Source organism: Bartonella melophagi K-2C (assembly GCF_000278255.1).
GTDB lineage: Bacteria > Pseudomonadota > Alphaproteobacteria > Rhizobiales > Rhizobiaceae > Bartonella > Bartonella melophagi.
Genome location: NZ_JH725084.1, coordinates 176,430 through 234,100 on the forward strand (window position 1 = coordinate 176,430; position 57,671 = coordinate 234,100).

Sequence of the window (57,671 nt, forward strand, 5' to 3'; positions counted from 1 at the left end):
TAAAAGCGCGTTTGCGAAATTGTTCAATGCGGATATGGTCAAAAATAAGAGGATGAGACATATCGCTTACCATTTCCTGTTTTGGGGATATAGTTTTAAGTAGGTTTATTATGATGCAATGCTATATCAAGCTTATAAGGAAAAAGGAACGACGAAATAGTTTGATAAAACTGAGTATTTTTGAAAAAATTAAATTTTATAGGTTTTGAAACGTAAAAAAATGTCTTATGCTACGAGGTTATGAAAGAATAAACTGATGAAGTGGTACTTTTGAGATTTTTTTGAATAAGGGGATATGTTGGGTAAATTCATTGAGTACTTAATAAAAATTTTATATCCACCGACTTGTCCTGGATGTAAGAAAATTGTTTCTGCTTATAGTACGGTTTGTTCTGATTGTTGGAAAGATTTTCAATTTATTACGAAACCTTATTGTCCTGTTATGGGGATTCCTTTTGCTTACGATATGGGAGAAGGTTTTCTTAGTGGTGAAGCAATTCAAGCCTCTCCTCCTTTTTCACGTGTTCGTTCAGTGGTTGTTCATAAGGGATTAGCACGACTTTTGACAATCCAATTGAAATATAGTGATCGTCTAGAATTAGCACGTTTTATGTCTAATTGGATGGTACTTGCAGGACGTGAGCTTCTTGATGATTGCGATGTTATTATTCCTATTCCATTGCATTTTCGTCGTTTTTTCTGGCGACGTTATAATCAATCTGCTGAACTTGCCCGTTATATTGCAGCAGCACGGAAAAAACCTTTTAAACCTGGCTGGCTTGTTCGTTATCGGCATACTCGTCCACAGGTTGGTTTATCTGCTAAGGAACGAAAGCTCAATGTGCAAAGCGCTTTTAAGGTACCTCATAAAATTAAAAAGCATTTAAAAGGGCGTTCTATTTTGCTGATTGATGATGTTTTGACAACAGGTGTGACAATTACTGCAGCAGCTGCAACATTAAAACATGCAGGTGCACAACAAGTTGATGTACTGACATTTTCGCGTGTATTGAAAGATGTTTCTGTTTTGTCTCACTCTTGAGAAGTGATTAAAGATTGATTATATCAAAAAAACATTGGAGAAATATTATGCAAGAGATAACACTTTATACACGTCCCGGTTGTCCCTATTGCACAAAAGCGCGTGCTTTATTTGATAAAAAAGGCATCAAATATACAGATATTGATGCATCAACTTCCCTTCGTCAACAAATGGTACAACGAGCGAATGGGCGTAATACATTTCCTCAGATTTTTATAGGTGATTATCATGTTGGAGGTTGTGATGATCTTTATGCTTTAGATGCTGAAGGTAAACTCGACTGTTTACTCAAAAGTGCCTAATAATTATCTGTTATGGTTGGCTTATTCAAACTTTTTTGCAAGAAGCATGTAGTTAACGTCCATATCTTTTGAGCGATTCCAGCTATCATTCAATGGATTATAAGTAATACCAATCTCATCAATAACGGTTAGAGTATTTTGAGATAATAGCTTTTTTAACTCTAGAGGTTTTAGAAATTTTTTATAATCATGAGTTCCTTTTGGAAGCCAACGTAGAATATATTCGGCACCGACAATCGCTAGCCCCCAAGCTTTCCATGTACGGTTAAGTGTTGCAACAAACATAAGCCCTTGTGGTTTGAGCATTTTGGCAGTGGCCGATATGAAGAGATTAACATCAGCAACATGTTCAACAATCTCCATGTTGAGAATTACATCAAATTGTTCTTCTTCATCTGCAAGTGTTTCTGCAGTGGTAGCGCGATAATCAATTGAAAGACCGCTTTGGATTGCATGGTTTTTTGCTACCTCGATATTGGTTTGCGAAGCATCGGCTCCTATAATAGTGGTTCCAAGACGTGCCATTGGTTCACATAACAGCCCCCCCCCACAACCAATATCAAGAATCCTCAAACCTTCAAAAGGCGTAAGAGACATAGGGTCACGATCAAATTCTAAACAAATTTTTTCTTTAATATAAGCAAGGCGTGTTGGATTAAATTGATGGAGGGGGCGAAATTTGCCTTGGGGATTCCACCATTCAGAAGCAATTTGTGAAAAATGATCAATTTCACTCTGATCAATCGTAGTATGAGCTTTATTTATCATATCACTCTCCTTTTATTTTCATATTATCAAGTCAGGTAGATTTTTCTAAAGTCAAGAGTAAATTAACATAATCACGCTGGGCTTGCGAAAATTATAGATATTGGTTATGTCGAAAAGAAATTTAATACGGCGACAGGACCTTATTCTAACTGTCTCATTTGAAATAAGAAATATAAGATATAAGAGTATTATAAATGGCACGTATTGTCATGAAATTTGGTGGCACATCTGTAGCAAACATTGAATGTATTCATAATGTTGCTCGACATGTCAAAAGAGAAGTAGATGCGGGTAATGAGATTGCAGTGGTGGTATCTGCAATGGCTGGTAAAACAAATGAGCTCGTTCAATGGACGCGTGAAGCTTCACCAATGCATGATGCTCGTGAGTATGATGTAATCGTTTCTTCTGGGGAACAAGTAACAGCAGGTTTGTTGGCTATTACACTCCAAGCGATGGGAGTGAATGCTCGCTCATGGCTTGGGTGGCAAATCCCTATTTATACTGATAATGCACATAGCGGTGCACGGATTGTGGATATTGATGGATCTTTTTTAATACAGCGTTTTCAAGAGGGGCAGGTAGCGGTTATTGCTGGTTTTCAAGGATTAGCTCCAAATAATAGAATTTCTACCTTGGGACGCGGTGGATCAGATACAAGTGCTGTTGCAGTGGCGGCGGCTTTGCAGGCTGATCGTTGTGATATTTATACAGATGTAGATGGTGTTTATACAACTGATCCGCGAGTTGAACCTAAGGCACGTCGTTTACCGAAAGTGGCTTTTGAAGAAATGCTTGAAATGGCTTCTCTTGGGGCAAAAGTTTTGCAAGTTAGGTCTGTTGAATTAGCTATGGTCCATAAAGTTCGTACTTTTGTACGCTCAAGTTTTGAAGATCCCGATGCTGTGGACATGTGCAGTTCAGTTAATCCCCCTGGAACACTTATTTGCGATGAGGATGAGATTGTGGAACAACAAAATGTTACTGGTATTGCTTTTGCTAAAGATGAAGCACAAATTTCACTACGCAGACTGGCAGATCGTCCGGGTATTTCTGCAGCAATTTTTGGCCCTTTGGCTGAAGAACGTATCAATGTTGATATGATTGTGCAGAATATTTCTGAAGATGGTTCGAAGACTGATATGACTTTTACTGTACCATCAGCTGATGTAGATAAGGCTGTTGCACTTCTTGAGAAAAATCGTGCAGAGATTGGGTTTGATGTTATTCAATCTGAGAGTGACCTTGCAAAAGTTTCTGTTATTGGTGTTGGTATGCGCAGTCATGCAGGGGTTGCAGCTACGGCATTTAAGGCTTTGGCTGAAAAAGGCATTAATATTCAAGCAATTACTACTTCAGAGATTAAGATTTCTGTTTTAATTGATAGTGCTTATACTGAACTTGCAGTGAGAACTTTGCATGCTGTTTATGGTCTTGAGATAGGGTAAGTATTTTTAATTTTAAATATTTTTCGAGTAATTAGGTATATTTAGATTTTATATGTACAGTAGTTAAGAGCCTTACTAAGATTGCTTCTTATTTTTTACATCAGGTTTTATGAGCATAAAGTTTTTCTTTATTTTGTTCTAAAATATAGAAGAGTCTATTATTAGAGTGTTATGTGATTTGTTTACGTTTAATCAAGCTACATTGATGTGAATGCAAATTATACGCACTTTTAAAAGATTCTTGTAGGTATAAATTGCACTTTTTTACCTATGATGAATGAGTGAAATCAAAAGAAAGTAATTATGTGCAGTCGTTCATTGAATGTAATTAAAGCCTTAAATATTTTTAAAGGTTTAGCTTAAGTAAGATTTATAGCTTGATTAATTGCAATTTGTGATACGCTTTTTATTATTTTTGATATAAAAGAGGCCATATCCAAGGCCAATAAGAGCAGAAAGGCCAGATCCACAAAGTACACCAATTTTTGCAGAATCAAGTTGAACAACATCTTTAAAAGCAAGCATTGAAACAAAGATTGACATTGTAAAGCCAATACCTGCTAAAAATCCAATTAATAATATACCCGCCCATGCTACATTAGGAGGAAGGCGGCATAGACCCAATTTTACCGCTAGATAGCTAGCGACAATAATACCAAGCGGTTTACCAATACATAGTCCCATGATAATGCCGAGAACAATCAAGAATGATTTATCGGAAGAGAGGTCAAAGTTTGCAAAGTTAACGCCAGCATTTGCAAAAGCAAAAATTGGCATCACGCCGTACGCTACCCATGGATGTAACGCTTTTTGAACCCGTGTTACAGGTGCGATTATATCGCGTTGTCCTCTACGCACTTTTTTTAATGTAGTTGAGATATGATGAAGGTCTGTGCTTGTGTTTTTTTCTTGAAGTATTTCAACTGCGTTGCTTAGCATTGTAAGCGGAGCTACAAGATTACGGGTAGGTAAAACTGGGGTCATCATGCCTAAAATTACGCCGGCAAGTGATGGATGAACGCCTGTTATCATTAACCCCCACCAAATAATTGCACCAGGCAAAATATAAAGCCACGCTGATGCAAATCCAATCCATTGAAAAAATGAGACTAAAACAATACCTGCTGCTGCGATAGCTAAACCACTGGGATCTAAATTAGTTGAGTAGAAAAAAGCAATAATAAGAACAGCGATAATATCATCAATAATTGCTAATGATAAAAGAATGATATGAAGATTAGAAGGAATTGCTTTCCCAAAAAGCGCGAGAATACCTAGTGCAAAAGCAATATCGGTAGCTGTCGGCACAGCCCAACCATAAGTATCTCCCCTATTTAAGTTAATGCTCAGATAAATAATTGCAGGAAGACAAACTCCACCTATTGCTGCTACAATTGGTAAAATTGCTTGTTTAAAATTAGCAAGAGCACCTTCGTGAATTTCACGCCGAATTTCCACTCCCGCTACGAGAAAGAACACAGTCATAAGAGCATCATTAATCCAGAAATGTAGATCCCATGATAAGTTAAAATAGCCAAAATTAAAGCCAAGAGGTGTATGCCAAAATGCTTCATAGGAAGAAGAATATTTAGAATTAGCAAATATGAGCGCAGTTGCAGCTGCCAATAAAAGAACAATACCACTTACAGCTTCAATGTGGAGAAAACGCTCAATTGCGGAAAGTGCCCGATTTGTGACGAGAGAGGCTCGATTTGGTAAGCGATTTGAGGATAAATCAGGCATAAAAAACTCCAAATATCAATTTATTCATAGAGGCTTTGTTTATAAGCTATTCTGTATATCGCTTATAGTATTATATGAAGAAAAGAGGGGATGGTAATTCTCCAATTTTAAAACTAATTATATTTTTAATGAGATGCTTCATTTTTAACAGTGAGACTCATTTTATTAAGAACAGCTGATAGATTATTTTGCAAAGTGGCTTCAAGATCAGATGCTGTAAGCCCTTTATTATCTTTTGCTGCTATTTTTATTTTTAATGTTTGTGGATTTCTAGCAAAATTACCGAGGGCTTTCGAAATATTTTCAGCTTTATCATGATTTTTTAATAATATTTTTGGGCTTTGGGTTACGATTAAATAAAAATTATCATAAAGTTCTTGTTTGAGATCATGTTTATTATCGTTAAGACTTTGAGCAAGATAAGAAAAGATTTTATCAATGAGACCAGCGTCTGTATAACATATGTCAATTTCAGAAATGCCAAGATTTTGAGAAGCAGCAATGATTGCGTCTTTTTGACCAGAGAAGAATGTTTTATCAACATCAATAACTGTAGCTGAGATTTTTCCAGAGCCAATGTTTTGGACGTTGAAAGACATTGCATTAAGCGAAAGGATACGCTTTTTTTCATTGTAAGAGATATCAAGCTTTCCTGAAACATCAAGGTACTCAAAGCCCGTATTTTTAAGAAAATCTAAGTTTTTTCTCTCCATTTTTTTAGGTAAGATTGAAAGGCCATTAAGAGAGAGCAAAAGATTTTCTGGTATGGCTTGTTGCCATTGGTCTGATTTTAATTGCAATGATTCAAGGGTTGCCTTTATTTGCGGTACGTCAATAATTACTTTGTCAGTTTTAGCATCAATTGATGTAATAGCCGAAAGAACAGCCATGAGAAGGGCATTTTGTTCTGTCTGATTATTTGTTTTTTTTGCACTAAGGTAGGCTTGAACAAGTTTTTTAAGAGGCTGTTTAAGCGGTTGCATTTTTAAGCCAGATGTTTTAAATTTTCCAAAAGAGAAAGAAGCGTTTTTTTCTTCTCCTTCAAAAATATCTACTGCTACATTACCCAATGTAATAGGGCCAATAACGGTTTCGCCTTGATTCTTGACGTTGTTTTTATCAGAAATGATAGAATAAGCATAACCCACGTCAATATTATGGGCTTTTATTGGGTTACTCTTAGCGGTTAGATATATCTGTTTGGTACTATCTGCAGCTGTCTTTGCAAGACTTATATTGGTCGTTATATCTTTGATACCAACGGAATGAATACGACCATTTTGGAGATTAGAAAGCTGAAAATTCTTGATATTAATTCTTTCAGTTGGCTTGTTCTCATCCTCTGTGAAAAGTAATATATCTGGTGCATTAATTGATGAAATATTAATACGCATAAATGATTGCAAAAAGGAAGACGTGATCGTAGCATCTTTGTTTTTCAGGGATACATTATTAATAGAGATTTTGGGAACTTGTAGACGAACATTCTTATATGTTAAATCAATATTATAAAGTGTGAAAGCACCAGGAATGAAGGCAATGGGGGGACGTCCTGAAATAAAACCAATTTTAAGTGATGTATCAGCTGGGGTTGGTAGAGTGACGTTAGTCAAATTGATTTTACCTAGAATACTGACTTCGGATGTTTCTGCGTTGATAGAACGGCGGGCTATTTCTTTTTTTACAAAGCTATCAAGGTGGGGTTTTGCCATATAAAAACCACCAATAACTATGATTATTAAAATAGCAACAAATCCAATAATATACGTCAACCAATATTTTAGGTTATTGCGATACCAACTATTAAAATTGATCATTATTTTTTCTTTCAATTTTGTCACTATATGCTGAGAGTATAAATAAATTTTTTAAAACAACGATAAAAGCTGAGATATGATGTATATCAACTAAATATCTGTCTATTTCCTTTGATGTAAGATCATCATATTTTTTTTTTCAACAAGCTTTTATCAACTGTCACCAGTTTTTTTCAATATTTTACGTGAAACTATAACCATGAATAAGGAACTATGCACTAATTATGACCTTATTTATCATGTTTAATCATTTTTAAGGAGTAATAATGTGTCGTTTTTTATGTCACTGACTAAAGGAACGATTAAAGGGAGTATATGATGTTGGTGATTATAAGCTGACAGGGAGTCGTTAGTGTTATGACACAAGATCAAATAATGGCTTTTTCTATTATTGGTCTCATGATGGCTGTTTTTATATGGGGTCGGTTTCGTTATGATATCGTTGCTGTTTGTACATTGTTAATTGCTTGCACTCTCGGTCTTGTTAATCCGAAGGAAGCATTTAGTGGTTTTAGTAATGATATTGTTATTATCGTAGGTAGTGCGTTTATCATCAGCACAGTTATGTCACGCTCTGGCATTGTGGAATATATTATTCAACGAATGTGGCCTGATGTAAAGTCAGTAAAACTTCAATTAGCTTTTTTAGTTATTTCTGTGGTTCTTTTATCAATGTTTGTTAAAAACATTGGTGCTTTAGCCATTATGCTTCCGATTGCTTTCCAATTTGCTCGCCGTTCTCAGGTTTCACCATCTGTGTTTTTGATGCCAATGGCATTTGGTTCTTTATTAGGTGGTCTCATGACACAGATAGGTACTTCTCCCAACATTGTTGTTTCAGCTATGCGAGAACGTTTAGAAGGAATCCCTTTCACTATGTTTGATTTTATACCGATTGGTGCAACAATTGCTGCTGTTGGAGTTTTCTATTTAGTATTTTTTTCTTGGCGTTTACCTATCCGTACGCATTCAAGCACATCATTTGATGATGCTATTGATATTTGTAATTATATTTCAGAAGTGCGTATTCCCGTTAATTCTCCCATTGTGGGAAAAACTATTATTGATCTCATTAAACCATCAGGCGGTGAAGTTATGGTTATTCAGGTTATTAGAAATAAAGTATCCATTTCACCATTACCAGATTTTGTTTTTGCCAAGGATGATACTGTTCTACTGGAAGGCTCACATACAGGGCTAGACACCGTGATTAATTCAGCTCGCTTAGAATTTGCTACTGGTCGTACTCTTTCTGTAGGTGATAAAGGTAGCCAGCTTGATATTGTTGAGGCTGTTATTACAGATAATTCTCCTCTTATTGGTATCAGTGCTAAAAGACTTTCGTTGTTTGATCGCTATGATGTAAATTTACTTGCTTTAAGTCGTCAATGTGAAAGGGTGCGTGGTAGGCTTGGTGATGTTGTTTTCCGTCTCGGGGATGTCATTGTTTTACAGGGGCAGGATATGGTTATTCCGAGCTTGTTAAGAGAATTGAAATGCCTTCCTTTGGCAAAACGCAATATCACGTTCGGTAATTTACGACATGGCCTTATGTCTTTAGCTATTTTATTTGTAGCAATTATTACGACAGCTTTTCAAATTGTTCCGGTTGCATTTTCTTTTTTTTCTGCAGCTATTGCGATGGTCGTTTTTCGGATTCTTCCAATGCGGGATTTGTACCATGCTTTAGATGGACAAATATTGGTGTTATTAGCAACTCTTATTCCAGTAAGTGAAATATTGGAAAAAACAGGGTGCACGGATTTGATTGGTGGTTGGCTTAGCCAAATGGCTGTATTTTTACCACCATCCGGTGCATTAGCACTTATCTTAATTACAGCAATGCTGATAACGCCATTTTTAAACAATGCAGCAACAGTGATGGTTATAGCACCAATCGCATCAAGTTTTGCTCATTCTCTTCATTATAAACCTGAGGCTTTTTTAATGGCTGTTGCGATAGGTGCTGGTTGTGATTTTCTTACACCTATTGGGCATCAATGTACTATGTTAGTAATGGGGCCTGGTGGTTATCGTTTTAGTGATTATGCACGTTTTGGTGCTCCGTTGGCAGTATTGATAGCAATCGTTGCGGTTCCGATGTTAATGTGGGTTTGGCCGTTACAATAAAACGGTAGAAAAACCTTTGAATAGATTTTTTTGAGATGAAGATAGGTGGAAAAGCTATGTTTACGCAGAGATATTGTTAAGATGGGGGGATCCATTATGATAAAGCGCAAGCGTTTCCTTGGTATTGTAGCAAGGTTTGTCTATTTTTCTCCAGACATTCTTAGTTATGAAAAGTTGGGCATATATAAGTTGATAAGGATTTTTATGAACGTTTTAATTGTAATATTGGCAGAGATGAGAATGATGTTTGTTGGTTGAAAATTTAATGATTGGTATTACTCTATAGAGTTATTTTTCTGATTTTGAGGTCATTGTAATTGACACTTGATGTATGAAAAAATTATTTTCATGAATTAATTTTTAATAATAGTTTTCTAATAGAAGCTATGGAAAGATGCAGTACAATAGTTGTTATTTTAAGGTTTTAGAAGTTGTAATGTACACGTAGAGTGTTAATACAGCTAAATAATGTTACCGGAAATTAGTATGTAATCTATGCGTGTTAGATATAAGGTGATTGTCATTCGGGTGTTATTAGTATGTTTGCAATTATCTAGTAGGTGATATAAAGCAGTATAGGCCAAATATTTCGCTTTTGTTTTAAGTTAGCAATATGACGTTAATGTATAACAAGAGTTGAAGTGACTGAAAGTAACTTTACACATTCCATAGGAGGAGAGTGAGATGCGTAAAAATTCATGTCAATCAAAAGATAATCGCAAGAGATTTTAGTTCGGTACAATTATAAAAACAGTTGATAAGGGTATATGTTAATTTTAAATCAATCACCTGACAAAATTAAAGATTGTTAGTGGATAGGGCTCTATCTTTGTTTATTTATACGTAATAGTGTAGGAATTAAAATTCTTTCCAGGGTAGGGTGTATGTCATACGATAGTTTTATTCGTGAAGTTAATGAAGAGCTCCGTCAGGAAAAAGTCCGTGCTTTTTGGGGGCGTTATAGTTTCTTGATTATTATTTCAGCTATTATTTTTGTACTAGCGATAGCTGTTTATCAAATTTATCATTATGGGCAAATGAATAAAGCCAGCAAGATTGGTGATACATTTATAACAAGTCTTAATTTGGCGGACTCACTTCAATTTGATGAGGCGATGAATCAATTAGAGAGTGTTAAAACATCTGATTTTGGAGGGTATCCTTTTCTTGCTCGTTTACGTGAAGCTTCTTTGCTGATGCAGCAAGGCAATGCTGCTAAGTCAGTAGAAGTTTTTGACGCGGTTGCGGCTGATAAGAATGCACCGCAGATATTACAGAGAGTTGCAAAAATTCGAGCGGCTTATATTTTAGTTGATATAGGTACATTCGATGATGTTAAAAAACGTGCCAAAGATATGGCAAATGATATCGATCCTATGCGCATGTCTGCAAGAGAAGTTTTAGGTTTAGCTGCTTATAAAGCTAATAAAATAGATGATGCGATTTATTATTTTCAAAAAATTTCTGAAGAAAATGTTTTAGGACTAAAAATAATTGATCGAGCAAAAATTATGCTTGAGCTTATTCAGTCTGAAAGAAAGGTGAATAAGGGGTAAATTAATGAGTCTCACCATTGCTATAGTTGGCCGGCCCAATGTTGGAAAATCAACATTATTTAATCGTTTGGTTGGGCAAAAATTGGCTTTGGTTGATAATAAGCCAGGTGTAACACGTGATCGGCGTGCTCATGAGGCAAGGCTTCAAGATTTATGTTTTAATGTGATTGATACAGCCGGTTTAGAAGATGCAAGTGATCAAACACTTGAAGGTCGTATGTTTTTTCAGACAAAGGCTGCTATTAAAGAAGCGGATCTTATCTTATTTGTACTTGATGCAAAGAGCGGGGTGACAGTAAGTGAGTGCAGTTTTGCTTCATTGGTTCGCAAGTCGGGAAAACCGATTGTGCTTATTGTCAATAAATCTGAGTCAAAAATGGCAATAGAAGGAGGATATGAAGCATGGTCTTTAGGTTTAGGTGAGCCTTGCGCAATATCTGCTGAACATGGTCTGGGTTTTTCGGATCTTCGTGATGCAATTGTGAATGCTGTTGGTAAAGATAAAGTTTTTGAGCAAATAAAAGAAGAAGAATGTGCTCTTACGCGATCTGTGTCTTTGGATAATGATTTGGAAGAAAGAGGTTTTATTTACGATGAAAGAAAACCTATTCGGATAGCAATTGTTGGTCGTCCCAATACTGGAAAATCAACACTGATCAATAGTATGTTGGGGCAGGATCGTTTGCTGACAGGACCTGAAGCTGGTATTACGCGTGATTCTATTTCTGTAGATTGGGAATGGCGAGATCGTTGTTTTAAACTCTTTGATACTGCGGGGTTGCGCCGAAAATTAAAAGTTCAAGAAAAGTTAGAAAAACTTTCTGTTGCAGACACTTTACGCGCAATCCGTTTCTCGGAAGTAGTGGTGATTGTTTTTGATACAACCATGCCTTTTGAAAAGCAAGATTTACAAATTGCTGATCTTGTGATTCGTGAGGGGCGAGTTCCAATTATAGCTTTCAATAAGTGGGATCTTATTGAAAATTGCCAAGAAGTGTTGGCTGATTTACATGAAAAATGTGCTCGTCTTCTTCCTCAGGTTCGTGGTTTGAGAGCTGTCCCTTTATCAGGTCAGTATGGTAAAGGGATTGATAAACTTATGGAAAATATCATGATGATTCATCGTGTGTGGAATTGTCGTATTCCTACAGGGAAACTTAATCGCTGGCTTGAAACTATAGTTGCGCACCATCCACCACCAGCGGTTTCTGGGCGCCGACTTAAGATTAAGTATATAACACAAATTAAAACACGTCCTCCGGTGTTTATTATTTCTTGTTCACGGTCAGATGCAATGCCTCAATCATATTTGCGTTATTTGTCTAATGGGTTGCGTGATACATTCGATATGCCAGGGGTGCCCATCCGTTTGTTACTGCGAACATCTGATAATCCTTTTGCATGATGAAAGATGAAAAAAGTAACAATTTCCTTTATGTTCTGAATCATTTTTAGACTTTTTAAAGGTTTTAAAATGGGGCATTTATACTAGCTTTTAAAGAAGCTTCGCTTTGATTTGTTAAGTTTTTGAAACAAAAATGAATGTGTAAAATAAACAAGCAATAATATTGCGTTCATTATAATCAAAAATATGAAATTATTGTCGTTAAATACTTAAAAATCAAAAATTTTATAGCTAGTGCAACGGTTTTTTCAGCTTTTCTAAGATGAAGTTTAATAGTTATAACGACGATATATTCTTTTAAAGATTAGTATTTTCAAGGTTATTAATGTTTGAGCTTTTTGTATTTTGATCAATCAGGGTTGTATTTGATGTATTAATTCTTGGTTATGCGCTTCTTAGAAATGCTATTTTTTTTATCTTTGAGCAGTGTAATGAGGGGAGTTAAGACAGGAGAGATTAATGTATTTTTTCTACATTAGAAACAAGCATTTTGTGGGTAAGCGATGCTATGACTTGTAACAACTTTTGGAATAAAAAACAAATGTCACATTGAAGCTCTTTATTTGAAGTGCACATAAAAATACTAAAGAGCAAAAAGCTAATTGTATGGGGGTGTTTAGAATTCTACTATCGTCATTTATGTATGGCATTATAGTGTTATAAATTGAGTTAGTTTGTATTGACGTATGGTGGCTAAAATATATACGAATCAAAAGATTCCAATGGGCAATTGTTTAATAGATTTCTAAAACTGCGCAGTAAAATATAGCTTTTTAAAATGAGAGCAGAGATGCAATTTATTGGTTCTATAAGATAGCTACCTTATTGTTTTATTTATTGATAAAAATCCTTGTGATAGATGCTTTTGGATAGCTTGACGAATGAATTTAGTAACAATATGTTGCAGACAGCTTTAGATGTATTTTGATTTTTCTTTTAATTAAGGAGCTAATTATGGCAAAGGGGGACAAACCCGTTGTGCCACAAAAGGAGGTTGAAGAGAAAAAGCAAAGAGATTCTTTTCATTTAGAGGATTTAGAATGGCGGAGTCAAAATTTGGGATTGGCTTTAATGCGTAAGAAAGCATTAAAGCAACAGGATCTTAGAAATGAAAACAGAGAATCACAAAGCAAGATAGGGCATGCCGTTAAGTTGTCGAGTGAATTTCTGGCGAGTGTTATTGTAGGTATTGTTTTAGGGTTGGGATTTGATAAACTAACAGGTTTGTTGCCATGGGGATTGATATTTTTTCTTTTTCTTGGATTTACTTCTGGTATAATAAATATTCTTCGGTCTTTAGGGCACATTTCTCCTAGTCAATTAGGAAAAAATAGCGTATCGCATCAAAATAAAAGGGTCGATAAATTTAATAAATGAGGTTAAAGTGACAGCGCACGCTCCAGATCCTATTCATCAGTTTGAGGTTTCACGGTTGATTAATATTTCTATAGGGAATATGGATTTATCGTTTACAAATGTATCATTTTTTATAGTCGTTACGGTTGTTTTATCTTCAGTATTTCTTTTTCTCTCATCATCAAGTCGTAGATTGGTTCCAACGCGTATGCAGTCTATTTCTGAAATGGCATATGAATTTGTAGCGTCGACTTTGCGTGAATCAGTTGGCGTACAGGGAATGCGTTTTTTCCCTTTAGTATTTTCATTATTTATTTTTATTTTGGTTGCTAATTTTATTGGTCTTTTTCCTTATTTTTATACTATTACCTCTCAAATTATGATTACTTTTTCATTGGCGATGTTGGTTATCTTGACGGTGATTGGTTATGGTTTTTATAAACATGGGGTTTGTTTTTTAAAACTTTTTGTGCCTAGTGGTGTGCCTGTTATGATTTTGCCTTTAGTCACAATGATTGAGCTTATTTCTTTTTTGTCTCGCCCTATTAGTCTTTCACTTCGCCTTTTTGCTAATATGCTTGCTGGTCACATCACGCTTAAAGTATTTTCTGGTTTTATTGTTTTAATGGTTGGAGTAGGGGGTATAGGTATTGGTGGTTCTATTTTACCTCTCATTATGACTGTGGCAATTACTGCTCTTGAATTTTTGGTAGCATTTCTACAAGCTTATGTCTTTACGGTTTTGACTTGTATGTATCTTAGTGATGCTGTTCACCCGGGACACTAATAAATAATGAATTTTCGTCAAACAATGCAATTTCACTTCAAAGGAGAATAATATGGAATTAGCACTTGCAGCAAAATATATTGGCGCTGGTCTTGCCTGCTTTGGTATGGCTGGCACAGCATTGGGGCTGGGAAATATTTTTGGTAGCTATCTTTCTGGTGCCTTACGTAATCCATCAGCAGCAGATAGTCAGTTTGGTCGTTTAGTTTTTGGTTTTGCTGTGACGGAAGCTTTGGGTATTTTTTCGTTGCTTATTGCTCTTTTGCTTCTTTTTGCAGTTTAACCGATTTAAAAAGGTATGTCTGTTTTTGTGCAAAGAGCAGACCTTTTTAATAAAAGGGAAATGATTCAGTTATCATAGGTTCTAAATAAAGGGCCTGAGGTAGTTGTTTGAAGGATAAAATAGGATGTTTATTTCCAGTGCTTATGCACAAGCTGCTGAAACGCCCATAGAACATATTGAAAATGCGGTAGAGCACGCAAACCGCGTGTTTCCGCCTTTTGATTTTGTGCATTTTGGTTCTCATCTTTTTTGGTTGGCAATTTCTTTTGGTTTTTTTTATCTCTTCATTGCTCGGGTGATTGTACCTCGTATTGGAAATGTCATTGAAACGCGTCGTGATCGGATTGCATCTGATTTAGATCAGGCTATGCGTATGAAACAAGAAGCGGATACTGTGATTGAAGTTTATGAGAAAAAACTAGCAGAAGCTCGTTTACAGGCGCGTATTGTAGTGCAAGAGGCAAGAGATAAAATTAAAGAAAAGGCTGATTTTGAACGAAAAGAAGTTGAAAAAAAATTAGAGAAAAAGCTAGCAACTGCTGGAGATCAAATAGCAGAAATTCGAGATAAAGCTATGCAAAATGTTAGTTTAATTGCAGAGGAAGTAACTCGTGAAATTGTTAAGAAATTACTTGATATTGATGTGAGTAAAGAAGTTGTCAATTTAACTGTTAGAGCTACGAGCTGTAAGGAATCACAAGGATGACTGATACATTTTGGGCTTTTATTGGATTGGTTCTTTTCTTAGCTCTTTTAGTTTATTTTAAAGTTCCGACTATGGTAGCGCGTAGTCTTGATATGCGAACAAAGCGTATCACGGACGAGCTTGATGAAGCTCTTCGCCTTCGTGAAGAGGCGCAGGAGATATTGGCTGAATGTCAGCGCAAATGTGTAGAAGCAGAAAAAAATGCTCAAGAAATTATTGCTGCTGCTAAGAATGAAGTTTCAGTTATTATTGCTGAAGCTCGTACAAAAGCAGAAGAATATGTTAAAAATCGCAAAAAAATGGTAGAGCAAAAAATTGCTCAAGCAGAAGCAGATGCAATTCGAGTTGTTTCTCTATCTGCTATTGATTTAGCAATTTCTTCCTCACGTACGCTTATTAATAAGGAATTAGATTTTAAGGAATCTAACGACCTTATTGAAAAGTCTCTCATTAAAGAGTCTCTTTCCAAAATGAAAGAGTACCTTAATTAATATTGTTTAAAGAGTTTAAAGCGTTGGTCTTTTAGGAGCAAAGCTTTGGGGAAAGGGAGGGTGCGTAACCTTCCAAGAATTGGTGCTTTTATCAAACAAAATATCTATTGAGTATGATTTTTATTTTTCGAGGTTGATCAAAAATTCCTGAACTTATCTCGATTTATGTTTTCTAAATTTTTTTACCAATTTATTAGCAAGTATAGTTTATATTCGATTTTTATTGTTTTGAAATTATTTAAAGCACTATTAACAAGTAGTTTATTATTTTTTTGAGCTATTTTCGGTATAAAAAGCATTTCAAAAATAACAAAAATTATTTTTATCATTTTTAAAATTGAAAGAACGCTAGGTTTTAGGTTGTAAGCTTCGAGAAATCCGTGACATTTTGTGTGATTAAGCGGATACGTTCAAGAAGAGCAAGACGATTAGCGCGAATAGCGGAATTTTTATCGTTTACTAATACTTTTTCAAAAAATGTATCAATAGGTTTTTTAAGTGGTACAAGGGCATTGAGTGCAAGTGATAAATTAGTTGCATTAGTCTGATCATGAAGCTTTTTTTCTACCTCAATGATTGCTTGATATAATTGTTTTTCTTCTGTTTTGCTAAAAAGTTCAGGGTTAAATGTGTTTATTGTTATGATATCTTTAGATGGTTGATTTTCAAGAATATTTACGACACGTTTTACAGAAGCTAAAAAATCATTTCCATCATTTGTGTTGATAAAAGCAATGAGTGATTCAATACAGCGTACAATTAATAAAAAGTCATCAGCATCTTTGGTTAAAACTGCTTCAATAGCATCATAACGAGCTCCTTCATCTTTAAGATAAATTTTCAAGCGTTCATGTAAAAATGACAAGAGATCTGATAAAATATCTTTTTTTGTCTCTGAAAGAGTATTTTGTTGTTGTTTAGCTTCTATTTTGGGGGAGGTATATTTTATTTTTTGTTGTAAAAAAAGATCCACCGCCTGATCAAAGAGGGGCATAAGGTTAATTTTCCAATCACGTGAAAGCACAAGTTTTATAATTCCTAGTGCTGCTCGCCTTAATGCATAAGGATCTTTTGAACTGGTTGGTTTTTCATTAATAAGCCAAAAACCAACGAGTATGTCAATTTTGTCAGCTAGTGCAACCGCTATAGCGATAGGTTCACACGGGATGCGATCTGTTGGTCCTAAAGGTTTGTAGTGATCTTCGATTGCTTCAGCCACGTGGGGATCTTCTCCTTGGAGAAGTGCATATTTTCGCCCCATCAGCCCTTGTAGCTCAGGAAATTCGGCAACAATTCCTGTTTGCAGATCAGCTTTTGCAAGTATTGCTGCACGTTTTGCCAATAGAGGATCTGCTTGCACTAAGGGTGCAATTTTTTGTGCTAAAGCAGCGATCCTTTCTACCCTTGCACCTTGTGTCCCTAACTTGGCATGGAAGGTCACATTCAAATAATTTAGCTGTGCTATCCGCTGATCAAGAGGTTTATTTAAATCAAGATCAAATTTTGCAGAAGAATCTTTCAAATGCGCAATATCCGGTAAATCATGTTGATCTGTTTGCCAAAAATAAAGTGCATCAGAAAGACGAGCGCGTACAACTTTACTATTACCCTTGGTAATTTCTTTACCACCATCATTTGCAAGAATATTGGAAACGAGGATAAAATGATTAGATAATTTAATCGTCTCACCCTGTTTGCGAGTGACGAAGCATTTTTGATTGGCTCGAATGGTTAAGCGGATAATTTCTGGAGGAATATCAAGAAAAGTCTTATCGAAATCGCCCATAAGGACGACAGGCCATTCAACAAGTCCTGCGACTTCTTCCAAAAGTGCACTATCTTGAACAAGCTCTAAACCGTTGGCAAAACAAAGATTTTGAGCATCTGCTAAAATAATATTTTTTCGCCTTTCTGTATCCAGAATAACTTTATGAGCTTCAAGCAGAGTGACATAGTCATCAAAACGGTGTATTTGGATAGGTTTTCCATCATTTAAGAAACGATGACCATAGGTTAAATTATTACTTTTAAGAGAGCCAACTGTAAATGGAACGATATGTGTTTCGCCAATTTCTGGTCCGAAAACACAAAGAATATTTTGTAAAGATCGGACCCATTTTAAGGCTCCAGTTTGAGCTGAATCTTGGCCCCAACGCATGGATTTTGGCCATGGAAAGTTACGGATAATATCAGGCAAAATATCAGCAATAATTTCTTCTGCAGCCTGACCTTTTTTGGTGATTTTAGCGACATAAAAATCACCTTTTTTACTATCATGTACAATATGTGCTTCAGAAATATTATTAAGGCCTGTAGCACGCAAAAAACCATCAATCATATACTGTGGTGATTTTGTGCTAGGACCTCTGCGTTCCTCATGGATATCTTGTGAGCTTGTAGAAAGACCACGTATATCTAACGTTAACCGACGGGGTGTCCAATATTCACGGGCAGCTTTATAAGTTAATCCTGCATAAACAAGTTGGTCAGTAACACACTTTTTGAGATCAGAAGCAGCTTTACGTTGCATCCGAGCAGGGATTTCTTCACTAAAGAGCTCGAGAAGAAGATTAGACATTAGATTTCACCTTTCGTATGAGCTTGACCAGCTTCAGTTGATAGAAAGGCTTCACCACAACGGCGTGCTAGATCACGAATACGAAGAATATAACTTTGTCTTTCGGTTACAGAAATAACACCACGTGCTTGAAGAAGATTAAAAATATGACTCGCTTTAATGCATTGATCATAAGCTGGTAAAACACATTGATGGTAGCTATTTTCTTTGTTTGGTTTTCCAACTTCAAGAAGTGCGATACACTCACGTTCTGCATCAGTGAAATGTTGATGTAGCAATTTGGTATCAGCAAACTCAAAATTATAATGTGAATATTCCTGTTCTGCTTGTAAAAAAATATCTCTATAACTTATTTTGTTTGCGCCATCTAAACCATTAAAATTAAGATCATAGACGTTGTCAACTCCCTGGATGTACATTGCTAAGCGTTCAAGCCCGTAAGTAATTTCTCCTGAAACTGGCATACACTCAATACCGCAAATTTGTTGAAAGTAAGTGAATTGAGAAATTTCCATTCCGTCGCACCAGCATTCCCATCCAAGTCCCCAAGCTCCAAGTGTTGGACTCTCCCAATCATCTTCGACAAAACGAATATCATGCAGTTTTGTATCGAGGCCAATAGCTTGTAGAGAGTTAATGTAAAGCTCTTGTAAATCTGGAGGAGAAGGTTTGAGAAGCACTTGAAATTGATAATAGTGCTGTAAACGATTTGGATTTTTACCGTACCTACCATCTGCTGGACGCCGGGAAGGCTGGACATAAGCCACTTTCCAAGGGCGTGGTCCTAATGAACGCAGTGTTGTAGCTGGATGAAAAGTTCCAGCACCTACTTCCATATCATAGGGTTGCAGAATTGCACATCCATATTGAGCCCAATAATTTTGCAAAGTTAAAATAAGTCCTTGAAAAGAACGTGCGGGGTTGAGGTACTCAGGGAAGTTCACGTTTGATACTCTTAATATGTGATTAGTAGATAAATCAAAGAAATTTAATCTTTATTACTGTTTATTGCTTTGCATGGTCAAGCATTGTTGTGTCTTGCAAACCAAATTTCAGTTTTTCTTTGATTTTTTCTAAATTTTCTGGCTGTCCATCAATGGCGTGATTCCATTGAAATACTGCTTCACGTTTGCGCCCAATTTTCCAATAAACATCGCCCAAATGATCATTCAATATTGGGTCTTGAGGTTGCAATTTGACGGCAGTTTCCAATATTTTTACAGCCTGGTTATATTGCTTTAGTTTATAATGGGCCCATCCTAGAGAATCAAGAATGTAACCATTTTTTGGCTGTAATGCTGAGGCTTTTTGAAGCATGGATAATGATTCTTCAAGTTTTTGATTACGATCAATAAGTGTATAACCTAGGTAATTAAGTACGTGTGGCTGATCAGGGAATAATTCCAGTGCTTTTCGTAAATCAGTTTCGGCTTTTGTCCAGTGTTTTAAACGTTCAAATGCGATGCCACGTTGATAAAAGAGTTGCCAATCATCTTTTTGAAAATCTACTGTTTGTACAATAGCACGATCCATAATTTTAACAGCTTCAGCAAAGTTATTTTTTTGCATATAAATAGCAGATAGCGCTATATAAATAATGCGGTCATTGGGATTTTTTTTCTCTAATGATGTTAATAACTTAATGGCTTCAGTGTGTTGATTATTATTGGCAAGCGTTAGTGCGAGCTGCAATTGTCCTTCTCTATAATAAGGAGAGTGGGGTGATAAGGCGCGATAAAGTTTAATTGCTTGATAAGGATCATTCAATTTAGCAGAGACGTTTGCTAGTTGGAACAATGTAGCGTCATTTTGAGGATATAAGGCTAGAGATAATTGTTTGAAAATACGTGCAACATGTTCTGATTTTCTTCGATAGAGTGTTGTTCCAAAGTCATACAATATTTCACCCGCTCCTTGTTGAGGTGTTTTAACAGGATTTTCTAAATTAGCGCCTTTTTCAACTTTTTGTCGGATGTTTTTAAGTATCTCTCGGCCTGACAACATCTTTTCGCCGTTCTGAATAGTTTGAATAGCTTGGCTACGCATTTTTTGACGCAATTGGAATGAAGCATAGGCTATAATAATACGTTCATAGGTGTCAGGAGAGACCATAGCACCTTGTTGATTGTTTAATGCTTGCATAAAATATTTTTTTGCCTCTTTAGGGCGTTTTGCCAGATCACTCATAAGAGCGATATGGTAGTGTATAAAAAGATTGTACCAAATAGGCCCTAAAAGCTTTTTAAGATCGGCTATTGCTTGAGAGTGATTACCTGATCCAAATGTAGCCCAAGCGCTTATCACGTCAAACGCCGGGTTGTTGGTTGAAGGAGATGTTTTTAGTTGTGGAAGGGGTTTAACATCTTTATAATTTTTTTTGATGAGGTTATCTATTGACAATGTCAGGGAAATAAAAGGATGGCTAATATTTTGTGCTTCCAATTTTTTTGCTTGTTCAACAGCCTCTTTAAATGCACCTACTGAAAGCATCGCTTCAAAGATTTCTTTTTGTGCGTCAATGTTATTGGGGTTATAGGTGAGTGCTTGTTTAAAATAATTAATAGCAAGATTAGTTTCATTTTCATGATTTGCAACTCGCCCTGCTAGATAGGCACCTGTAAATGATCTTGCATCAATAGCTAAATCGATTTTGCTATAGACGGGTGAGGACATCAGCACGATTCCCGCTATAGCGAGAGTGAAAAAATAGGGCCTTATCGCACAGTGCATAGAGCTCATCCTTCTTAAAAATCATGAATTTATGATACAATTTATAAACGTATTAGGTTTCTTTGTAGAAAATATTATTATTCTTGCAAATAATCAGTTTACACGTGCAATACAAAAATCGACAATTTCAATGAATGCGTTTTTTTGAAGGTTTTCTTTTATTGGAGAAAGAGCGTCGATTGCCTGTTTTCCATAGATGCGTGCCTGTTCTATTGTATCGGTTAAGCTGTCATATTTTTCCATTAAATGTTGTGCGTGTGCTAAAGATTCATCGTTGTTATTATTGTTTTCAAGAGCTTGTTTCCAAAATGCTTTTTCTATTGCATTACCGCGTGTATATGAGAGGATAACGGGCATAGTAATTTTGCCTTCTCGGAAATCATCTCCTATATTTTTTCCTAAATGTTCAGAATTGCCACTATAATCAAGTGCATCATCAATCAATTGAAAAGCTAATCCTAATGATGTGCCATATTCGCGTAATGCTAGACGTTTTTCATGTCCATAACCAGCGATAATTGGCCCAACTTCAGCAGCAGCTGAAAAAAGTGCGGCTGTTTTTGCATTAATGATTTTAAGATAATCTGAAGCAGTGGTTTCTATATTTTGAGCAGCGGCAAGCTGCATGACCTCTCCTTCAGCAATAATTGCTGCAGCGTTTGCTAAAATAACGAGCGCTTCCATAGAGCCAACATCTACAATCATTTTAAAAGCTTGCCCTAAAAGGAAATCACCGACAAGTACACTTGCTTTATTTCCCCAAATCATTCGTGCGGTAGATTTTCCACGGCGGAGATTACTTCCATCAACTACATCATCATGTAATAAAGTTGCTGTATGCATAAACTCAATTGCTGTTGCAAGCTTTATATGCCCATCGCCTTGATATCCAAACATATCAGCTGCAGCTAGTGTAATCATTGGACGTAACCGTTTTCCTCCTGATGAAATAAGATGATTACAAATTTCAGGGATCATTTCGACATCAGCTTGAACCATAGAGATAATTAATTGGTTTACGCGTTCCATATTATCTTTGGTGAGGTTGATGAGAGTTTGGGAAGAAACCTGGTTATTTTTTTTGTGGTCTTGTTTTATAATAGCACCCAATTGGTTTACTCCTAGAGTATTTTCAATAAATATAGATAAGCTTTATTTTCTATTTGTAGCATAAAGCGGGATTACTTTTGACTCAAGCTTTGATATTGCCTTGAAGTAGAAGTTTTTTAAATATTTATGAAGAGTGTTTTTTCTAAGCTTAAGGAATATAATTATTATGATAGGGCAGTAATTTGAAATTAAGGTAATTTAAGTACAATTGGAAGAAGGATAATATAAGGATCAATATTAGGCTTACAGATGGATGGCGCGACGAATCATAGTGATGAGACAATTGATGAATTTCATCGTGGGAAGTTTTACTTAGTTCAACCACGTTTGCAGGGGCATCGTTCTGGTATGGACGCTATGTTGTTGGCTGGTCTGGTTCCTGATAACTTTAAAGGAAAGGTTGTTGATTTAGGCGCAGGCGCAGGCGCAGCGGGATTAGCAGTTGCTTCACGTTGTTTTGAAACTCATGTTACATTAGTTGAACGATCAGCTTTTATGATATCTTATGCTCAAAAAACGCTTGCACTGAGACAAAATAAGGAACTAGCTAGCCGAGTGTGTTTATTAGAAGCAGATATTGCTTTAAAAGGTAATGCACGCTTAAAGGCAGGTCTGATGGATAATGTTTTTGATTTTGCGATTATGAATCCACCTTTTAATAATCCTGTGGATCGTAAAACACCTGATGAACAAAAATCTAAGGCACATGTTATGCCTGAAGCAATGTTTGACAATTGGTTACGCAGTGCAGCTGCAATTGTTAAACCAGGTGGATATCTAGGGTTGATTGCACGTCCCCAATCGCTTAATGATATATTACACGCTTTGGAGGGGCGTTTTGGTAAGATATGTATAATTCCTGTTCATTCTCGCGCTAAAACGGCCGCAACTCGTATGTTGTTTTATGCCAAACGGGGAAGTCGAGCAGCTTTATCTATATTGCCGGCGTTAATTGTGCATGAAGGTGAAGGTCATGCTTTTTCACCACGGGTTGATGCAGTCAATAATGGGTGTATAAGCTTGTGGGAACTTTTTTAATGATATCTTGTGTTTTTTAGCTTATTTTTTAAATTCGGATTAAGCTTTTTATTTATTTTCGGGTTATGTTTTCTCAATTTCTTATAGGGAGATTTTGTTTTGATTAACAGTATTAAAAATCTTATTCCACGTCGTTTTCTTTCCAGTAAACTTGAAATTCCTGCAGTACGACTTCATGGGGCAATTATGGATTCAAATTCATTTATGGCTCGTACACTTTCGTTAGGTAGATGTGCCCCCCTTTTAGATAAGGCTTTTGCCGATAAAAAAGCACCAGCTGTTGTTTTAATTATCAATTCTCCCGGTGGTTCACCTGTACAATCGCGTCTCATTTTTCAGCGTATTCGGGATTTAGCAAATGAGAAGAATAAACAGGTTCTCGTATTTATTGAAGATGTAGCAGCATCAGGTGGTTATATGATTGCTTGCGCTGGGGATGAAATTTTTTCTGACCCTTCTTCTGTTGTGGGCTCTATTGGGGTTGTCTCAGCTTCTTTTGGTTTTCCTGAGCTTTTAAAGAAAATTGGTATAGAACGGCGTGTTTATACAGCAGGAAAAAACAAAGTTGTATTAGATCCATTTCTGCCAGAAAAGAAGATGGGCGTTGAACATTTGAAATCTTTACAACTTGAAGTTCATCAAACTTTTATTGATTTGGTCAAAGAACGGCGTGCATCGAAGTTATCAGATGATTCAGATATTTTTACAGGAATGTTTTGGAGTGGAAAGAAAGGTGTTGAACTTGGCTTGGTTGATCAATTAGGTGATGTACGCTCTGTTATTAAAGATCGGTTTGGTCATGATACAAAACTTCGGTTAATTTCTCCTTCCAAAAGTTTTTTTGGGCCTAAAATGCCTTCAGGTGTTACTGCTGATATGGTTTATACAGCAGTTGATAGTGCATGGATGGTAGCAGAAGAACGAGCACTTTGGCAACGGTATGGTTTGTAGTTAAAATACCATTTTAATCTACATTTAATTTTGTTAGCAATTTTGCTTAGAAGCTATTGCGAGAGGAAAAGAGATTTAAAATGATCCGACTTATTTTATTCAGTTTCATTGGTGTGATGATTCTGTATATTTATTATTTATTTAGGCGCCAGTTACATTGGGTGTTGCAACGTATTTGCCATACAAGAGTTAAATCATGTACAGATGTAAAGGGAACTCTTGTGAAAGACCCTCGTACAGGTGAATATTACGTTAAATGATATCAGGTGCACAGGCTTCTCTTAAAGAGGGTTTTCATTTTTTTACACCTATTAAGTTGAATCTGGCTTTACATGTTGTGGGTCAGCGCGCTGATGGTTATCATTTGTTAGAAAGTTTAGTCTATTTTAGTCTTAGTGGAGATTGTTTAAGTTATACACCTTTTACAAAAGATCACTTTATTGTAAAAGGTCCCTTTGCTAATGGGCTTGTTTCTTATTCAGATAATCTAGTTATCCGCGCCCGCAATTTGATGTGCAAGATATTTCCTGAAAATGCTAAACCTGCCTTTTTTCAGCTTATTAAAACGTTACCTGTTGCTTCGGGTATTGGTGGTGGATCAGGAGATGCTGCTGGGGTTTTCAGTATATTGCGCCGGCAATGGAATCTTGATTGTTCTTGTGAAGAATTAGCGGCAATTAGTCTAGCACTTGGTGCTGATGTACCAATGTGTCTTTTTGCATTAGAATATCAGCAACCACTTTTTGTCCAAGGAATTGGCGGTGATATAACGCGACTAAAAGAAGCCTGTTCTATTGCAATGGTATTAGTAAATCATGGTCAACAAATTGAAACATCCGCTATTTTTCAGGCTTTGGAAAAGCGCGATCATCCTCATTTAAAAATTGATCCAGCAGCTTTAAAAACAGTTTTTTCATTGGTTGAAGCTTTACAAGAAACGCGTAATGATCTTTTTGCTCCTGCATTAAAAATTGCACCTCGATTGGCTGAGGTTTTATATGTATTAGATGAAAGTGGAGCTCTTTTTTCTCGTATGTCAGGTTCAGGCGCAACTTGCTTTGGCATTTTTAAAGATCAACAAGCAGCTCAAAAAGCGGCTTTCCTTATTAAATCAGCACATCCAAATTGGTTTGTTAAATCAATTATGACTGTAGGAAAGTTTTGATAAGCGATGTGAGCATTAAGGGTTGTTGTTTATAGTAATAATTAACTAATTTATGTTTCTGCTCTTTAATATTAAATTTTTTATTCATATCCAAATACATTTTGGAAAAGAGCAATAATTCTTTTACGGTATTTGAAAAGGGTAGCTTAAAATAGTTTTCTTAATCGAGTGATACGCATTTTTTAAAAGTAATGTTAGCAATAATATGTTGTGTAGGTAAAAGACATGGGGCTGCTCTTTACTTGAGATTATCATCACAATAGTTTTTTGTTTAGAAGGTAGAAGTATTTACGCGAGAAACTTTAAAGCCTCTTTTAAACAAACAAATAAGAGAATTTTGAGTATATTTTTCACAGAGTTTTTTATTGAGATGATTGATGTTGTAATAACCTCATCATGTACAAGAGTGGGAGATAATCAATGGAATTTTCGTGTTTGTTTTCTAGGTTTGATTAAGGTATGTAAAGATGTATAAATAATATTTATTGGAAAACTAACGCTTCCCCCTATACTTGATTTTTTGTTATCATGTTGTTTGAGAGCTAAAAAATGTTGGAGTAAGCTATTTTTACTGTAGGGCTTGCGGAAAATGGGTGGTAATGTAAATATAAATATATGTTTCGTCGTGTTCGCAATTTTTCAAATGTATTTAATGTGCCACTTCAGCCAGATTTTTCGCACGAATTGGATTTACACAAACAAGGCTTCTTTTATATAGCGGGTGTCGATGAAGTTGGACGAGGGCCTTTAGCTGGACCTGTGGTAACAGCAGCAGTTATTTTAGATAAAAACCACATTCCTGAAGGGTTGAATGATTCAAAGAAATTTTCTGCTCAACAGCGCAATCAACTTTATGGTAAAATTTTCCAAAATGCGTTGGCAATTTCTGTTGCAAGTATTTGCGCCCGTGTGATTGATCAATCTGATATCAGGAAAGCAACTTTAGAAGCAATGCGGCGTTGTGTTGTAGGACTTTCCATTCCAGCTCATTATGTATTGGTTGATGGGCGTGATATTCCGCCCCATTTGCCATGTCCAGCAACTGCTTTGATAAAAGGTGATCAGCGTTCGGTTTCAATTGCGGCAGCATCCATTGTTGCCAAAGTAACACGTGATCGAATGATGGAATGTGCTGGGCGGGTTTATGAAGGTTATGGTTTAGAAAAACATGTGGGTTATGCAACAGTAGCACATCGTACGGCTATCGCTAAATATGGGCCCATTTTAGGATTGCATCGTTATAGTTTTGCACCTCTGAAAGAAGATTATAAGGATGATATTTCATGACAATCCTACCTTTAAACAGTGCTTCAATAAAAGAAGCGGTTGAGGTTCTTAAGCAGGGTCAATTAGTGGCGTTACCAACGGAAACTGTTTATGGATTGGCTGGTGATGCAACTAATGGAAAAGCAGTTGCTTCTATTTTTACTACAAAAAAGCGGCCGCAATTTAATCCTCTTATTGTTCATGTGAGTAGCATTGTTATGGCAGAACATTATGTGGAAATTGATTTGCTTTCACGTCGATTTATGGAAGCATTTTGGCCGGGGCCTTTGACATTAGTTTTACCATTAAAGGTTAATCATAATATTCATCCTTTAACGACTTCTGGTCTTGATACATTAGCTGTTCGTTTTCCTGTTGGCGGCTTTGCAGAAGTTGTTCAACATTTTGGTCGACCTTTAGCAGCTCCTAGTGCAAATCAATCGGGAGGTCTTAGCTCCACTTCAGCTGCGTCTGTATTTGCATCTTTAGGGGCATCAGTGCCTTTAATTATTGATGGAGGAGTTTCTAAGATAGGGCTTGAATCAACGATTATTAAGGTTTGTAATAAAAATATCTATCTATTGCGTCCTGGTGGGGTAACTGCTGAAGAAATTGAAGAAGTGGCAGGGCAGTCTTTAAAACAATTAGATCAGCGTGCTGCAATTGAGGCACCAGGTATGTTAAAATCACATTATGCTCCTAATGCTTTAGTACGTTTAAATGCACAACAGGTGAAGAGCGACGAAGCACTTTTGGCATTTGGCTCTAATCGCATTGTAGGTGCTGAAAATGCTATTTCTATTTTAAATTTAAGTGAAAGTGGTCAATTGGAAGAAGCTGCATTCCATTTGTTTGACTATATGAAACAGTTGGATTCATTAAAGGTGAAATGCATTGCAGTGGAGTCTATTCCATTTTACGGATTAGGTGTAGCTATTAATGATCGTTTGATGCGTGCTTCAGCTCCGAGAGGAGAATGAAGGTGGAGCAGAATTTAATTGAGTGTTTTAGAAAAATTGTTGGTTCTGTACATGCTATCACAGATCAATCTTTGATTGCACCATATTTGCTTGAAAATCGTGGACTTTTTCATGGAAGAACGCCATTACTTTTACGGCCATCTTCAACAGATGAGGTATCATCTATTATGCGTTTGGCCAGCAAAACACGCACACCAATTGTACCTCAAGGAGGAAATACTGGTCTTGTGGGTGCTCAACAGCCAGATGATAGTGGGCGTAGTGTTGTTTTGTCTATGGAACGTTTAAACAAAATTCGATTAGTTAATCCTGAGGGTAATTTTGCTGTTGTGGAGGCTGGTGTTATTTTACATACCTTACAAAAAAAGGCAGATGAAGTAGATCGTTTTTTCCCTCTTTCTTTAGGTTCAGAAGGGGCCTGTCAAATAGGAGGGAATCTTTCGTCTAATGCCGGAGGGACAGCTGTTTTAGCTTATGGTAATATGCGTGAGCTTTGTCTTGGTTTGGAAGTTGTTTTGCCTGATGGGCGTATTTTAGATGATCTGCGTTTTGTTAAAAAGGACAATAGCGGTTATAATTTGAAAGACCTTTTTATTGGTTCAGAAGGGACTTTAGGGGTTATTACTGCAGCAGTTTTAAAGCTTTTTCCAAAGCCTAAAGGAAAAGCAGTTGCTTTTGTAGGTTTACGCAGTCCAGCTAATGCTCTTAAATTTTTATCTCTTGCTCAGTGTTATGGGGGGGCATTGTTAACTGGTTTTGAGCTTATGGGAAAACTCAGCTTACAAATGGCTTTAAATTATACGATGCATGCTAATTCACTTTTTGAGCATGAGCATGAATGGTATGTTTTGATTAATATTTCATCGTCACGTAGTGATAATGAAGCGCTATCGGTGTTAAACGTTATTTTAGAAACAGCTTTAAAAGATAATATTATAGAGGATGCAGTTGTTGCACAATCGTTAAAACAGCAAGATTTTTTTTGGCAATTGCGTGACAATATGTCACCAGCGCAGAAGTTAGCAGGAGGGTCTATTAAGCATGATATTGCTGTACCTATTGCCTCCATTCCTGACTTTATTGCTGAAGCTGCTCTTATTGTTGAAGAGATTGCCCCAGGTGCGCGAGTAGTGTGTTTTGGTCATATGGGTGATGGGAACCTCCATTATAATATTACACAACCCATAGGGACTGATACTGCATCATTTTTGCAATTATATTCACAAATAAATGACCGGATCTATTGTTTAGTGATGCGTTATCAAGGTACATTTTCTGCCGAACACGGAATTGGGCAGCTCAAGCGGAGAGAACTGCGTACTTTTAAATCACCCGTTTCATTAGAAATTATGCAAGCGATTAAAAAAATATTTGACCCTTTAGGAATTATGAATCCTGGCAAAGTATTATAAATTGAAAATGATGAATATTTCTATTCTTATTGAGATTTTGATAACCGAAAAGAAAACAAATTTTTTACCTAAAGCTTAATAATTCAATAATAAAAAGATATTATATAGAGTATGTTTTATTGAAGTGAATTGGGAAAAACTATATGGCTAATCAATGTTTTAATCGGGCAAAAGTGGGGTCTGAGTTTCGGTTAAATCCATGCCATTTGCCACAAACGGCGACATACTTTGTATCAAAAACGGGAAATCACATGATTTGTTCGTTGAATGAACGAAGTGTTTCTCTGAAAGTTGATAATTTTTCCAGTCTGTCACGTTTGATTCCAATTTATCACTTCAAAGGAATTGCAGCGCGTATAGTAGAAACTCTTACAGGAGAAAAGACTATCGCATTAGAATTGCTCCATACAGATGAAGAAGCTTGTATTCCACTTTTAGTTTCTAGAGATTTGAATAATGTTCTGTTAGACTGGCGATTATGGGGAAAGATTTATAATCTACCAATGTTTATGATCTGTGAAGATAAGAATATTATCATTATCAAAAATCATTCTATTTTACGTCAATTTTTTTATATGACATCACTATCTTCTAGAAACAAGGGCTTTTTACTCCGTTGTGGTGATTCATTAGGTTTACGTTTAATGGTCACTAATCGGGTTGTTTCACAGTAAATTGATATAGATTAATTTTTCATGCTGTATGAGTAGACATGTTTATTTCAGGGGCATTCTATACTTTTCATTAATTGTGGTAAAAAGTAGTTTTAGTTGTGTGATTAGGGAAAATCTTTTTTTCCGATTTTTACATATCTGCTACAATCATTTGTGTTTTTAGGGCGTTATATTATTATGCTTTGATATTACACAAAGCATATCACTTTCGTGGAAAGTGATTGGTAAATTTGTTTCAAACAAATAGGATGGTAAGATGATCACAAAATGTGTAGTTTTTGTGTTTGGAACATCTACTTTTTTCATCTAAAGCTTTTGTGAATAAAGGGTAATAAGCAGATCAATTGATCTTTTTACTGTATGAATACCTTATCTCAAAAAAGAGTTCAAAAGATCTAATTTTTTTGTGCGATAGCACGCCAGCCAATATCCCGGCGAACAAAGCCTTGTGGCCAATCAATACAATCGACAGCTTCATAGGCGCGTTTTTGTGCGTGTGTAACAGTTTCTCCTGTTGCTGTTATATTTAAAACACGCCCACCATTAGCGATTAATTCTCCATTATGTAAAGCTGTGCTCGCCTGGAAAACTTTTACATCAGGAAGAGCATTTACCTTGTCGACATTGCGGATAATGCTACCTTTTTGAGGAGCATTTGGGTAACCTTTAGCAGCCATAACAACTGTTAGAGCGGTTTTTTTAGACCATTGAATGTGTTTATTTTTAAGGTTTCCTTGAGCTGCTGCGAGGAGAAGTGGTAAAATATCATCTTTTAAGCGCATCATTAAAACTTGACATTCAGGATCACCAAATCGTACATTAAACTCAATTAATTCAGGCCCTTTTTGGGTTATCATCAATCCGGTGAAGAGAATACCTTTAAAGGGGGCTCCCATTGCGGCCATATCATGCAAGGCGGGTTCGACAATTTCTTTAAGAGTGCGGTTAACCATTTCCTCAGTCATAATTGGAGCTGGTGAGTAGGCTCCCATACCGCCGGTATTGGCTCCAGTGTCGCCATCACTAACACGTTTATGATCTTGTGCTGATCCAAAAGGGATGGCGGTTTTACCATCACAGAGACAAAAGAAGCTCGCTTCCTCACCTTCCAGAAATGCTTCGACAACGATTTTCTTTTTTGTATCGTCAAATGTACCTTCAAAGCAGGCATCAACGGCTTCAAAGGCTTCTTGCATTGTCATAGCCACAACAACACCTTTACCAGCAGTCAGGCCATCAGCCTTAATAACGATAGGAACGCCTTGTTGGCGGATGTAGGATTTAGCTTGTGAAGCATTGTTAAAACATTGATAGATACTTGTAGGAATGTTATTTCTGTAACACAAATCTTTTGTAAAGCTTTTTGAGCCTTCCAATTGAGCTGCTTTTTGAGTGGGGCCAAATACACAGATACCAGCAGCATTAAGAGAATCAGTTATACCTTCGACCAATGGTCCTTCTGGTCCAACAATGACGAGGTCAATAGAGTGTGCTTTACAGAAATTAATAACAAGAGGGTGATCATTGATGTTTAAATCAATATTTTCACCTAATTCTATTGTTGCAGGATTTCCAGGAGCGCAATATAATTTTGTAAGTAGCGGTGACTCTGCTATTTTCCATGCTAAAGCATGTTCTCGTCCACCTGATCCAATAAGAAGAACGTTCATGATTTGCTCCTACCATAAAAGATGATTAAATCAGTTTTTCTTTCATAAGAATGAAATGGTTCTATCGCAAGACCAAAGGTGAAATCATTTGATGAAAAAAAGTAAAAATATTTTACATGTTCAATCCTGTGAAAATCAAGGACGAGTTATGGATGCCCCCCCTAAACAATGGGTCTACTATTTACTTCCTTGTTCTTTGTGGCTTTATGCTCAATTGGCACGTTGGGATAGACCTATTGGGTGGAAATTGTTGATGTGGCCTTGTTTCTGGTCAACAACCATGGCTATGCTTTCCTATGAGATGCTCCAAGTACCTTTTTTGTCAATTATAATGTGTTGGATTTGGTATCTTTTTCTTTTCTTTTTAGGTTCTATAGCCATGCGAGGTGCAGGCTGTACTTGGAATGATCTTGTTGATCACAAAATTGATTCTCAGGTAGAACGAACACGTTCTCGTCCATTGCCTGCAGGTCAAGTAAGTCGGTTTCAAGCAAAAATTTTTATATTAGTGCAGTGTTTCATAGGTTTAGGTGTTTTATTACAGTTTAATGCATTTAGCTTTTTTTTAGGTATTTCATCCTTAGTGGCGGTTGCAATTTATCCTTTTATGAAACGTATAACAAATTGGCCACAATTTTTTTTAGGCGTTGCGTTTAATTGGGGTGCATTAATGGGGTGGGCAGTTGTGTATGGAAGTCTGAGTTGGGCACCAATCGCACTTTATGCAGGATCAATCTTATGGACAATTGGATATGATACAATTTATGCTCACCAAGATAAGCAAGATGACGCTATTGTTGGTGTGCATTCTACAGCACGCCTCTTTGGAAAAAACACCAAATGTGCACTGGTGATTTTATATAGTGGTTTTATAATGCTGGTTAGCTTGGCATTTTATTTAGCGCAAGTATCCATTCTCAGCTTTGTAGGGATTTTTATTGCTGCTATCCATATGTTTATTCAAATCAAAGTCATCGATATAGATGATAGCTCACAATGCTTAAAACTTTTCAAATCCAATTCGTTTGTTGGTTTTTTTATTTTTGCTGGTTTAGTGTGTGGGGGTATTTGGATGATATTACATTCTGCAGTTTAAGAACAATCTAGTTTTTAGAAACAAGGTCATATATTCTGTAATAGTAGAACAGAAAGCTGTTGTTATAAGAGTAAAGGCTTCATAAAGATAGTGGTTAAGGATAGAGTCTTTGTTTTTGCCAACTATCTTGTTCAATAGAGTCACGTGTAAAAAGTAAGCGATCATGTAAACGAAACGGCCGATCGCACCAAAATTCAATAAAAAGAGGTTTAATGCGAAAACCAGACCAATAGGGTGGGCGAGGAATATTCCCTACTGCATAACGTGCAGCATATTTAGCAACTGCTTTTTTGAGAGTAAGGCGATTTTCTAATGGCTGAGATTGTTTAGATGCCCATGCACCGATTCGACTTTTTCGTGGTCGCGACTGAAAATATGCATCTGCTTCTTTAGTACTTACTTTTTCGACAATACCTCTAATTCTAATTTGGCGGCGAAGTGATTTCCAATGAAAGCCTAAGGATGCTTTCATCGATCCTAAAATTTCTCGTCCTTTACAGCTTTCATAGTTGGTATAGAAGACAAAACCTTTAGGACTAAAATCTTTAAGAAGAACCATACGAACATTGGGTAAACCTGTTTCATCAACTGTTGCGAGTGCCATAGCATTGTGATCGTTTATTTCGCTTATTTTTGCTTCTTCAAGCCAATTTTCGAAAATTGCAAAAGGATTTTGTGTTTGTATAAAATCATTATTCGTTTGTGTTTTATTATTCATGATATACTCCACTGTTAGTTAGTGTGAGTGAAAAATTTTTTGATTTATTTTTGCCATCAAGAATAACGTGCTGTTATTCTTTTGTTCTAAAAAGCTAATAGCTTTATATATTTTTATTGTGGTGTTTCAATTATGTTTATCTTTAACATAGGGTTCCATAAGCTATATTGAATTAAAAATATTCATTTTATCTAGTATTTTGTTTTTTTATAAACATATTAGATAAGAAAAATGATTTTATTGAATAGCTTGATGAAGTAATAAAAAATATTTAACGATATTACTGGTTGATATTTGAAAAACGGGAAAGCTAGAAAGAGGGCAATATGCGTGATCCCTATACGGTTTTGGGTGTGGCACGTACCGCAAAACCGCAAGAGATTAAATCTGCATTCAGAAGATTAGCAAAGCAGTATCATCCAGATCATAATATGGGTGATGCCAAAGCTAAAGAAAGATTTTCTGAAATTAATCAAGCTTATGAAATTATAGGTGATAAAGATAAAAAAGCACAATTTGATCGTGGTGAAATTGATGCAGAAGGAAAACCACTTCACCAAGCTTATGGCGCCGGGGGAAATTTTAGGAGCAAACAAAATCCTTTTACTGGTGACACAAGAGGATTTGATTTTGGATCTTCAGGTACTGCAAGTTTTGATGCAAGCGATATTTTTCGTGATTTATTTGGAAGAGGAAGGAATTTTTCAAATTCAACACAATATAGTCAACCTCAACAAGGGGCTCATGTTCGTACCAGCCTTTCAATTACATTAGAGCAGATGGTGGGTGCAAGCAAAGTAGAAGTAACTTTTCCTACTGGAAAAAAATTAAAAATTAAATTACCAGACTATGTTGAAGATGGGCAAACCATTCGTTTAAAAGGTCAGGGAGAAGAGGTGGCACACGGGCAAGCAGGGGATGCTTTAGTAACTATTCGTATTCAGAAACATCCTCGTTTGCGAGTTGAAGGGAGAGCGCTTCATCTTGATTTGCCGGTTTCTCTTAAGCATGCTGTTTTAGGAGCCAAAGAAGAAGTTGACACTTTGGAAGGACGTGTGGTTTTGAAAATTCCCCCATGGTCGAGTTCTGATCGTGTTTTACGGTTGAAAGGAAAGGGGCTTCGTTTAAAAAATGGTGAAAGAGATGATCTTTATGTACATGTTCGTATTATGTTGCCAGAAGGTGGAGATGCTGCATTAGAACAATTTTTGCAAATGCAAAACAATTAACATCTTTTTTCTTATATAAAAGCATAACTTAAGTTTGATTTTAAACCAATTGCTTGAAGAAAAAGGTAACCTGTGTCATAGGCATATAGATAATGTTGATGTCAAATAGCAATGAGGCGATGCTAATGACGAAGAGTAATGGTTTATTATATGGAAAACGTGGCTTAATTTTAGGATTGGCAAATAATCGCTCTATCGCTTGGGGAATAGCGAAGGCGGCCAATGCAGCAGGGGCCGAGCTTGCTTTTACCTATCAAGGTGAAGCAATGAAGAGACGTGTTGAGCCTTTAGCCCAAGAGTTGAACGGTTTTGTTTGTGGTCATTGTGATGTTTCCGATAGCGCATCTATTGATGCAGTTTTTAGCACAATAGAAAAAGAGTGGGGCAAACTTGATTTTTTAGTTCACGCTATTGGTTTTTCAGATAAAGATGAATTAAGTGGTCGTTACGTTGATATTAGTGAGTCAAATTTTATGATGACGATGAACATTTCTGTTTATTCGTTAACAGCTCTTACACAGCGTGCAGAAAAGTTGATGTCAAATGGCGGTTCAATTTTAACGCTGACCTATTATGGTGCAGAAAAGGTCGTTCCCAATTATAATGTAATGGGGGTTGCTAAAGCTGCTCTTGAGGCTAGTGTTAAGTATTTAGCTGTTGATTTAGGACCAAAGAACATTCGTGTTAATGCTGTGTCTGCAGGGCCAATTAAGACATTAGCTGCTTCTGGTATTGGTGATTTTCGTTATATTCTAAAATGGAACGAATATAATGCTCCTTTACGTCGTACAGTGACAATCGAAGAAGTAGGCGATTCTGCCCTTTATTTTCTTTCAGATTTATCGCGTTCTGTTACAGGTGAGATTCATCATGTTGATTCTGGGTATCATGTTATCGGTATGAAGGCTGTTGATGCACCTGATATTTCTGTTGTTAAAGAATAAGGCTTGGTTCATAAAGTTTTATATGTTAGCGACAATTTGATTTAAAGTTCAGACAGTTAATGACACATTTGGATGAAATCGTATTGCGCGGTTCAATCCACACTATAGTTACATGTATTTGAAGAAGAAATGGATCTTTCTCCATGTCGCATAATACATTTGGTCATTTGTTTCGTGTAACAACATGGGGTGAAAGTCATGGCCCTGCTCTTGGTTGTGTTATTGACGGTTGCCCCCCAGGAATTGCTTTCACTCTTGCAGAAATTCAGGCATATCTTAATAAACGTAGACCTGGGCAATCAAAATATACAACGCAGCGTCAAGAGTTAGATCAAATAGAAGTGCTTTCAGGAATTGTGCCTCAAGATAACGGCACAACATTGGTAACAACAGGTACACCAATTTCACTATTTATTCGAAACATAGATCAATGTTCTAAAGAGTATGGTGAAGTTATTTATCAATATCGTCCAGGCCATGCAGATTACACCTATGATATTAAATATGGCATTCGTGATTATCGTGGTGGTGGACGTTCCTCAGCGCGAGAGACAGCGGCACGTGTTGCAGCAGGTGCTCTTGCCCGTAAAATTATTCCTGGTTTAATTGTGCGAGGAGCTGTGACGGCGATTGGCCCTTATAGTATTAATCGTGATCGTTGGGATTGGTCAGAGGTTGATAACAATCCTTTTTTTACACCTGATGCAGAAGCAGCACGCATTTTTGCTGATTATATGACTCAGTTACAAAAAAGCGGTTCATCAACTGGTGCTATTGTCGAGATTGTTGCGGAAAATGTTCCAGTAGGTTTAGGGGCACCTATCTACGCAAAACTTGATCAAGATATCGCATCATTTTTAATGTCAATTAATGCGGTTAAGGGCGTTGAAATTGGTGATGGTTTTGCCGCAGCTCGCTTGACTGGTGAACAAAATACAGATGAAATGCGAATGGGAAGTGACGGTAAACCGCTTTTTTTATCTAATCATGCTGGGGGTATTTTAGGTGGGATATCAAATGGGCAGCCGATTATTGCACGTTTTGCTGTTAAACCCACGTCATCAATTTTGGTTCCTTGTCGTTCAATTGATGTTAATGGTAACAATGTGGATGTTGTTACAAAGGGGCGTCATGATCCATGTGTTGGGATTCGTGCTGTTCCTGTTGGTGAAGCGATGGTTGCTTGTGCTATTGCTGATCATTATTTACGGCACCGTGGTCAGGTTAGTTGTAGTTGAAAGGTAAACGATGGCCTATAATCAGAAAAAAGTTGTTGCTGCTATTCAGGCTTTTGAACGCGGTGAAATTGTTGTGGTTACGGATGATGATGACCGTGAAAATGAAGGTGATTTAATTGTTGCTGCTGTTCATTGTACAGAAGAAAAAATGGCATTTATCATTCGCCATACGTCGGGTATTATTTGTACACCAATGCCAAAAGAAGAAGCACAACGATTTAATCTTGCTCCTATGGTATCGGATAATGATTCGGCGCATCGTACCAAATTTACTGTTACCGTGGATTTTAAACATGGAATAACGACGGGTATTTCAGCATATGATCGTACATTGGCTGTTCGTAATTTGGCTAATCCCAATGCAAGTGCTAACGATTTTGTCCGTCCGGGACATATTTTTCCTTTAATTGCACATGAAGGTGGTGTTCTTATGCGCTCAGGCCATACTGAGGCAGCTGTTGATTTGTGTAAATTGGCTGGTTTGCCACCGGTTGGTGTTATTGGTGAATTAGTCAATGATGATGGTAGTGTTAAACATGGAGATGAAGTTACAAAGTTTGCACAAGATAATCAGTTGCACATCATAACTGTTGCTGATCTTATTGCTTATCGTCAGCGTAAAGAGACACTCATAAAATATGTTGGAGAAATGCATATTGAAACATTTGTAGGTCCAGCTGTAGTCAAAAGTTATCAACTTCCTTGGGAAACAGTTCAGCACGTGGCAATTGTTTTTGGAGATATTCGTGATGGGGAAGATATTCCAGTACGTCTGCATCGCGAAAACATTCTAAAGGATGTTTTTGGTCAGTCACCAGATGTTGAAGTTGTCATGCGGCGCATGGTAGAAAAAGAAAAACGTGGTGTATTTGTTTATTTGCGTGAAGGATCTGTTGGTGTTGGTTCTCAATTAGCTGTTTGTGATCAGAAAATGGCAATGGTAGGTTTAGAAAACCATATACAAGCAATTGAACGTGTAGAAGAATGGCACCAAATTGGTCTAGGAGCGCAAATTTTGAAACATTTAGGGATTAGTTCTGTTATTGTTTACTCTTCTAAAGAGCGTCATTATATCGGTTTAGAAGGTTTTGGAATTCGCATATCTAGAACAGATATCTTGTGAGGGTTATATGAAGAAAGGGATGAAAAAGGGCGACATTGCTGCATTAAGTTTTGAGGAAGCACTGAAACAACTTGAAGTGATTGTTGAAAACTTGGAACGTGGAGATGTTCCTTTAGAACAATCAATTGATATTTATGAGCGTGGTGAAGCTCTTAAAAATCATTGTGATAAACTGTTGAAAATGGCTGAAGCTAAAGTTGAAAAAATCCGGCTTTCAGATACAGGTCATCCAGAAGATTTAGAGCCACTTGATTCTGAATGATATTTAGTAATCGTTTATTGTTATTGATTGTAAAAACAATAATCTTAATTGATTAGAATAACTTATCAGTTTTATTTCTGATGAATGAATGAAAAAGAAGAAAATCTGTAGATAGGCTAAAATAAGTAAAGTATTTCAATGAATAATACATCATATTCTACATACAATAATAGCCGATGTGTGCCTATATAACTATTGTTGGTAAGGTAAGGAGTTTTTTTTGTCTCGGCCATTAACGCCATTACTTGATCGTATTTGTTTCCCACAAGATTTGCGGGTATTTCCTGAGTCTGATTTAGTACAGTTAGCTGATGAATTACGAGCTGAAACAATTGATGCAGTCTCTGTAACAGGTGGTCATCTTGGCGCAGGGCTTGGTGTTGTTGAGCTCACTATTGCGCTGCATTATGTTTTTAATACACCTGACGATAAGATTATTTGGGATGTTGGTCATCAAACTTATCCTCATAAAATTTTGACTGGTCGTAGAGATAAAATTCGTACTCTGCGCCAAGATGGTGGCTTATCAGGTTTCACAAAGCGTTCAGAAAGTGTGTATGACTCATTTGGAGCAGGTCATTCTTCTACTTCTATTTCAGCTGGTCTTGGTATGGCAGTGGCAAGCATGTTAAAGGCAGAAGAAAGACGTAACATCATTTGTGTGATTGGTGATGGTGCTATGTCTGCTGGTATGGCTTATGAGGCGATGAATAATGCTGGTGCTTTGGATGCACGTTTAATTGTTATCCTTAATGATAACGATATGTCTATTGCACCTCCTACTGGTGCTATGAGTGCTTATCTTGCAAGATTAGTTTCTCGTCCTTCTTATCGTAGTTTGCGTGAGCAAGTAAAAATATTAAGCAAGAAGTTACCGAAGTTCTTTTCAGATAAAGCACGGCTTTCAGAAGAGTTTGCACGTGGTTTTTTAGTTGGGGGAAGTTTATTTGAGGAGCTTGGCTTTTATTATGTTGGGCCTATAGATGGCCATAATATGAATCATTTATTGCCTGTTCTAAAGAATGTTCGCGAATATCCCAATGGTCCTGTTTTGGTGCATGTGGTAACCCATAAAGGGAAAGGGTATGCACCTGCAGAGGTGTCATCTGATAAATATCACGGTGTTAATCGTTTTGATGTTGTTACGGGCAAACAGGTTAAAACACAAAGTAAGTTTCTTCCTTATACTAAAGTGTTTTCTAAGGCTTTAATAGAAGAAGCCAGTCATGATGATAAGATTGTCGCTATAACGGCTGCAATGCCAACAGGAACAGGCCTTGATTCTTTTGCTGAAAAATTTCCCGATAGGATGTTTGATGTTGGTATTGCTGAACAACATGCTGTAACTTTTGCTGCGGGTATTGCCTGTGAAGGGTATAAACCTTTTGTTGCAATTTATTCTACCTTTTTACAGCGTGCTTATGATCAGATTATTCATGATGTATCGATTCAAAAGTTACCCGTGCGTTTTGCAATTGACCGCGCAGGTTTTGTTGGCGCGGATGGTGCAACACATGCTGGGAGTTTTGATATTGTTTTTTTGGCAACTCTTCCTGAGTTTGTTGTGATGGCTCCTTCTGATGAAGTTGAACTTATGCATATGGTGCGCACAGCAGCAACTTACGATCAGGGACCTATTTCTTTTCGTTATCCACGTGGTGAAAGTAGTGGTATAGATTTACCACAACGGGGTGAGGTTCTGGAGATTGGTAAAGGGCGAATTTTATGTGAAGGCAGCAAAATAGCTTTAGTTTGTTTTGGAACACGGTTATCTGAAGTGTTAATAGCAGCTAATGAGTTAGCAGCAGAGGGGTTATCAACAACTGTTGCAGATGCACGCTTTGCAAAGCCTTTGGATAAGGATTTAATACTTCGTTTAGCACGTGAGCACGAAGTATTAATCACAATTGAAGAAGGAGCAATGGGTGGATTTGGGGCGCATGTACTGCAGTTTTTGGCACAAGAGGGGCTATTAGAGCACGGTTTAAAGGTTCGCACATTAAAATTTCCTGATGAATATTTAAATCATGGTTCACCAAATAAAGTTCTTTCAAGTATTGGGCTTGATGCAACGGGTATTATTAATACTGTTTTTAATGCTTTGGGACGTGAAATGCCGATAATATCGCAAGTTCAAGTATAACAATAAGGTAGTCGTAAATAGTCTAAAAATTGATGTCCTTTAATTATTTTTACAATGTGTTTACGAATATGTAATGCAAATTGTGTGACAAATGGTTGTTGGGATTGACGGGAAAATACTTTTTCAATTGAAAAGATAATTTCTAATAATACAGAACTTATAGTTCGTTATTCTGTGTAGAGTTATGCTTTACATGCTGGAATTACAATTGATGAATGCATTTAAGTATATTTCTGATTATAGTGAATCAAGTTATGCTATAATATTGGTATATCAGTAGTAATTTTAAGCAAGTTTTCTTAAAATATGAGGATAAATCTATAATTATTTCTTCTGATATTGATCATAAGAGGTTTAATGTACGTTTAATCTAGTACTAGCGTGGATAATATTATGAAAAGGTTTAAATGTAGAGATTTAAGACAGTAATAGTTGTAAAATTAATTGCACTATATAAAATGTCAATTCACGTTTCTTAAGTTTGTATTGCTACTTATTTTAGCTTCTTTCAAGCAGAGAGCCGAGTTATTTTGCCAGTAAAATCTCAATTTGAAATTGATGATAAGGGTGGGGTATTGAAAAATCCATCAATTGTAAGAAACTTTAGAAGTACTTTTTTTGATAAAGTAAATCTTAAAAGGGATAAATAAAAAAGTTTTCTTTCTTCACTCAATTGTAAACGATGATAAGCGTTTAGAATATTGATTATTCGGAGAAAAAAAGAGTGAGTAACAACGTTATAATTGATCATATTGGAGCTGATGGTCATGGTGTAGCAAAAACACCGCATGGCTCTGTTTATATACCTTTTACCTTACCGGGAGAGGTTGTTAAAGTTGCTCTTCATAGAAAATACGGTACATCTATTGCATTAATGAAAAAATCGTTAGAACGCATTGATGCTATTTGTAAACATTTTAAAGAATGTGGAGGGTGTATGCTTCAGCATTGGCATGTTGATGCATATCATTCTTGGAAGCGACAGTTAGTTGTTGATGCACTTAAAAAGTACCGGTTTGATGTAGCTGTTTCTCCTTTAGTAAAGTGTGCACATTATAGCCGCCGGCGAATCATTTTAACAGCGTCCATGACAAAGCAAGGCCATATCGTTGGTTTTAATCGTCATCTTTCACATGATGTTGTGGCTATTGAGGAATGTCCGGTTACTCGGTCACAGATTATATCAAAATTAAATGATATTAGAGCGATATGTGCTCTTTTAGGCAATCATGCCAAGCGATTTCATGTAACAGTAACATCTGTTGATAATGGTTTTGACGTTGCTTTAAGGGGGTGTATCGTACACGATGAGCTTATTCGTCAAAACATGATACATGCAGCTCTTGTACGTGGAATTACGCGCTTATCTATTGAAGGTGAAGTTTTAGTTGAGCAAGAAAAACCGTTGATTTACTTTGGTGATGTTTGTGTTGAACTTCCTTCTGGCGGTTTTCTTCAGGCAACTTCTGAAACAGAGGATATCATCAGTCATATTATTTTAACTCATTTTAAAAAAGCAAAAAGTGCTGTTGATTTATTTTCAGGGGTGGGAACTTTTACTTTACGTATGGCTAAAACAATGAATGTTCATGCAGTAGAAAATGATGAAAGAGCGTTAGCAAATTTAAAGCACGCAGCACGTTTTGCTTCTGGCTTAAAAACAGTCACTTGTGAAAAGCGTGATTTGCTTCGTCGTCCACTTTCTACAAAGGAACTTGAACGTTTTGATAGTGTTGTTTTTGATCCACCACGCGCTGGTGCAAAAGAACAAGTATGTGAATTAGCAAAGACGACAATACCACGTGTGGTAGCTGTTTCATGCAATCCTGTTACATTTGCTCGTGATTTATCCATTCTTGTTACAGGCGGTTATACAGTAGAAAAGGTCATACCGATTGATCAATTTTTGTGGTCGCCTCATGTTGAAATTGTTGCGATTTTAAGCAAATACAAAACAAAAGTGCGCTAAAAAATTTAGCTAAAATAAAAAAGCTGTTTTAAACATATTAAAAAATTTTTTATAAAGCTTAGTTGATTGATGTTATGAAAGTGTTGTTCCACCGATTGTCATATTATTGATTCGTAAGTGGGGCTGTCCCACGCCAACAGGGACATTTTGTCCTGCTTTTCCACACATACCTATACCATTATCCAGTTTACTGTCATTTCCAATCATCGTAATGCGTTTCATGGCATCTGGTCCATTACCAATAAGAGTTGCACCTTTGATTGGAGTTAAGATTTTGCCATTCTCTATTCGATAAGCTTCGGTACATTCAAATACAAATTTTCCAGAAGTAATATCAACTTGCCCTCCACCAAATGAAACGGCATAAATACCACTTTTTAATGAAGATAGAATTTCTTGAGGCGTTTTATCTCCCCCTAGCATAATTGTATTTGTCATCCGTGGTATTGGGGTATGTGCATAAGATTCACGTCGTCCGTTTCCAGTTGGATCAACACCCATGAGCCGAGCATTTAATCTATCTTGCATAAAACCTACGAGTTTGCCGTTTTCAATCAGAATATTATGTCTTGATGGTGTTCCTTCATCATCGACAGTGAGTGATCCACGGCATTGAGGAATTGTGCCATCATCAACAATAGTAACACCTTTTGCAGCAACTTGTTGCCCCAAAAGTCCAGAAAAAGCAGATGTTTTTTTGCGGTTAAAATCGCCTTCCAAACCATGTCCAACAGCTTCATGTAGCATAACACCAGGCCATCCATTAGCTAAAACAACATCAAATGTTCCTGCTGGTGCTTCTTGTGCTTCTAAGTTGACTAAAGCCATACGCAAAGCTTCATCGGCAGCCATTTTCCAATTTTCTTCACTAATGAATTGATTAAATGTTTGTCGTCCACCACATCCATAAAATCCATTTTCACGTCGGTTATTATCAGAAACTACCACAGATATAGTAAGTTTTACGAGGGGGCGAATGTCATGAACGAAGTATCCATCACCACGTAAAATTTCAACATGTTGGAGTGAGCCGGAAAGAGCAACGGTAACTTGATGTAATTTGTTATTTTTTTCACGTAAATATGCGTCAATTTTTTGTAAAAGTGCACTTTTTTCTTTAAATGATGGAGCATCAAGAGGATTATTTGGTTGGTATAATCTTTGCTTTGGTTGTGAGGGAGCTCCACTATAAGATCCTGCATGATTATTATAGGTTACAGCTTTAGCAGCTTCAATAGCGCGTTTAAGGGCAGCGGCTGATAATTCACCGGAGTGAGCGTATCCAGTAGCTTCTTCAGAAACAATGCGTAAACCAAATCCTATATCTTGCTGAAATGACCCATTTTTAAGCTGGCTATTATCAAATAAAAGTGTTTCACTTTCTGTATATTCAAGATAAAGTTCACCATCATCAGCATTATGAAGAGTTTCTTGAACAAGAGACTGTACTTTGGACGAAGAAATATCAAAACGGTCAATCAGTGATTTCATGGTGGTTATCCTATTTGCATTGGTGCCGGCAATGTTCATTTTCTTTATTTAGGAAGGCTCCCAAATTTAAGAAGATTCCCGAAGAGTTATTGGATGCACTGATCATTTAGTATTTGCAAATACTTTTTGTTATTCCGGTAAGTCTACGTAAGCTTCACTCAGTCCACGTAAATCAATAAGACCACCGACTCCTTTCTCAGGAGTTGTAAAGATAAAATAAGTGGCTGTTTTGCCATTTAAAAAGAGTTTTAATACATCTTCTTTAAGGAGAGCTTCAGCAACACAGTTATCGCCCAAACAACGCCGATATTCTATTTTTCCTATATTTTTATCATCGATTTTAATACCAATACCAGAACGCAATTCCACACGAATAGGAACAAAAACTCGCATCAAAGTTTCTTGATTTTTAGGCAATTTATGAAATGTAACCCGAAAGGTAATATCGCGACGCTCTTGTGTGCGCACATCTTGTGTGATTTCACATTGTATATTAGATGTACCTGGTGGTAGTGAGCAAACTTTTGTCCATGCACCATAGGTTTGTGGGGCAGGGACATTTTGTATTTTGGGTACTTGCGCAATAGCATAATTGGTAAAAGAAACGCAAAATATATAAATAATAATGCAAAAGGAGTTTTTTTTAAGAAATTCATAAAGTGTCATGGAAAACCCTGCCCAAATCATTATTATGTTATTGTGCATAGGTTTTTATGAAAAGTAAATCCTTGTCTTAAAAGTGTAACACAAAACCAATTCTTTTCTGGATGTGTTTATGCATATTTCATATAAATGGAACAGAAGTACAAAATAAAAATAATATTTCATGAAAGCTAGAATTTTCTAGCACTATCTTGTGGCATTTAGTAAAGTCTATTTATTTTTTGTTATGCCTTATTTTATATAAAGGATGATATTGATTGGAATTGATGTAAGTATTTCTATCTGTTTTGAAAGTACATATAAATAAGATAGATATTATATGGTCTCGAAAATGCTATAATATTAATGGATCATTTCCATATATTAAATAGTATTTTTTTGTGAGTGATACTGATAGAAAAGGTTCTTTAGTGGAATGTGTATTTTAGAAGAATTATCAGCTAAAAATAGTCAGTCAATTCCGCCGAAAACCAATCTTTATGATTATATTACATTATTGAAACCCCGAGTTATGTCACTTGTTGTGTTTACGGCTCTGGTTGGGCTGATGGTGTCACCTGTTACTGTAAATCCACTTCATGGTGTGTTAGCAATTTTATGTATTGCTGTGGGGGGGGGGGGTGCGGGGGCACTTAATATGTGGTATGATGCTGATATTGATGCAGTAATGAAACGCACGAAAAAGCGCCCTATTCCTACTGGTAAAATTAGCCGTAAGAAAGCATTTGTTTTTGGTTTGGCTCTTTCTGTGCTTTCGGTTTCAGTTATGGGAATTTTTATTAATTGGTTTTCAGCGATTTTTCTTGCTTTCACAATTTTCTTTTATGTTGTTATTTATACGATTTGGTTAAAACGTATAACACCACAAAATATTGTTATTGGTGGTGCAGCTGGAGCTTTTCCACCAATGATTGGGTGGGCAGCTGCGACAGGGGCAATAAGTATTGAAAGTTTCTTATTATTTTTGATTATTTTTATGTGGACTCCACCGCATTTTTGGGCTCTTTCTTTATTTTCATCTATTGATTATGATGCAGCAGGTATTCCTATAATGCCTAATGTACGAGGTGAATATTCAACCAAGAAGCAAATTTTAGTTTATACTGTGATTATGGCGTTATGCGCCGTTGGGCCTTATATTATAGGTCTTGCAGGTGTTACTTATGGTATTTGTTCAGCAATTTTGAGTGTTACTTTTATTTATCTTTCTTATCGTTTATGGAAAGCTGATACACGTGATGAAACCATTTCTATGGCAAAGAAAGTGTTTTTCTTTTCATTATTTTATTTAGCCGCTATATTTGGAATTCTTTTAATTGAAAATCGTATTTTGTATTTTATTATTCCTTTAATGTGATTTAAGCTGAAGAGCAAAAATTAATTCGCATCGATAGAATAATAATGTCCTATAGGTGCAACTCTTTATATAAAAAGGGTGATATTTTAGTTTTTCTCTATACATTTCTTGTATAGTGTCTAACAACAGTGTGTTTGGATACATGGGGAAAGTCATAAAAATGAAGGATGAATTATGTGCTTACTCCCCCCTTTGACAATACGCCTTTGTAGTCCGCGCGGTTTTTGTGCTGGGGTTGATCGTGCTATTCAAATTGTTGTTCTTGCATTAAAAAAATATGGTGCTCCAGTGTATGTTCGTCATGAAATTGTGCATAACCGCTATGTGGTTGAAGGATTACAACAGCGTGGAGCCATTTTTATTGAAGAACTTCATGAAATTCCAGAAGAACATCGCAATCAACCCGTGGTGTTTTCTGCTCATGGTGCGCCAAAATCTGTACCAGAGGAGGCACATCATTATAATTTATTCTATATCGATGCAACATGTCCATTGGTTTCTAAGGTTCATAAGCAAGCGATACGGCATCAACGTTATGGTCGTCATGTCATATTAATTGGTCATTCTGGCCATCCTGAGGTGATAGGAACAATGGGGCAGCTTGAAAAAGGAGCTGTTACATTAATTGAAACAGTAGAAGATGCTTGGCGTTATCAAACAGAAAATCCAAATAAATTGGGATTTGTGACACAAACAACGCTTTCTGTTGAAAATACAGCTGAGATTTTAGATGTTTTGCAGAAACGTTTTCCTGCGTTAGAAACACCGGCTGCCGAGTCAATTTGTTATGCTACGACCAATCGACAAGAAGCTGTTAAGGCAGCGGCGTTGGGGAGTGATTTATTTTTGATTGTTGGTGCACCAAACTCATCTAATTCGCGGCGTTTGGTAGAGGTTGCTGAAAGGTTTGGTGCACAGCGATCTATTTTAGTTCAATGTGCTGATGAAATTGATTTTGATAATTTGGGTGCTCTTTCAGTTGTTAGTCTTTCAGCTGGGGCATCTGCTCCTGAAATTATTGTCGATGAAATTATTACAGCTTTTCATAAGCGTTATAATGTCAAAATAGAATTGGCTGAAACTGCGTTAGAGACAGAGACATTTTTGGTCACTCGCGAGTTGCGTGATGTTGTTTTAACCCCTCAAGATATGGCTTTTGTTAATGGTTATGCTAAAAATACTAACAAATAGAAATTATAATATTACTAGTGCTTAAAACGAAAGCAAAATAATGGCAGTTCATACTGACGTACATCAGAGCGATTTGGAAGAATTTTTAACGCGTTATTCAATAGGTTGTCTTCTATCTTACCAGGGAATAGCAGAAGGTATCGAAAACTCAAATTTTATACTTCATACAACAAAAGGAAGGTTTATTTTAACACTTTATGAAAAACGCGTTTCAAAAAGTGATTTACCCTTTTTTTGTAGTCTTATGCAGCATTTACATCAGCGTGGGATTCCTTGTCCTCAGCCAGTTCTTCAGAATGATGGCGCAATAATTGGTAAGTTAGCAGAGCGCCCTGCTGTTATTGTTACCTTTGTGGAAGGGACATGGGTGCGTAAGCCTAATGTATATCATTGTTGTGAAGTAGGTACTGGTTTGGCACAGTTGCATTTAGCTGGACAAGATTTTGTACCCAACCGCAAAAATACTCTTTCTATTGTAGATTTGAGAGTATTGTGGGCGAGTTGCCAAACAAAAGAAAATACTTTATTGCAAAAATTTGGACAAAAAATTGATACAGAGTTAGCATTTTTAGAAAAAAACTGGCCATTATATTTACCAACAGGCGTTATTCACGCTGATTTATTTAATGATAATGTGTTTTTTTTGGACCATTGTCTTTCTGGTATTATAGATTTCTATTTTGCTTGTAATGATTTTTTTGCTTATGATTTAGCAATTTGTTTGAATGCTTGGTGTTTTGAAAGCGATTATTCTTATAATCTTGTCAAAGCACGTGGATTATTAGAAAGTTATCAAAAAATTAGGCCATTAATACCTTTAGAATTAAACGCGATTCTTTTATTGATACGTGGTGCAGCTTTGCGCTTTTTACTGACACGCCTTTATGATTGGTTTAATACGCCTGCTGGTAGTTTTGTTGTTAAAAAGGATCCGTTGGAATATTGGCATAAACTTAGTTTTTTTAGTAGTGTGGATTCGTTGACTGAATTGGGTTTTTAGATTTTATGTTCAATCGAAAAAAAGTCATTGAAATTTATACAGATGGTGCTTGCTCTGGAAATCCTGGGCCTGGGGGATGGGGGGCAATTTTACGCTGGAATGGTCGTGAACGTGAACTGTATGGTGGAAAAGAATATACAACGAATAATCAAATGGAACTTATGGCAGCAATTTGCGCGTTAAATGCCCTTAAAGAATCTTGTTCAATTGATCTTTATACAGACTCAGTCTATGTGCGCAATGGAATATCTATGTGGCTTAAAGGTTGGAAGAAGAATGATTGGCGCACTACATCGAATGATCCTGTTAAAAATGTGGAATTATGGCAAGCTCTTGATAATGCTTGCTCTCGACATGATGTTAGATGGCATTGGATAAAAGGGCATGCTGGCCACCCAGATAATGAACGCGCAGACGCTCTTGCGCGTAAAGCAATTGCTGAATATCGCAAGAATAGACATTTTTCTACATAATTTATGAGATAGCCTTTCTAATGTATTATGGAATGACAGTGGAATTTGATTGCGTATTTATTATGAATGTTCCACTCAAGGCGTGATTTTGAGAAGAAATTGCATAAAAAATTGTTTGGTTTAGTTCGTCTGGCGTGAAATATATAGGTGCGCTAAAGAGTGTATATTCTTCATGGTCGCTTACTTTTTTTGCTGGTCCAATTTGCATATCTCCTCCATCTAAAAAGAGAGATAAAATTTTGATTTTGCTGTTATTTTGTATTTTTATAAATAAGGTATTTTTATCTTTTTCAGCACTTATTGTAAATTCATTATCCATTGCATGGGGAAGAGCAGCTTGGGCGTGCTTTAATAAAGATGGAGAGAGATGTGTATTTTTCTGAGTGGATGAGGAAAAATCAAAGTCAACAGTAAAAGGGATACAGATTTCATCACACAGTCCAAGAGTTAAAGAGCCACTAAGATTTTCATTTGAATCAGAAACACTAAATGGTAGTACAACTTTATTTTTATAACCTAATGACCAATCATTTTCTGTTTCATAAAGTTGTGGTATGGGATAAAAAATTTCATAAGAGACTTGTTGGTTAAAGTTAAAAAATGGTGCCATACCGGAGTTTCCTGGATTGCGCCAATAGGTTTTCCATTTTGGTTTAAGCATAACTTCAATAAAACCGTTTCTTATTCCAGAAGGGGAAGGTTTGGTGAGTGCCAATCTCACACAGCCACCTTCTGATTCATACCAAGGCGTCGCAAGAAGGTGTGATTCTTGTTCTTTTTGAGCAGCAATGGTGAAATTGGATGAGCTTAAAAGAACGAATGTTAAGCTAAAAATGATTAAAAACTTTTTATAAAAGATATTTGAAATTCTTTGTAAATTTAGAAATATTTGAATTTTTTTCATCTAGTTTTTATTTTCTTCTTGTACTGCCTGAATTGAAGTTTAACATATAGATTATGGAAAATGTCAAATTAATGAAGCAGCGTGATGGATTTTTAAATGGAAAATTGCTCATAGCAATGCCCAGAATGAGAGATAAACGCTTTGTCCGTTCTGTTATTTATGTTTGTGCTCATTCTAATTCTGGTGCTATGGGAATTATTCTCAATCAATTACACAGCATTGATTTTCCTGAGCTTTTACTTCAGCTTGGAGTGATCGAGCAAGCAAAAAAAAGTTATCTTTCTGAATCAATAAAAAAGTTTCCAGTACGCTATGGTGGGCCTGTTGATCCTTCTCGTGGTTTTGTACTTCATTCGGGTGATTACACTTGTGAAGCGACCATTTCTGTTACAGACAAAATTTATCTTACTGCGACTATTGATATATTAAAAGCAATCAGTTGTGAGCAAGGTCCTCAACACGCGTTGATAGCATTGGGTTATGCTGGGTGGAAAGCGGGGCAGCTTGAGACAGAAATTTCTGCGAATGGTTGGTTGATCAGTTCTGCATCGCCTAGTTTTATTTTTGAAAGTGATTTAAGTAATACGTACGATGAAAGTTTTATCCGCATGGGCATTAATCCAACTTATCTCGTTTCTGAAATAGGTCATGCATAAACGTATTTGCTATTTTCTCTGGGTTTTATAAAAGCCTATTAGCCTGATTTATTTTTGTAAGAAAATTGATTTTGAATAAGAATAATTAATTCCTCGGCGGTGATTGGTTTAGTAATAATTGTACTTTGAATATATTTGCAACCTTCTTGACGCAAGAAGAGAGCCACTTTTTCATCTTCAACACCTTCTGCAATAATCTGTAAATTAAGATCAGTAGCCATATTAATAATTGATTTAAGAACAAGCTTTTTCTTAGGTGAATCGAGAGAGACAAATGAGCGGTCTAATTTAACCATGTTAAATGGATAACGAACGAGATAAGCAAGTGATGAATAGCCTGTTCCAAAATGATCTAATGCTAGATTCATTCCTAATGCTTTAATCTGCTCAAGGAAATGAGCTGATTGTTCAGGATTTTTTCTCAAAACAAATTCTGATACCTCTATCATCAAGTGCCCTTTATTAAGTGGATTGCGAAGAAGGGTAGAGCGCAATTGACTTATAAAATTAGGGTGAATCATTTCTGCACTTGGTAAATTGATTGAAATGAAGAAAGGTTGTTGAACGCATTTCTTTTTTATGTTGATAAGATCAGCAATAGCATTATCAATGATAAATTGTGCCAGATCTGTAGTGATCTGTTCGCTTTCTACAATTTTAATGAAATCATTGACATTTAAATTTCCATGACATGGATGATGCCATTCTACGATCGCTTCAAAACCTATAATTTGTCCATCTGATAGATTAAAAATAGGATGGTAGAGAATTTTTATTTCATTATGCTTTATGGCAGAATGAATATCATGTTCAATGTTGTTATGTTTAAGGCCTAAAGTACGAAAATTGGGGCGAAAAGGTACAATATCATTACCACCCATTTGTTTTGCTTTGATCATTGCCAGTTCACTATCATGGAAAATATCTTTAGCATTTAATCTACATTCATTCCATGTAACCAGTCCAATTGATGTTGAAAGCGATATTTCTTGTTCTGCAAGTGAAATAGGCGCTGAAATTGTTTTGTGCAGATGATTTACAAATGCTGCAATTTTTTGTGGTTCAATTTCACTGAGTAAAATAATTGCAAAACGATCTGCAAAAAGACGAGTTAAGGTATCTTGAGTATTAATAAGACGGCTCAAACGTCGTGCAATGATCAAGAGTACAGTATCACCAACAGCTACACCTAACTTGTGATTGATTTGACGGAAATTGTCGAAATCAATCATCAAAACAGTTGGTTTAATTTTTATATTTACTTTAGCAAGAGAGATATAATGCTGTAATCTGTCCAAAAAAATTTGTTTGTTAGGAAGATCAGTTAAGTTGTCATAAATTGCATTATGTAGTAAACGTTCTTCGGCTTTTTTGTGGTTGGTAATATTGATAATGGTTCCAATCACACGGGTAACTTTTCCATCTTTTTTAACAATAGCTGGACTCGCGCGAAGTGAAAACCAATGATAATGACCACCACCGCAAGAAAGTCTAAAAATTTGGTCAATACGCCCTTTTTTCTTTTTAAGAATGATGTTTAGCATGGCGTGAAAGTGTTCACGGTCATCATGATGTAAGGCTGAAATCCAGTCATTCATAGTACCATTAAGTTTGTGTGCTTCAGTACCAAAGAGGGGCGTCATATCTGGATGAACAACAATACGATCACGCTCAACATCCCAATCCCAAATGATATTTCCAGCTCCTTTTGCTGCAAGCGCTTGTTGTTCAAGGTCAGAAAAGATTCCTTCATAGAAAGCATCATGGGAAAAAGTTTGTTGCATAATGGTAAAGCTAATAAGAAGAACAATAAGCACCAACCCTCCTGCTAGAGCTGGCTGAATAATATCATTATCTAAATATCCTTCTATGCAGGCAAAAGCTCCAATAGACCAGAAGCTGATGAGCAACCATGTTGGGATAAGCATAATTGCACGATCATAGCGGCGGATTGAAAAATAACTGATTAAGATAATACCAAGTATAGTGGTAAGACCAAATGATACACGTGCGATACCAGCAGCTCTGGTCGGATCATAAATAGCAAATGTTCCCAAGCCACAAAGAGCTATAATCCATATGATTGCTCCGTAGCTAAAATGATAATGCCAGCGGTTCAGACATAAATAAGTAAAAAGGAAAATGAAAAGTGTTGCTGCAAGTGCAATTTCTGTACTAGCACGCCAAATTGGCTCTATTGTTGGTGTAATTGCAAAGAGTTTATTCAAAAAATTGAAGTCAATACCAATATAGAAAAGAATTGCCCAAGCAACAGCAGCTGTTGCAGGAAAGAGACCTGTTCCACGAACAACGAATAGAACGGTTAGTAAGAGTGCTAAAAGACCCGATATACCAAGGAGGATACCATGATAGAGCGTATAGGAATTGATTGTATCTTTATAAGCTTCAGGTTTCCATAAATAGATTTTGGGCAGATTCGCAGAGTTAAGTTCTGCGACAAATGTAATGACAGCACCAGGGTTGAGTGTAATACGAAAAATATCAGAATTTGTACTAGCTTGACGGTCAAGAGAAAAACCTTCATTTGGAGTGATAGATTGAATACGCGTTGATCCAAGATCTGGCCAAAAAAGACCTGAATTAGCTATACGATAATGAGGTGCAACAATGAGGCGGTCGATTTGTTCATCTGTTGAGTTTGCAAGGGCAAATACTGCCCAGCTTCCAGAAAAATTTTCATTGTTAGCCCGTACTTCAATACGCCATATAATACCATCTGGTCCTGGTGCAGTACTTGTTTGAAAGATGGGATTGTTTGTGTGGTGAATTTCGATTGCTTTTGATAGATCAATAGCCGTATCTTGAGGAGAAATTTTAATTGGTTCAATGGCTTGCGCTGATGTAAGTTGAACAAAAAAGCTAATGATTATAACAATGATAATATTGGTTATCTGATGCAAACTTTTCACAATGTCTCACTCTCAGTATTTTACACTGTTTAATTTTAGATTATATTTTCGGGAAAATACATTCATCTTTTAAGATTTATTTTTATAAGAAGTAGCTATCATTTTCTTTAAAAAAGAATATTTTATACAAAGATAAACCAGATATCTATTCTTATAAACGAGGCTTAAAACTAGTGTTTATGTTTTAAAAAGACAAGCTTAAGCTATGGATTTTCAAGATATTCACTAATATACCTTTGCTTATTGATTTTCTATCACATGAAGCGTTGATTGAGTAGCTTTACACGCTTTTTTAATTCATCTTTCCAAAACTTATTTAATGAGTAAAACTCTTGTGGTGATTTTATAATCAAAAATGCGTAGATGGTGTTAATATTAGCTACTTATATAATCGCTTTATTCATTACAAAGGTGATGAGTTGAAGTTTTGGAAAGGATTCTGTTTAGTTTATTTACGTTCAGAAGGAGCGGTTATATTAGACAAAAGAGTTGATGTTAAATCATCAAAGTTTATAAGCTGACCAACAGGACCAATAGCTGCTAGTGTTGGTTTTGAATTGGTAAAAAGGTGGGTAGCAAGTTCAGTTAGTCGTTTTGGGGTAATAAGCTCTAAACGTTCAATCATTTCAGATATTGGAATTGGTCGATCATAAAGAAGCATTTGGCGGGCAATAAGATGCGCTTGGCTAGATGGGTTTTCTTGTGATATTGTGAAATTGGCACGATATTGTGCCCGCGCTCGTTGAAGTTCGCTTTCGTGAATATTTTTACTCGCTTTAGAAAGTTCACCGAGAATGACAGGCAAAAGTGCTTCTAGCCCTTCTTGTCCGGTAGCAGCATGGATACCAAAAAGTCCAGTATCTGAAAACCCCCAGTGAAAAGAATAAATAGAGTAACATAATCCACGTTTTTCTCTAACTTCTTGAAATAAGCGTGATGACATGCCTCCTCCAAGAATAATTGAAAGAATCTGAGCTGTATAGAAATCACGTGCATGATATGGGCGCCCTTCAAAACCAAGAACAACTTGTGTATCCATTAAATCACGGTATTCACGAAAGTCACCACCGATATAATTGGCAAGGTTGGTAAAAGAGGTTGTTGAATGAGAGCGAAAAGTACTAAGACGGCTTTCAACTTCACGCAAAAAGCTTTCATGATTCACAGCTCCTGCAGCCACTACAATCATGCGATCTGCGCTGTAGTGTTTATTCATAAAACTATGTAAATCAGCAGACGTAAATGATTGGACTGTCTTTGGTGTTCCTAAAATAGAGCGACCAAGAGACTGATGGCGAAAGGCTGTTTCAGTAAAATGATCAAAAACAATATCATCCGGAACATCATAGGTAGCACCAATTTCCTGAATAATCACTTGTTTTTCTCGCTCTAATTCGTTTTCATCAAATTTTGAGCATATCATGATATCAGATAGAATATCGATAGCCAGCGGGATATCGTCTTTAAGTACACGTGCAAAATAGGCAGTTGTTTCAATACTGGTATGGGCATTAATTTCCCCTCCAACATCTTCAATGTCGGCTGCAATTTTAAAGGCTGTACGGTTTTCAGTTCCTTTAAAGGCCATATGTTCAAGGAGATGAGCAATGCCGTGTTGTGTAAAAGTTTCGTTACGTGAGCCAACTTTAACCCATATTCCAAGTGCGACACTGTCAATTTGTTGCATTGTATGCGTGGCAATAGTCAAACCATTACTAAGGCGGCTGATATCTACACCCATGCTTTATGACTCCGTTAAACAAACTACATGCCCAATTATAAGGACATTACATATTTTTTGATTTGGATAGACGCAGTTAACATCTAATGCGATGTACGCGATTTTAAAGAGATATAATCTTTGACTATTTTTTCATCATTAGCAAGACTTGTAAAGTGCTCTTCGCGCTGCATTAAATCATTTAGACAAGATGGCCATGGTGCATTAATACCACAAGCGCCTTGGATAGCATCAGGAAATTTAGCAGGGTGAGCAGTAGCAAGGACGATCATTGGAATAGGTGATTGCTTCTTTTCTCGGGCTACTTTCAGTGCAACTGCTGTGTGTGGGTCAACCAGATAACCACTTTCTTTATAAACACTATTAATTGTTTGTGTTGTTTCAGTTACACTACTTTTCCCAGCAGAAAACAAAGTGCAAATATTTTTAAGTTGCTTTTTATCAAGGTTAAACCAGCCTGATTGGTTCAAATTTTCCATTGCATTGCAAATCCATATTGAATCACGATTGCAACTTTCAAATAATAAGCGTTCAAAGTTGGAAGAGACTTGAATGTCCATCGAAGGAGATGTGGTATGTATTGTAGGACGTATTTCGTAAGTACCACTGGTTAATGCACGATGAAGAATATCGTTATCATTTGTTGCTATAACCAATTGAGTAATAGGTAGCCCCATACGAGCAGCAACATAACCTGCAAAAATATCACCAAAGTTTCCAGTGGGAACGGTAAATGAAACAGATCTATCGGGTGCCCCAAGGGAAAGTGCAGATGAGAAATAATAAACAATTTGCGCCATGATACGCGCCCAGTTTATAGAGTTGATTCCTGAGAGCGCTATTTTTTGACGAAAATTATGATCATTAAACATTGCTTTAACGAGTGCTTGGCAGTCATCAAAATTGCCTTGAATAGCTATAGCATGAACATTAGCACTGTGATTAGTGGTTATTTGCCGTTGCTGAACTGATGATATGTGCCCTTTAGGAAATAAAATAAAAATATCTGAGTTCTCTCTCCCAGTGAAGGCTTGGATTGCAGCACCGCCTGTATCACCTGATGTGGCACCAATAATTGTTGCACGTTTATTTTTTTTAGTCAGGATGTAATCCATTAGTCTAGCAAGAAATTGCATTGCGATATCTTTAAATGCCAAAGTAGGACCGTGGAAAAGTTCAAGGATAAATTCATTGGGACCGGTTTGCTGCAATGGACAGATTGCTGGATGACGAAAAACAGTATAAGATTCAGTAATTATATTTTCAAAAGTTGTGCGCTCAATCTCATTGTCTATAAAAGGCCAAAGAATGATTTTAGCAATTGTAGCATAAGATTGTCCACGTAGCGCTCGTAATGCATCAGGTGAAAATTGAGGGAATTTTTCTGGAAGATAAAGACCACCATCACTAGCTAGACCCGTCATAATTGTGTCAGTAAAGTTTAAAGTAGGAGCTTTGCCTCTTGTACTGATATATTTCATAAGTCTTCGCTTTCATTTATTTTGGGCAAATAAGAAATTTTTATATTTTACTTTTTAATAATATTTAAATTATCAAGTGAATGAAAGTGCGGTTGCTCATTTTTGTGCAAAACGAGAAAAATTGCGCTAAAAATTTCAGATGTTAATATAAAATCAGGTTCTAATATAAAATATTGAATATTAAAGAATATGCTAGTTTATAAACAAAGTATCTATTTGTGCTTTTTATTAACGGTGATTTATGTAACCTTATCTCGTTCTTTAAAACTGAAGAAAAAATCACGATAATTCTTCCCGAAGATATCTTTATATTATAAATCTTGCCATATTGCCATTGCTTCTAAAACTTCGGGTAAATGTGTATGTTTAGTAATCACTGTTTCAGCTCCAGCATCTGTGAGAGCATTGGAGTGGCTAAGATAACTGTGCGATCCTCCCGTAAAGCCAACAACGCGCATTCCCGCTGCTTTTGCTGCATGTACGCCATGAATAGAATCTTCTATAACAATAACATTTTGTGGTTGTACACATAATTTTTGTGCAGCGAAAAGAAAAATATCGGGTGCAGGTTTTGGTTTTTGAGTTCCAACTTCGAGTGCAGAAAATATTTTGTTTTCAAAAAGATCATAAAGATTAACGGCAATGAGCATCTGTTTTATATCTGCGCTCATTGCATTAGAGCAAATACAATAGGGGTATCGAAGTTTAATAGTTTCTATTGCTTTTCTTATACCGTCAATGGCACGTAATTTAGTTGTTATTTGTGCACGAAAAAGGTTTGACATTTGATCTATAAGGCGAGCGGAAATTGGCTTTTTTGTTTCCTGTTCGACTTTTTGAAGAATATCACGAAAAATAAGCCCTGCGTAGCGTTTACTTAATTCTTCAGGTGATATTCCAAATCCTGCTTCTGTCAATAATTGCGCACCAATTTCCGCTGCTAGATATTCAGAATCTACCAAAACTCCATCACAATCAAAAATAATAAGGTCGATTTGAGGCATAAGATATTCCTTATTTATGGCTTAAAAGTTTGCAATAAAACGATATAAAGGGATCCTTTTTTATAAAAGTATATTTTGAAAGGCACGCCCTATTAACTTAATAAGGTAAGAAATGTCTAAACTATGCACTGAAGAAAAGGAAAATAAAAGTTAATAGATATGAAATTATTTTACCCGATTTTAAAGAAAAAAGGCAATTAGTTTTAAAATAGTTTAACGATCCTTTTACTCTATTTTGTAAATATAAGGCATAATGTCAAATCCGTAAATCATTTTGGCTATAGGATAGTCTCAGCTCGTATTGTTGAATATTTTATGACAGTTGTTCGGTTTCAAAAAGATCTGGTTTGTACGTCTTTACAGACACAGTGGTGCAATAAAATCCTCAAGGGTGATTGTGTTGCAATGCTGGAAAAGCTTCCTAAGCATTCGGTTGATATGATTTTTGCAGATCCACCTTATAATTTGCAGTTAGAAAATACATTATATCGTCCAGATCATTCACGTGTTGATGCGGTTAATGATGCATGGGATCAATTTGAAAATTTTGCTGCTTATGATGCTTTTACACGTGCATGGTTATTGGCTTGCCGTCGCGTATTAAAACCCAATGGAACACTTTGGGTTATAGGATCTTATCATAATATTTT

49 protein-coding genes (2 of these 49 cut by a window edge) are annotated in these 57,671 nt (G+C 36.3%); 32 read left to right on the top strand and 17 right to left on the bottom strand.

The window, feature by feature from the left end:
- A protein-coding gene (locus ME3_RS05885; RefSeq protein ID WP_007477967.1) for a methyltransferase domain-containing protein crosses the window boundary here: on the bottom strand, positions 1–61 show its start. Its footprint begins 818 nt before the window's first position; only the first 61 of its 879 coding nucleotides appear in the window; the start codon lies at positions 59–61; its stop codon lies off the left edge, out of view.
- A gap of 234 nt (positions 62–295) precedes the next feature.
- On the opposite strand from ME3_RS05885, the gene ME3_RS05890 reads away from it, so the two are divergent.
- Together ME3_RS05890 and grxC are read left to right on the top strand one after the other, a co-directional pair.
- On the top strand, positions 296–1,042 hold the full coding sequence (locus tag ME3_RS05890) for a ComF family protein (protein WP_007477968.1): 747 nt from the start codon (positions 296–298) through the stop codon (positions 1,040–1,042).
- Positions 1,043–1,089: 47 nt separating this feature from the next.
- On the top strand, positions 1,090–1,344 hold the full coding sequence (gene grxC / locus ME3_RS05895) for a glutaredoxin 3 (protein WP_007477969.1): 255 nt from the start codon (positions 1,090–1,092) through the stop codon (positions 1,342–1,344).
- Between the two features lie 21 nt (positions 1,345–1,365).
- Here grxC and ubiG read toward each other — a convergent pair whose 3' ends face one another.
- Positions 1,366–2,112 carry a bifunctional 2-polyprenyl-6-hydroxyphenol methylase/3-demethylubiquinol 3-O-methyltransferase UbiG gene (ubiG, locus tag ME3_RS05900; protein WP_007477970.1) on the bottom strand — a complete coding sequence of 249 codons (747 nt, stop codon included), beginning with the start codon at positions 2,110–2,112 and terminating at the stop codon, positions 1,366–1,368.
- A gap of 194 nt (positions 2,113–2,306) precedes the next feature.
- Between ubiG and ME3_RS05905 the strand changes: the two genes are divergently transcribed.
- Positions 2,307–3,560: an aspartate kinase gene (locus ME3_RS05905; RefSeq protein WP_007477971.1), complete on the top strand. Its 1,254-nt coding sequence runs from the start codon at positions 2,307–2,309 to the stop codon at positions 3,558–3,560.
- 381 nt (positions 3,561–3,941) lie between these two features.
- Here the strand turns inward: ME3_RS05905 and nhaA are convergent, their stop codons facing one another.
- Positions 3,942–5,303: a Na+/H+ antiporter NhaA gene (gene nhaA, locus ME3_RS05910; protein ID WP_007477972.1), complete on the bottom strand. Its 1,362-nt coding sequence runs from the start codon at positions 5,301–5,303 to the stop codon at positions 3,942–3,944.
- A gap of 125 nt (positions 5,304–5,428) precedes the next feature.
- Complete coding sequence (locus tag ME3_RS05915; RefSeq protein WP_007477973.1) at positions 5,429–7,120, bottom strand: hypothetical protein; 1,692 nt, start codon at positions 7,118–7,120, stop codon at positions 5,429–5,431.
- 357 nt (positions 7,121–7,477) lie between these two features.
- Between ME3_RS05915 and ME3_RS05920 the strand changes: the two genes are divergently transcribed.
- The 8 genes from ME3_RS05920 to ME3_RS05955 all read left to right on the top strand — a co-directional run bounded on the left by ME3_RS05920 (position 7,478) and on the right by ME3_RS05955 (position 15,834).
- A complete protein-coding gene (locus ME3_RS05920) occupies positions 7,478–9,250 on the top strand; it encodes an SLC13 family permease (protein WP_007477974.1) in 1,773 nt (590 codons plus the stop codon).
- 884 nt (positions 9,251–10,134) lie between these two features.
- Positions 10,135–10,806, top strand: coding sequence for a DUF2659 family protein (locus ME3_RS05925; protein WP_007477975.1), 672 nt, complete (start codon positions 10,135–10,137; stop codon positions 10,804–10,806).
- 4 nt (positions 10,807–10,810) lie between these two features.
- Positions 10,811–12,211 (top strand): ribosome biogenesis GTPase Der, encoded by a 1,401-nt coding sequence (gene der / locus ME3_RS05930; RefSeq protein ID WP_007477977.1) that lies wholly within the window; start codon positions 10,811–10,813, stop codon positions 12,209–12,211.
- A gap of 954 nt (positions 12,212–13,165) precedes the next feature.
- On the top strand, positions 13,166–13,588 hold the full coding sequence (locus tag ME3_RS05935) for an AtpZ/AtpI family protein (protein WP_007477982.1): 423 nt from the start codon (positions 13,166–13,168) through the stop codon (positions 13,586–13,588).
- A 7-nt stretch (positions 13,589–13,595) separates the two neighbouring features.
- A complete protein-coding gene (locus ME3_RS05940) occupies positions 13,596–14,354 on the top strand; it encodes a F0F1 ATP synthase subunit A (protein WP_007477983.1) in 759 nt (252 codons plus the stop codon).
- Between the two features lie 52 nt (positions 14,355–14,406).
- Positions 14,407–14,637, top strand: coding sequence for a F0F1 ATP synthase subunit C (locus ME3_RS05945; RefSeq protein ID WP_007477984.1), 231 nt, complete (start codon positions 14,407–14,409; stop codon positions 14,635–14,637).
- Between the two features lie 124 nt (positions 14,638–14,761).
- Positions 14,762–15,343, top strand: coding sequence for a F0F1 ATP synthase subunit B (locus tag ME3_RS05950; protein ID WP_007477985.1), 582 nt, complete (start codon positions 14,762–14,764; stop codon positions 15,341–15,343).
- Complete coding sequence (locus ME3_RS05955) at positions 15,340–15,834, top strand: F0F1 ATP synthase subunit B (protein ID WP_007477986.1); 495 nt, start codon at positions 15,340–15,342, stop codon at positions 15,832–15,834. The genes ME3_RS05950 and ME3_RS05955 overlap by 4 nt, the downstream gene beginning before the upstream one ends.
- A gap of 355 nt (positions 15,835–16,189) precedes the next feature.
- Here the strand turns inward: ME3_RS05955 and glyS are convergent, their stop codons facing one another.
- The 4 genes from glyS to ME3_RS05975 form a co-directional block, all read right to left on the bottom strand.
- Positions 16,190–18,412 (bottom strand): glycine--tRNA ligase subunit beta, encoded by a 2,223-nt coding sequence (gene glyS, locus ME3_RS05960; RefSeq protein WP_007477987.1) that lies wholly within the window; start codon positions 18,410–18,412, stop codon positions 16,190–16,192.
- Positions 18,412–19,356, bottom strand: coding sequence for a glycine--tRNA ligase subunit alpha (locus ME3_RS05965; protein WP_007477988.1), 945 nt, complete (start codon positions 19,354–19,356; stop codon positions 18,412–18,414). The genes glyS and ME3_RS05965 overlap by 1 nt, the downstream gene beginning before the upstream one ends.
- Positions 19,357–19,417: 61 nt before the next feature.
- Entirely contained in the window at positions 19,418–21,142 is a 1,725-nt protein-coding gene (locus ME3_RS05970) for a tetratricopeptide repeat protein (RefSeq protein ID WP_007477990.1), read from the bottom strand.
- 93 nt (positions 21,143–21,235) lie between these two features.
- Positions 21,236–22,252, bottom strand: coding sequence for a polyprenyl synthetase family protein (locus tag ME3_RS05975; RefSeq protein ID WP_007477992.1), 1,017 nt, complete (start codon positions 22,250–22,252; stop codon positions 21,236–21,238).
- 249 nt (positions 22,253–22,501) lie between these two features.
- Between ME3_RS05975 and ME3_RS05980 the strand changes: the two genes are divergently transcribed.
- The 7 genes from ME3_RS05980 (at position 22,502) to ME3_RS06015 (ending at position 29,738) form a co-directional block, all read left to right on the top strand.
- Entirely contained in the window at positions 22,502–23,290 is a 789-nt protein-coding gene (locus ME3_RS05980; protein WP_007477993.1) for a tRNA1(Val) (adenine(37)-N6)-methyltransferase, read from the top strand.
- A 99-nt stretch (positions 23,291–23,389) separates the two neighbouring features.
- Complete coding sequence (locus ME3_RS05985; RefSeq protein WP_007477994.1) at positions 23,390–24,241, top strand: S49 family peptidase; 852 nt, start codon at positions 23,390–23,392, stop codon at positions 24,239–24,241.
- A gap of 256 nt (positions 24,242–24,497) precedes the next feature.
- Complete coding sequence (locus ME3_RS05995; protein WP_007477996.1) at positions 24,498–25,406, top strand: 4-(cytidine 5'-diphospho)-2-C-methyl-D-erythritol kinase; 909 nt, start codon at positions 24,498–24,500, stop codon at positions 25,404–25,406.
- 615 nt (positions 25,407–26,021) lie between these two features.
- Entirely contained in the window at positions 26,022–26,693 is a 672-nt protein-coding gene (locus ME3_RS06000; RefSeq protein WP_007477997.1) for a ribonuclease HII, read from the top strand.
- Positions 26,690–27,652, top strand: coding sequence for an L-threonylcarbamoyladenylate synthase (locus ME3_RS06005; RefSeq protein WP_007477998.1), 963 nt, complete (start codon positions 26,690–26,692; stop codon positions 27,650–27,652). The genes ME3_RS06000 and ME3_RS06005 overlap by 4 nt, the downstream gene beginning before the upstream one ends.
- A 2-nt stretch (positions 27,653–27,654) precedes the next feature.
- Positions 27,655–29,064 (top strand): FAD-binding oxidoreductase, encoded by a 1,410-nt coding sequence (locus tag ME3_RS06010; protein ID WP_039952675.1) that lies wholly within the window; start codon positions 27,655–27,657, stop codon positions 29,062–29,064.
- A gap of 143 nt (positions 29,065–29,207) precedes the next feature.
- Positions 29,208–29,738, top strand: a complete 531-nt coding sequence (locus ME3_RS06015) for a DUF6101 family protein (protein WP_007478000.1) — start codon at positions 29,208–29,210, stop codon at positions 29,736–29,738.
- A gap of 395 nt (positions 29,739–30,133) precedes the next feature.
- Here the strand turns inward: ME3_RS06015 and purD are convergent, their stop codons facing one another.
- Positions 30,134–31,408 carry a phosphoribosylamine--glycine ligase gene (purD, locus tag ME3_RS06020; RefSeq protein ID WP_007478003.1) on the bottom strand — a complete coding sequence of 425 codons (1,275 nt, stop codon included), beginning with the start codon at positions 31,406–31,408 and terminating at the stop codon, positions 30,134–30,136.
- Positions 31,409–31,499: 91 nt separating this feature from the next.
- Here purD and ubiA point away from each other — a divergent pair, with 91 nt between their 5' ends.
- A complete protein-coding gene (ubiA, locus tag ME3_RS06025) occupies positions 31,500–32,504 on the top strand; it encodes a 4-hydroxybenzoate octaprenyltransferase (protein WP_007478005.1) in 1,005 nt (334 codons plus the stop codon).
- 94 nt (positions 32,505–32,598) lie between these two features.
- Here ubiA and pdxH read toward each other — a convergent pair whose 3' ends face one another.
- Positions 32,599–33,222 (bottom strand): pyridoxamine 5'-phosphate oxidase, encoded by a 624-nt coding sequence (pdxH, locus tag ME3_RS06030; protein ID WP_007478006.1) that lies wholly within the window; start codon positions 33,220–33,222, stop codon positions 32,599–32,601.
- Between the two features lie 326 nt (positions 33,223–33,548).
- Between pdxH and ME3_RS06035 the strand changes: the two genes are divergently transcribed.
- The 7 genes from ME3_RS06035 to ME3_RS06065 all read left to right on the top strand — a co-directional run bounded on the left by ME3_RS06035 (position 33,549) and on the right by ME3_RS06065 (position 42,130).
- Positions 33,549–34,451: a DnaJ C-terminal domain-containing protein gene (locus ME3_RS06035; protein WP_007478007.1), complete on the top strand. Its 903-nt coding sequence runs from the start codon at positions 33,549–33,551 to the stop codon at positions 34,449–34,451.
- A 125-nt stretch (positions 34,452–34,576) separates the two neighbouring features.
- The gene (gene fabI, locus ME3_RS06040) at positions 34,577–35,395 is read left to right on the top strand and encodes an enoyl-ACP reductase FabI (RefSeq protein WP_007478008.1); all 819 of its coding nucleotides are present in this window, start codon (positions 34,577–34,579) and stop codon (positions 35,393–35,395) included.
- 143 nt (positions 35,396–35,538) lie between these two features.
- A complete protein-coding gene (aroC, locus tag ME3_RS06045) occupies positions 35,539–36,633 on the top strand; it encodes a chorismate synthase (RefSeq protein WP_007478009.1) in 1,095 nt (364 codons plus the stop codon).
- Between the two features lie 10 nt (positions 36,634–36,643).
- Positions 36,644–37,756 (top strand): 3,4-dihydroxy-2-butanone-4-phosphate synthase, encoded by a 1,113-nt coding sequence (gene ribB / locus ME3_RS06050; protein ID WP_007478010.1) that lies wholly within the window; start codon positions 36,644–36,646, stop codon positions 37,754–37,756.
- A 7-nt stretch (positions 37,757–37,763) separates the two neighbouring features.
- Entirely contained in the window at positions 37,764–38,018 is a 255-nt protein-coding gene (locus tag ME3_RS06055) for an exodeoxyribonuclease VII small subunit (RefSeq protein ID WP_007478012.1), read from the top strand.
- Positions 38,019–38,238: 220 nt separating this feature from the next.
- A complete protein-coding gene (gene dxs, locus ME3_RS06060; protein ID WP_007478014.1) occupies positions 38,239–40,161 on the top strand; it encodes a 1-deoxy-D-xylulose-5-phosphate synthase in 1,923 nt (640 codons plus the stop codon).
- Positions 40,162–40,885: 724 nt separating this feature from the next.
- Positions 40,886–42,130, top strand: coding sequence for a class I SAM-dependent RNA methyltransferase (locus ME3_RS06065; RefSeq protein ID WP_007478016.1), 1,245 nt, complete (start codon positions 40,886–40,888; stop codon positions 42,128–42,130).
- Positions 42,131–42,202: 72 nt separating this feature from the next.
- Here ME3_RS06065 and tldD read toward each other — a convergent pair whose 3' ends face one another.
- Positions 42,203–43,621, bottom strand: a complete 1,419-nt coding sequence (tldD, locus tag ME3_RS06070) for a metalloprotease TldD (protein WP_007478018.1) — start codon at positions 43,619–43,621, stop codon at positions 42,203–42,205.
- Positions 43,622–43,750: 129 nt separating this feature from the next.
- Positions 43,751–44,287: an invasion associated locus B family protein gene (locus ME3_RS06075; RefSeq protein ID WP_007478020.1), complete on the bottom strand. Its 537-nt coding sequence runs from the start codon at positions 44,285–44,287 to the stop codon at positions 43,751–43,753.
- A 412-nt stretch (positions 44,288–44,699) separates the two neighbouring features.
- Between ME3_RS06075 and cyoE the strand changes: the two genes are divergently transcribed.
- From cyoE to rnhA, 4 genes are all read left to right on the top strand, one after another.
- Complete coding sequence (gene cyoE, locus ME3_RS06080) at positions 44,700–45,641, top strand: heme o synthase (protein ID WP_007478021.1); 942 nt, start codon at positions 44,700–44,702, stop codon at positions 45,639–45,641.
- A 174-nt stretch (positions 45,642–45,815) separates the two neighbouring features.
- The gene (ispH, locus tag ME3_RS06085; RefSeq protein ID WP_007478022.1) at positions 45,816–46,832 is read left to right on the top strand and encodes a 4-hydroxy-3-methylbut-2-enyl diphosphate reductase; all 1,017 of its coding nucleotides are present in this window, start codon (positions 45,816–45,818) and stop codon (positions 46,830–46,832) included.
- A gap of 40 nt (positions 46,833–46,872) precedes the next feature.
- Entirely contained in the window at positions 46,873–47,832 is a 960-nt protein-coding gene (locus ME3_RS06090) for a homoserine kinase (protein ID WP_007478023.1), read from the top strand.
- Positions 47,833–47,837: 5 nt separating this feature from the next.
- Positions 47,838–48,305, top strand: coding sequence for a ribonuclease HI (gene rnhA / locus ME3_RS06095; protein ID WP_007478024.1), 468 nt, complete (start codon positions 47,838–47,840; stop codon positions 48,303–48,305).
- A gap of 25 nt (positions 48,306–48,330) precedes the next feature.
- Here the strand turns inward: rnhA and ME3_RS06100 are convergent, their stop codons facing one another.
- Complete coding sequence (locus tag ME3_RS06100) at positions 48,331–49,209, bottom strand: protein-disulfide reductase DsbD domain-containing protein (RefSeq protein ID WP_007478025.1); 879 nt, start codon at positions 49,207–49,209, stop codon at positions 48,331–48,333.
- A gap of 71 nt (positions 49,210–49,280) precedes the next feature.
- Between ME3_RS06100 and ME3_RS06105 the strand changes: the two genes are divergently transcribed.
- Positions 49,281–49,865, top strand: coding sequence for a YqgE/AlgH family protein (locus ME3_RS06105; protein ID WP_039952676.1), 585 nt, complete (start codon positions 49,281–49,283; stop codon positions 49,863–49,865).
- Positions 49,866–49,903: 38 nt separating this feature from the next.
- Here ME3_RS06105 and ME3_RS06110 read toward each other — a convergent pair whose 3' ends face one another.
- The 4 genes from ME3_RS06110 to ME3_RS06125 form a co-directional block, all read right to left on the bottom strand.
- Positions 49,904–52,795 (bottom strand): EAL domain-containing protein, encoded by a 2,892-nt coding sequence (locus tag ME3_RS06110; protein WP_007478027.1) that lies wholly within the window; start codon positions 52,793–52,795, stop codon positions 49,904–49,906.
- A gap of 448 nt (positions 52,796–53,243) precedes the next feature.
- Positions 53,244–54,536 carry a M16 family metallopeptidase gene (locus ME3_RS06115; RefSeq protein WP_007478028.1) on the bottom strand — a complete coding sequence of 431 codons (1,293 nt, stop codon included), beginning with the start codon at positions 54,534–54,536 and terminating at the stop codon, positions 53,244–53,246.
- A gap of 83 nt (positions 54,537–54,619) precedes the next feature.
- The gene (gene thrC / locus ME3_RS06120) at positions 54,620–56,017 is read right to left on the bottom strand and encodes a threonine synthase (protein WP_007478029.1); all 1,398 of its coding nucleotides are present in this window, start codon (positions 56,015–56,017) and stop codon (positions 54,620–54,622) included.
- A gap of 311 nt (positions 56,018–56,328) precedes the next feature.
- Positions 56,329–57,021, bottom strand: coding sequence for an HAD family hydrolase (locus ME3_RS06125; RefSeq protein ID WP_007478030.1), 693 nt, complete (start codon positions 57,019–57,021; stop codon positions 56,329–56,331).
- Between the two features lie 315 nt (positions 57,022–57,336).
- Here ME3_RS06125 and ME3_RS06130 point away from each other — a divergent pair, with 315 nt between their 5' ends.
- Positions 57,337–57,671: the 5' end (the start) of a site-specific DNA-methyltransferase gene (locus tag ME3_RS06130; protein ID WP_007478031.1), read on the top strand. Its footprint extends 802 nt past the window's final position; only the first 335 of its 1,137 coding nucleotides appear in the window; it begins with the start codon at positions 57,337–57,339; its stop codon lies beyond the right edge, outside the window.

Bases quoted from the DNA above. Each gene is read 5' to 3' on its own strand.
- ME3_RS06115 (WP_007478028.1), bottom strand. From the start codon at position 54,536: ATGGGTGTAGATATCAGCCGCCTTAGTAATGGTTTGACTATTGCCACG.
- ME3_RS05920 (WP_007477974.1), top strand. From the start codon at position 7,478: ATGACACAAGATCAAATAATGGCTTTTTCTATTATTGGTCTCATGATG.
- ME3_RS06105 (WP_039952676.1), top strand. From the start codon at position 49,281: ATGAAGCAGCGTGATGGATTTTTAAATGGAAAATTGCTCATAGCAATG.
- thrC (WP_007478029.1), bottom strand. From the start codon at position 56,017: ATGAAATATATCAGTACAAGAGGCAAAGCTCCTACTTTAAACTTTACT.
- ME3_RS06090 (WP_007478023.1), top strand. From the start codon at position 46,873: ATGGCAGTTCATACTGACGTACATCAGAGCGATTTGGAAGAATTTTTA.
- ribB (WP_007478010.1), top strand. From the start codon at position 36,644: ATGGCCTATAATCAGAAAAAAGTTGTTGCTGCTATTCAGGCTTTTGAA.
- ME3_RS05935 (WP_007477982.1), top strand. From the start codon at position 13,166: ATGGCAAAGGGGGACAAACCCGTTGTGCCACAAAAGGAGGTTGAAGAG.
- ispH (WP_007478022.1), top strand. From the start codon at position 45,816: ATGTGCTTACTCCCCCCTTTGACAATACGCCTTTGTAGTCCGCGCGGT.
- ME3_RS05970 (WP_007477990.1), bottom strand. From the start codon at position 21,142: ATGCACTGTGCGATAAGGCCCTATTTTTTCACTCTCGCTATAGCGGGA.
- ME3_RS05995 (WP_007477996.1), top strand. From the start codon at position 24,498: ATGATATCAGGTGCACAGGCTTCTCTTAAAGAGGGTTTTCATTTTTTT.
- ubiA (WP_007478005.1), top strand. From the start codon at position 31,500: ATGAAAAAAAGTAAAAATATTTTACATGTTCAATCCTGTGAAAATCAA.
- ME3_RS05925 (WP_007477975.1), top strand. From the start codon at position 10,135: ATGTCATACGATAGTTTTATTCGTGAAGTTAATGAAGAGCTCCGTCAG.
- ME3_RS06015 (WP_007478000.1), top strand. From the start codon at position 29,208: ATGGCTAATCAATGTTTTAATCGGGCAAAAGTGGGGTCTGAGTTTCGG.
- ME3_RS05980 (WP_007477993.1), top strand. From the start codon at position 22,502: ATGGATGGCGCGACGAATCATAGTGATGAGACAATTGATGAATTTCAT.
- ME3_RS06055 (WP_007478012.1), top strand. From the start codon at position 37,764: ATGAAGAAAGGGATGAAAAAGGGCGACATTGCTGCATTAAGTTTTGAG.
- purD (WP_007478003.1), bottom strand. From the start codon at position 31,408: ATGAACGTTCTTCTTATTGGATCAGGTGGACGAGAACATGCTTTAGCA.
- ME3_RS06125 (WP_007478030.1), bottom strand. From the start codon at position 57,021: ATGCCTCAAATCGACCTTATTATTTTTGATTGTGATGGAGTTTTGGTA.
- ME3_RS06075 (WP_007478020.1), bottom strand. From the start codon at position 44,287: ATGACACTTTATGAATTTCTTAAAAAAAACTCCTTTTGCATTATTATT.
- ubiG (WP_007477970.1), bottom strand. From the start codon at position 2,112: ATGATAAATAAAGCTCATACTACGATTGATCAGAGTGAAATTGATCAT.
- ME3_RS05945 (WP_007477984.1), top strand. From the start codon at position 14,407: ATGGAATTAGCACTTGCAGCAAAATATATTGGCGCTGGTCTTGCCTGC.
- ME3_RS05950 (WP_007477985.1), top strand. From the start codon at position 14,762: ATGTTTATTTCCAGTGCTTATGCACAAGCTGCTGAAACGCCCATAGAA.
- ME3_RS06035 (WP_007478007.1), top strand. From the start codon at position 33,549: ATGCGTGATCCCTATACGGTTTTGGGTGTGGCACGTACCGCAAAACCG.
- ME3_RS05955 (WP_007477986.1), top strand. From the start codon at position 15,340: ATGACTGATACATTTTGGGCTTTTATTGGATTGGTTCTTTTCTTAGCT.
- fabI (WP_007478008.1), top strand. From the start codon at position 34,577: ATGACGAAGAGTAATGGTTTATTATATGGAAAACGTGGCTTAATTTTA.
- ME3_RS05915 (WP_007477973.1), bottom strand. From the start codon at position 7,120: ATGATCAATTTTAATAGTTGGTATCGCAATAACCTAAAATATTGGTTG.
- ME3_RS06005 (WP_007477998.1), top strand. From the start codon at position 26,690: ATGACAATCCTACCTTTAAACAGTGCTTCAATAAAAGAAGCGGTTGAG.
- rnhA (WP_007478024.1), top strand. From the start codon at position 47,838: ATGTTCAATCGAAAAAAAGTCATTGAAATTTATACAGATGGTGCTTGC.
- ME3_RS05905 (WP_007477971.1), top strand. From the start codon at position 2,307: ATGGCACGTATTGTCATGAAATTTGGTGGCACATCTGTAGCAAACATT.
- ME3_RS06000 (WP_007477997.1), top strand. From the start codon at position 26,022: ATGTTTCGTCGTGTTCGCAATTTTTCAAATGTATTTAATGTGCCACTT.
- tldD (WP_007478018.1), bottom strand. From the start codon at position 43,621: ATGAAATCACTGATTGACCGTTTTGATATTTCTTCGTCCAAAGTACAG.
- grxC (WP_007477969.1), top strand. From the start codon at position 1,090: ATGCAAGAGATAACACTTTATACACGTCCCGGTTGTCCCTATTGCACA.
- der (WP_007477977.1), top strand. From the start codon at position 10,811: ATGAGTCTCACCATTGCTATAGTTGGCCGGCCCAATGTTGGAAAATCA.
- pdxH (WP_007478006.1), bottom strand. From the start codon at position 33,222: ATGAATAATAAAACACAAACGAATAATGATTTTATACAAACACAAAAT.
- glyS (WP_007477987.1), bottom strand. From the start codon at position 18,412: ATGTCTAATCTTCTTCTCGAGCTCTTTAGTGAAGAAATCCCTGCTCGG.
- ME3_RS05890 (WP_007477968.1), top strand. From the start codon at position 296: ATGTTGGGTAAATTCATTGAGTACTTAATAAAAATTTTATATCCACCG.
- ME3_RS06100 (WP_007478025.1), bottom strand. From the start codon at position 49,209: ATGAAAAAAATTCAAATATTTCTAAATTTACAAAGAATTTCAAATATC.
- nhaA (WP_007477972.1), bottom strand. From the start codon at position 5,303: ATGCCTGATTTATCCTCAAATCGCTTACCAAATCGAGCCTCTCTCGTC.
- cyoE (WP_007478021.1), top strand. From the start codon at position 44,700: ATGTGTATTTTAGAAGAATTATCAGCTAAAAATAGTCAGTCAATTCCG.
- aroC (WP_007478009.1), top strand. From the start codon at position 35,539: ATGTCGCATAATACATTTGGTCATTTGTTTCGTGTAACAACATGGGGT.